54 protein-coding genes, 1 tRNA gene and 1 riboswitch (2 of these 56 only partly in view) are annotated in these 57671 nt (G+C 36.5%); of the genes, 52 read left to right on the top strand and 3 right to left on the bottom strand.

Features of this window, described 5'->3' with window-relative positions:
* The 6 genes from pknB to VXN63_RS03045 all read left to right on the top strand — a co-directional run.
* Positions 1-312, top strand: the end of a protein-coding gene (pknB, locus tag VXN63_RS03070) for a Stk1 family PASTA domain-containing Ser/Thr kinase (RefSeq protein ID WP_327756482.1). The gene continues 1692 nt to the left of window position 1, outside the view; 312 of the gene's 2004 nt are visible here — the last part of the coding sequence; its start codon lies off the left edge, out of view; it ends in the stop codon at positions 310-312.
* Positions 313-336: 24 nt separating this feature from the next.
* Positions 337-1251 (top strand): ribosome small subunit-dependent GTPase A, encoded by a 915-nt coding sequence (rsgA, locus tag VXN63_RS03065; protein WP_327756481.1) that lies wholly within the window; start codon positions 337-339, stop codon positions 1249-1251.
* A complete protein-coding gene (gene rpe / locus VXN63_RS03060; protein WP_327756480.1) occupies positions 1251-1901 on the top strand; it encodes a ribulose-phosphate 3-epimerase in 651 nt (216 codons plus the stop codon). The genes rsgA and rpe overlap by 1 nt, the downstream gene beginning before the upstream one ends.
* Positions 1902-2555 (top strand): thiamine diphosphokinase, encoded by a 654-nt coding sequence (locus tag VXN63_RS03055; protein ID WP_327756479.1) that lies wholly within the window; start codon positions 1902-1904, stop codon positions 2553-2555.
* Positions 2556-2639: 84 nt separating this feature from the next.
* Complete coding sequence (locus tag VXN63_RS03050; RefSeq protein WP_327756478.1) at positions 2640-3005, top strand: hypothetical protein; 366 nt, start codon at positions 2640-2642, stop codon at positions 3003-3005.
* A gap of 324 nt (positions 3006-3329) precedes the next feature.
* The gene (locus tag VXN63_RS03045; protein WP_327756477.1) at positions 3330-3710 is read left to right on the top strand and encodes a PilZ domain-containing protein; all 381 of its coding nucleotides are present in this window, start codon (positions 3330-3332) and stop codon (positions 3708-3710) included.
* Positions 3711-3836: 126 nt separating this feature from the next.
* On the opposite strand, the gene rpmB is transcribed toward VXN63_RS03045, so the two are convergent.
* The gene (gene rpmB, locus VXN63_RS03040; protein WP_327756476.1) at positions 3837-4025 is read right to left on the bottom strand and encodes a 50S ribosomal protein L28; all 189 of its coding nucleotides are present in this window, start codon (positions 4023-4025) and stop codon (positions 3837-3839) included.
* 292 nt (positions 4026-4317) lie between these two features.
* Here rpmB and VXN63_RS03035 point away from each other — a divergent pair, with 292 nt between their 5' ends.
* The 13 genes from VXN63_RS03035 to VXN63_RS02975 all read left to right on the top strand — a co-directional run bounded on the left by VXN63_RS03035 (position 4318) and on the right by VXN63_RS02975 (position 19572).
* Complete coding sequence (locus VXN63_RS03035; protein WP_225744217.1) at positions 4318-4671, top strand: Asp23/Gls24 family envelope stress response protein; 354 nt, start codon at positions 4318-4320, stop codon at positions 4669-4671.
* A gap of 52 nt (positions 4672-4723) precedes the next feature.
* Positions 4724-6382 carry a DAK2 domain-containing protein gene (locus VXN63_RS03030; RefSeq protein ID WP_327756475.1) on the top strand — a complete coding sequence of 553 codons (1659 nt, stop codon included), beginning with the start codon at positions 4724-4726 and terminating at the stop codon, positions 6380-6382.
* A gap of 122 nt (positions 6383-6504) precedes the next feature.
* On the top strand, positions 6505-8559 hold the full coding sequence (gene recG, locus VXN63_RS03025) for an ATP-dependent DNA helicase RecG (RefSeq protein WP_327756474.1): 2055 nt from the start codon (positions 6505-6507) through the stop codon (positions 8557-8559).
* A 30-nt stretch (positions 8560-8589) separates the two neighbouring features.
* Positions 8590-9588 (top strand): phosphate acyltransferase PlsX, encoded by a 999-nt coding sequence (gene plsX, locus VXN63_RS03020; RefSeq protein ID WP_327756473.1) that lies wholly within the window; start codon positions 8590-8592, stop codon positions 9586-9588.
* A gap of 225 nt (positions 9589-9813) precedes the next feature.
* Positions 9814-10053 carry an acyl carrier protein gene (acpP, locus tag VXN63_RS03015; protein WP_225744213.1) on the top strand — a complete coding sequence of 80 codons (240 nt, stop codon included), beginning with the start codon at positions 9814-9816 and terminating at the stop codon, positions 10051-10053.
* 244 nt (positions 10054-10297) lie between these two features.
* The gene (locus tag VXN63_RS03010) at positions 10298-11299 is read left to right on the top strand and encodes an ABC transporter ATP-binding protein (RefSeq protein ID WP_327756472.1); all 1002 of its coding nucleotides are present in this window, start codon (positions 10298-10300) and stop codon (positions 11297-11299) included.
* 2 nt (positions 11300-11301) lie between these two features.
* Positions 11302-12294, top strand: a complete 993-nt coding sequence (locus tag VXN63_RS03005; RefSeq protein WP_327756471.1) for an ATP-binding cassette domain-containing protein — start codon at positions 11302-11304, stop codon at positions 12292-12294.
* Positions 12295-12297: 3 nt separating this feature from the next.
* The gene (locus tag VXN63_RS03000; RefSeq protein WP_327756470.1) at positions 12298-13257 is read left to right on the top strand and encodes an ABC transporter permease; all 960 of its coding nucleotides are present in this window, start codon (positions 12298-12300) and stop codon (positions 13255-13257) included.
* A gap of 32 nt (positions 13258-13289) precedes the next feature.
* On the top strand, positions 13290-14231 hold the full coding sequence (locus VXN63_RS02995; RefSeq protein ID WP_442915286.1) for an ABC transporter permease: 942 nt from the start codon (positions 13290-13292) through the stop codon (positions 14229-14231).
* 18 nt (positions 14232-14249) lie between these two features.
* Positions 14250-16109, top strand: a complete 1860-nt coding sequence (locus tag VXN63_RS02990) for an oligopeptide ABC transporter substrate-binding protein (RefSeq protein WP_327756469.1) — start codon at positions 14250-14252, stop codon at positions 16107-16109.
* A 177-nt stretch (positions 16110-16286) separates the two neighbouring features.
* Positions 16287-17378 carry an ABC transporter permease gene (locus VXN63_RS02985; RefSeq protein WP_327756468.1) on the top strand — a complete coding sequence of 364 codons (1092 nt, stop codon included), beginning with the start codon at positions 16287-16289 and terminating at the stop codon, positions 17376-17378.
* A gap of 9 nt (positions 17379-17387) precedes the next feature.
* Positions 17388-18065: an ABC transporter ATP-binding protein gene (locus VXN63_RS02980; protein WP_327756467.1), complete on the top strand. Its 678-nt coding sequence runs from the start codon at positions 17388-17390 to the stop codon at positions 18063-18065.
* Positions 18066-18078: 13 nt separating this feature from the next.
* Complete coding sequence (locus tag VXN63_RS02975) at positions 18079-19572, top strand: phytoene desaturase family protein (RefSeq protein ID WP_327756466.1); 1494 nt, start codon at positions 18079-18081, stop codon at positions 19570-19572.
* Between the two features lie 59 nt (positions 19573-19631).
* On the opposite strand, the gene VXN63_RS02970 is transcribed toward VXN63_RS02975, so the two are convergent.
* Entirely contained in the window at positions 19632-20444 is an 813-nt protein-coding gene (locus VXN63_RS02970) for a Cof-type HAD-IIB family hydrolase (protein WP_327756465.1), read from the bottom strand.
* A gap of 135 nt (positions 20445-20579) precedes the next feature.
* Between VXN63_RS02970 and VXN63_RS02965 the strand changes: the two genes are divergently transcribed.
* From VXN63_RS02965 to glnA (VXN63_RS02830), 28 genes are all read left to right on the top strand, one after another.
* Positions 20580-21344: a dienelactone hydrolase family protein gene (locus tag VXN63_RS02965; protein ID WP_327756464.1), complete on the top strand. Its 765-nt coding sequence runs from the start codon at positions 20580-20582 to the stop codon at positions 21342-21344.
* A 65-nt stretch (positions 21345-21409) separates the two neighbouring features.
* Entirely contained in the window at positions 21410-21751 is a 342-nt protein-coding gene (locus tag VXN63_RS02960) for a metal-sulfur cluster assembly factor (protein ID WP_225744203.1), read from the top strand.
* 87 nt (positions 21752-21838) lie between these two features.
* Positions 21839-24430: an ATP-dependent chaperone ClpB gene (gene clpB, locus VXN63_RS02955; protein WP_327756463.1), complete on the top strand. Its 2592-nt coding sequence runs from the start codon at positions 21839-21841 to the stop codon at positions 24428-24430.
* 79 nt (positions 24431-24509) lie between these two features.
* The gene (gene dnaE, locus VXN63_RS02950) at positions 24510-27821 is read left to right on the top strand and encodes a DNA polymerase III subunit alpha (RefSeq protein WP_327756462.1); all 3312 of its coding nucleotides are present in this window, start codon (positions 24510-24512) and stop codon (positions 27819-27821) included.
* A gap of 240 nt (positions 27822-28061) precedes the next feature.
* Positions 28062-29024 (top strand): 6-phosphofructokinase, encoded by a 963-nt coding sequence (gene pfkA / locus VXN63_RS02945; RefSeq protein ID WP_327756461.1) that lies wholly within the window; start codon positions 28062-28064, stop codon positions 29022-29024.
* A gap of 131 nt (positions 29025-29155) precedes the next feature.
* Complete coding sequence (gene pyk, locus VXN63_RS02940; protein WP_327756460.1) at positions 29156-30913, top strand: pyruvate kinase; 1758 nt, start codon at positions 29156-29158, stop codon at positions 30911-30913.
* A gap of 182 nt (positions 30914-31095) precedes the next feature.
* Positions 31096-31974 carry a CvfB family protein gene (locus VXN63_RS02935; RefSeq protein ID WP_327756459.1) on the top strand — a complete coding sequence of 293 codons (879 nt, stop codon included), beginning with the start codon at positions 31096-31098 and terminating at the stop codon, positions 31972-31974.
* 102 nt (positions 31975-32076) lie between these two features.
* A complete protein-coding gene (locus VXN63_RS02930; RefSeq protein WP_327756458.1) occupies positions 32077-32532 on the top strand; it encodes a Fur family transcriptional regulator in 456 nt (151 codons plus the stop codon).
* Between the two features lie 16 nt (positions 32533-32548).
* Positions 32549-33457 carry a site-specific tyrosine recombinase XerD gene (gene xerD / locus VXN63_RS02925; protein WP_327756457.1) on the top strand — a complete coding sequence of 303 codons (909 nt, stop codon included), beginning with the start codon at positions 32549-32551 and terminating at the stop codon, positions 33455-33457.
* Between the two features lie 42 nt (positions 33458-33499).
* Positions 33500-34669 carry a phosphopentomutase gene (gene deoB / locus VXN63_RS02920; protein ID WP_327756456.1) on the top strand — a complete coding sequence of 390 codons (1170 nt, stop codon included), beginning with the start codon at positions 33500-33502 and terminating at the stop codon, positions 34667-34669.
* Positions 34670-34731: 62 nt separating this feature from the next.
* Positions 34732-35553: a purine-nucleoside phosphorylase gene (locus VXN63_RS02915; protein ID WP_327756455.1), complete on the top strand. Its 822-nt coding sequence runs from the start codon at positions 34732-34734 to the stop codon at positions 35551-35553.
* A 239-nt stretch (positions 35554-35792) separates the two neighbouring features.
* Positions 35793-37133 carry a diaminopimelate decarboxylase gene (gene lysA / locus VXN63_RS02910; protein ID WP_327756454.1) on the top strand — a complete coding sequence of 447 codons (1341 nt, stop codon included), beginning with the start codon at positions 35793-35795 and terminating at the stop codon, positions 37131-37133.
* 21 nt (positions 37134-37154) lie between these two features.
* The gene (locus VXN63_RS02905; protein WP_327756453.1) at positions 37155-37511 is read left to right on the top strand and encodes a GNAT family N-acetyltransferase; all 357 of its coding nucleotides are present in this window, start codon (positions 37155-37157) and stop codon (positions 37509-37511) included.
* Between the two features lie 27 nt (positions 37512-37538).
* Positions 37539-38285 carry a segregation and condensation protein A gene (locus VXN63_RS02900; RefSeq protein WP_327756452.1) on the top strand — a complete coding sequence of 249 codons (747 nt, stop codon included), beginning with the start codon at positions 37539-37541 and terminating at the stop codon, positions 38283-38285.
* 27 nt (positions 38286-38312) lie between these two features.
* Positions 38313-38876: an SMC-Scp complex subunit ScpB gene (gene scpB, locus VXN63_RS02895; RefSeq protein WP_327756451.1), complete on the top strand. Its 564-nt coding sequence runs from the start codon at positions 38313-38315 to the stop codon at positions 38874-38876.
* Between the two features lie 20 nt (positions 38877-38896).
* Entirely contained in the window at positions 38897-39622 is a 726-nt protein-coding gene (locus VXN63_RS02890; protein WP_327756450.1) for a pseudouridine synthase, read from the top strand.
* Between the two features lie 165 nt (positions 39623-39787).
* The gene (locus VXN63_RS02885) at positions 39788-40549 is read left to right on the top strand and encodes a response regulator transcription factor (RefSeq protein WP_327756449.1); all 762 of its coding nucleotides are present in this window, start codon (positions 39788-39790) and stop codon (positions 40547-40549) included.
* 9 nt (positions 40550-40558) lie between these two features.
* The gene (locus tag VXN63_RS02880) at positions 40559-42382 is read left to right on the top strand and encodes a sensor histidine kinase (RefSeq protein WP_327756448.1); all 1824 of its coding nucleotides are present in this window, start codon (positions 40559-40561) and stop codon (positions 42380-42382) included.
* Between the two features lie 76 nt (positions 42383-42458).
* A riboswitch (FMN riboswitch) is annotated at positions 42459-42581 on the top strand.
* 186 nt (positions 42582-42767) lie between these two features.
* On the top strand, positions 42768-43379 hold the full coding sequence (locus VXN63_RS02875; RefSeq protein ID WP_327756447.1) for an ECF transporter S component: 612 nt from the start codon (positions 42768-42770) through the stop codon (positions 43377-43379).
* A 111-nt stretch (positions 43380-43490) separates the two neighbouring features.
* Positions 43491-44579 (top strand): helix-turn-helix domain-containing protein, encoded by a 1089-nt coding sequence (locus tag VXN63_RS02870; protein ID WP_327756446.1) that lies wholly within the window; start codon positions 43491-43493, stop codon positions 44577-44579.
* Entirely contained in the window at positions 44545-45999 is a 1455-nt protein-coding gene (locus VXN63_RS02865) for a RecQ family ATP-dependent DNA helicase (RefSeq protein ID WP_327756445.1), read from the top strand. Before VXN63_RS02870 ends, VXN63_RS02865 begins: the two co-directional genes overlap by 35 nt.
* Positions 46000-46047: 48 nt before the next feature.
* A complete protein-coding gene (locus VXN63_RS02860; protein ID WP_327756444.1) occupies positions 46048-46710 on the top strand; it encodes a LysM peptidoglycan-binding domain-containing protein in 663 nt (220 codons plus the stop codon).
* 48 nt (positions 46711-46758) lie between these two features.
* A complete protein-coding gene (gene cmk, locus VXN63_RS02855) occupies positions 46759-47433 on the top strand; it encodes a (d)CMP kinase (RefSeq protein ID WP_327756630.1) in 675 nt (224 codons plus the stop codon).
* Positions 47434-47644: 211 nt separating this feature from the next.
* The gene (gene rpsA / locus VXN63_RS02850; protein WP_442915294.1) at positions 47645-48931 is read left to right on the top strand and encodes a 30S ribosomal protein S1; all 1287 of its coding nucleotides are present in this window, start codon (positions 47645-47647) and stop codon (positions 48929-48931) included.
* A gap of 145 nt (positions 48932-49076) precedes the next feature.
* Positions 49077-50390 carry a ribosome biogenesis GTPase Der gene (gene der, locus VXN63_RS02845; RefSeq protein ID WP_327756443.1) on the top strand — a complete coding sequence of 438 codons (1314 nt, stop codon included), beginning with the start codon at positions 49077-49079 and terminating at the stop codon, positions 50388-50390.
* Positions 50391-50715: 325 nt separating this feature from the next.
* Positions 50716-50991 (top strand): HU family DNA-binding protein, encoded by a 276-nt coding sequence (locus tag VXN63_RS02840; protein ID WP_208558767.1) that lies wholly within the window; start codon positions 50716-50718, stop codon positions 50989-50991.
* A 236-nt stretch (positions 50992-51227) separates the two neighbouring features.
* Entirely contained in the window at positions 51228-52568 is a 1341-nt protein-coding gene (glnA, locus tag VXN63_RS02835) for a type I glutamate--ammonia ligase (protein ID WP_327756442.1), read from the top strand.
* A gap of 308 nt (positions 52569-52876) precedes the next feature.
* Complete coding sequence (glnA, locus tag VXN63_RS02830; RefSeq protein ID WP_327756441.1) at positions 52877-54220, top strand: type I glutamate--ammonia ligase; 1344 nt, start codon at positions 52877-52879, stop codon at positions 54218-54220.
* Positions 54221-54859: 639 nt separating this feature from the next.
* Here the strand turns inward: glnA (VXN63_RS02830) and VXN63_RS02825 are convergent.
* Positions 54860-54933 (bottom strand) — tRNA-Arg (locus VXN63_RS02825).
* 153 nt (positions 54934-55086) lie between these two features.
* Between VXN63_RS02825 and VXN63_RS02820 the strand changes: the two genes are divergently transcribed.
* The 5 genes from VXN63_RS02820 to VXN63_RS02800 all read left to right on the top strand — a co-directional run.
* Positions 55087-55575 (top strand): hypothetical protein, encoded by a 489-nt coding sequence (locus tag VXN63_RS02820; protein ID WP_327756440.1) that lies wholly within the window; start codon positions 55087-55089, stop codon positions 55573-55575.
* A gap of 127 nt (positions 55576-55702) precedes the next feature.
* A complete protein-coding gene (locus VXN63_RS02815) occupies positions 55703-56260 on the top strand; it encodes a CDP-alcohol phosphatidyltransferase family protein (RefSeq protein WP_327756439.1) in 558 nt (185 codons plus the stop codon).
* Between the two features lie 79 nt (positions 56261-56339).
* Positions 56340-56912 (top strand): NADPH-dependent FMN reductase, encoded by a 573-nt coding sequence (locus VXN63_RS02810; protein ID WP_327756438.1) that lies wholly within the window; start codon positions 56340-56342, stop codon positions 56910-56912.
* A gap of 87 nt (positions 56913-56999) precedes the next feature.
* A complete protein-coding gene (locus tag VXN63_RS02805; protein ID WP_327756437.1) occupies positions 57000-57440 on the top strand; it encodes a MarR family winged helix-turn-helix transcriptional regulator in 441 nt (146 codons plus the stop codon).
* 19 nt (positions 57441-57459) lie between these two features.
* Positions 57460-57671, top strand: the 5' portion of a protein-coding gene (locus VXN63_RS02800; protein WP_327756436.1) for an alpha/beta hydrolase. The gene runs 406 nt beyond the window's last position; 212 of the gene's 618 nt are visible here — the first part of the coding sequence; it begins with the start codon at positions 57460-57462; its stop codon lies off the right edge, out of view.

Here is a 57671-nt window from a genome sequence, read left to right as displayed (position 1 = left end):
CAAACGACATTTGATGAAGGCATCATCATTCCTTACGAACCAGTAGAAGAAGAGCCAGATCAGGATCAGGATCAGGATCCAGATCCGGAATCTGGAGAGGAAGAAGAACCAGCGACAGAACCTGTGCCAAATCTGATTAGAATCTATATAGAAGACGCAGAAAACTCAATCGATGCAGTTTTCAAAGAATACGAGATTACTGAAGATACTCCTGAAATTTTAAGTTTTGTTATTGAAGAAGGACAATCTGCTAGCTATAGAGTAGAACGCGACGACGAAGTTATAATGGAAGAATCTGGCTTAACGGAATAAACCTATTAGAAGGGAAGGAACTATTTGCAAAAGGGACAGATAACAAAGGCACTTAGTGGATTTTATTATGTAACGGATGATTCTAAAACAATATATCAGACAAGAGCTAGAGGGGTTTTCAGAAATCAGAATTTGACGCCTTTGGTTGGAGATTATGTGGAATTCGAAAGTGGCAACTTAACAGAAGGCGTCATTCAAAATCTTCTTGACCGAAAAAATGAATTAACAAGACCTCAAGTAGCAAATGTGGACGTAGGCATTATCATCATGTCAGCGATTGATCCTGGATTTTCGACGCAACTCCTAGACCGATTTTTAGTTATGCTAGAATCTAAACATATAGAGCCGGTTATCTTCATAACAAAACTGGATCTATTGACCGAAGAGCAAAGACTAGAAATACTTCAATATCAGAAAGACTATACTGAAATTGGCTATCAGTTTATTCTTACAGAAGAATCTGAAGCGAATAAAAAAGAACAAGTTGAAAAAATCTTTAGAGATCAATTTGGAGGCAAGTTGATTGTCTTTATTGGGCAATCTGGAGCGGGTAAGTCAACGTTGTTGAACACGATCGATGGCTCTCTTGAGTTGAAAACAGGAGAAACCTCCAAATCTTTAGGCCGAGGTAAGCATACGACCAGACATGTCGAATTGATTCCATTGATGAATAGTCTAATAGCAGATACCCCGGGATTCAGTTCTTTAAATTTCGATGATATTGAAGCGGAAGAGTTGACTGAATATTTCCCTGAAATGTGGGCGTTGAGATCGGAATGTAAATTCAGCGGTTGTATTCACTTGGAAGAACCTAAGTGTGCCGTTAAAAACGCTGTTGAACAGCATACAATCTCACAATATAGATATGATCATTACTTGCTTTTCTTGGAAGAAATAAAGAACCGAAAACCACGTTATAAGAAAAAAGGAGCGTTTTAATGAAGATAGCACCTTCGATTTTAAGTGCAGATTTTTCTAGACTGAAAGAACAAATTGCTTTAGTTGAAAAAGGCGGAGCAGATTGGATTCATGTGGACGTTATGGACGGTCATTTTGTTCCGAATATCACTTTTGGCTATAACGTTGTAGAGGCTATCAGACCACATACTTCTCTACCTCTTGATTGCCATTTAATGATTGAGAATCCTGAAAATTATATTGAAGATTTTGCAAAAGCAGGTGCGGATTATATATCTGTTCACTTTGAGAGTACCCCCCATATTCATCGGGCGTTACAACTTATCAAAACACACGGTGTGAAAGCAGGGATCGTCATTAACCCGGGAACTTCAGTTGATTCCATTAAGCCTCTTCTTCATATGGTCGACATGGTTTTAGTTATGACCGTTAACCCAGGATTTGGCGGACAAAGTTTCTTACCTGAAACAATACAAAAAATTAGTGAATTGGATATACTCAGAAAAAATCAGCAGCTCAACTTCCTCATTGAAGTTGATGGTGGAATCGTACCTGAGACAGCAAAGCTTTGTAGAGAAGCTGGAACAGATGTCTTTGTAGCTGGATCTTATGTATACGGAGCTGAAGATCCAGAAGGACAAATTACCAATCTAAAGCATGCGGTGAATTAAATGAGTGTAGTGCACATCGTATTAGGAAGTCCTGATAAGCAAAACATACTTCCAGAAAAGAATCTTGAGGATATATATGTAGGTGTTGATAGAGGTGGACTTTTTTTGGTAGAAAAAGGGTATACGCCTGATCTAGTGTTAGGAGATTTTGATTCTATAACGGAACAAGAAAAAAGGCTAATTGAGAATAATGCACAAAAAGTTATCCCATTCAAACCTGAAAAAGATGACACAGACGCTGAACTTAGTCTCGTTTATGCTGAAAAACTGTTCGATGTAGAAAAAATATATCTATATGGCTGGGCAGGAGGACGTATCGATCATCTGATGAGTACGTTAATGATTCCACTACAACCAAGGTTTGAACAGCTTGTTTCAAAATTAATTTTTGTAGATCAAACGAATTCTATTCACTTCTATAGTTCAGGAGAATACAGTGTCCAACAAGAGACAGATAAGCAGTACTGTTCGATTATCGGATTGACTCCTATAGAAGAAATGACGATCGGTGATGGGTTTAAATACACCGTATCAGACACCAACTATGATTATCCAATTGCATTGATCAGTAATGAATTTATAGAACCCCACGCATACTTTTCATTCAAAAAAGGGCTCATCGCATTTATACAAAGCCGAGACAATACCATTTAAAATCTAGTTTTTCTATACCAAAAGTGTTTTAATAGGTAATCTTAATGGAATACGGTAAAGTTAAAAACAAAAGGGATGAGTCATATGCCACTAGTTGTTACAAAAGACTTTCTAAATGAAATGAAAGAAAAATATGGGAACGATACAGCTGTTTCAGGTTACGCAGAACAATCAAAACTATTATCTATTCCGGTACCAAAGTTTTATATTGTTGTACTGGATGAAACGAACCTTACGTTAATTCAATTAAATTTTAAGCTAGAAGAAAAAGTTGCAACGGTCATTCCTATTGGTTCAATAGAAAGCTTTAATCTTAGTGGGTTATATATGAAGAAAGTGGTATTTAAAACTGGAGATCAAACTTATAAACTAGTGATCAGACCCACGCTTATTGGTATCAAAGAGCATCAAACAGTGTTGATTCGTAAATTAGAAATGTTAAATCGTTAGTAAAAACAGATAGATCTCTAAAGTAAACTAAATTTTTTGATAAGTGGTAATTGAATAAAATAACAGGTCTCTTCTAGACGGGAAGAGACCTTTTGTGTATGCTTAGATAGTATTCAAGTATAATATTGAACATTCTTAGTTAGAATAGTCGCTTTTTTAACGTAGAGATAATATTTAGTTTGTATCTCTACTGACTGACCATTTTATGTTAAAATAGAAAAGCGAAATTAACTGAATAAATAAACTGAATAATTAAACAACATACATAGTAAGAAGGAACGTCTTCAAAAATCTATTTAAATTTAATGAAAAGAGGAAGAACAAATGATCAATAGAAGAAAATTTTTCAGGGTTAGGATAAAAGGATTTAAAGACGCCATGATGATTCTTCCAGGAAAAAAAGATACTACATACGAAATTACGATGGTCGACATAAGCGGAAACGGGCTTTCTTTTGTCAGTAGAGAAAAATTTCTGATATCTGAATTTCTTAAATATAACTTTCGATTTGATTTAGCAGGTGAAAAGTTTGAGCTAGTGGGATGTATTGTAAGAAAGTATTCAGAAGACGAGGATCGCTATATTCGTTACGGGGTCAAGCTAGTTTCTGTGTCGACTAAAGAAGAATCAGAATTAATTAGAAGAATTAATAAATATCAAAGTAAGCATTATCGAGACAATATCTTCGAAAATGAAGAGGCATAATCATAACGAGAAGCGAGCTCAGTGCTGGTTTCTTTTTTTTAGGCATATAGTTTAACGAAAATGACAAACAAAAAACCAACAAACATTGAATAATCAACGTTTGTTGGCTCTAAGACTCATTAAGAATTATACGCGTTCTACTTTACCTGATTTAAGGGCACGTGCAGAAACCCATACTTTTTTAGGTTGTCCATCAACCATAATACGTACTTTTTGCAAGTTTGCAGCGAAGCGACGTTTAGATTTATTGTTAGCGTGTGAGCGGTTATTTCCACTTCTAGCTTTACGTCCAGTTACGAAACATTCTTTAGTCATAATTAACTCTCCTCCTTTACGCAATAGCTTCTACGATAAGAAGCTAAATCATACTTATATAAGATACCATAGACATAACAAACAAGCAAGAAAATATTATCATTCTTTCAAGTAATGTACCTTGACAGTAAAATGTCGATAATAGAGCTAAAAGTGATAAAATAGGTATTGTCTTCCATTATAAATCACGATATGCTAAAATATGTTTGAGTATTCAATTTGTAATTCATGAAAATAAAAGCATCTTTAATTGTGATCATGAGAATTTTGAATAGAGAGGGGAAAATCATTAATGACAGTTAATCTGAAAACTCAATTCGGCAATGTTGAAATTTCAAATGAGGTAATCGCAACTGTGGTAGGCGGAGCCGCAACAGAAAATTTTGGTATCGTAGGCATGGCCAGCCGAAAACAAGTACGTGATGGACTCATTGAGATTTTGAATCGTGAAAACTATTCGCGCGGGATTGTTGTAAGACAAGAAGATGAAGAAATTGTAATCGATGTTTATATTATCGTTAGTTACGGTACTAAGATTTCTGAAGTATCAAAAAACGTTCAAGAACATGTGATCTATCAATTAGAAGCAAATCTTGGTATCAAAGCTAAATCAGTAAATGTTTTCGTACAAGGCGTACGCGTATAAATAGAGATTACCATAGTCACAAATCCTTGTGACAAGGGAGGAAACCAATAAAGTGGAAGTATTAAACTTAACATCTGAAGAATTTAAAAATATGGTTGCAGCTGGTAGAACGAGACTGGATGAGAATACTGAATACGTCAACTCTCTGAACGTATTTCCGGTTCCAGATGGAGATACTGGTACAAATATGAATTTGTCTTTTACAAGTGGAGCAAAAGCTGTAAAAGAAACAGATAGTGATCATTTAGGAGAAATTGCTCAAGCCTTGGCAAAAGGATTGTTGATGGGTGCTAGAGGAAACTCTGGAGTTATCTTATCGCAACTTTTCAGAGGATTTGCAAAAGAGATTCAAGAACATAAAACAATTGATTCAAAACAATTTGCAGCTGCATTCCAAAATGGTGTGGAGTCTGCTTATAATGCTGTCATGAAACCTGTAGAAGGAACCATTTTAACTGTAGCAAGAGAATCCGCTAAATCAGGTGTGAAAAAAGCAAAAGAAACAGATAATATCATTGAAGTAATGGAAAAAGTATTATCTTCAGCAAAAAAATCGCTTAAAAAAACTCCAGATCTTTTACCAGTACTTAAAGAAGTTGGCGTTGTAGATAGTGGTGGACAAGGTTTAGTATACGTATATGAAGGTTTCTTGTCGTCACTAACTGGAGAAGCGCCGGTCGAAGAAACTCCGGAACTTGAAGAGCTTGTTCGTGCTGAACACCATAGAAGTGATGTACATGAACACGTGCACACAGAAGATATTACTTTTGGATACTGTACTGAGATCATGGTGCGTATCGGTGAAGGCGAAACGGTTGATAGTGAATTTGATTATGATCATTTCCGTAATCATCTTGATAAGATGGGAGATTCTTTACTTGTAGTAGCCGATGATGAAGTCATCAAAGTCCATGTCCATACAGAGCATCCCGGAGAAGTGATGAACTATGGACAAAAATTCGGTTCTCTAATGAAAATCAAAGTAGATAACATGAGAGAGCAGCATTCTGCATTATCTTCTGACTCAACTACGCCTAAAAAGAAAGTTGAAGAAAAAGAGATTGCCGTAGTTGCAGTGGCAGCAGGCGAAGGGATCAAGAAAATGTTCGAAAGTTTAGGAGTCGATTACGTACTTCTAGGCGGACAGACAATGAACCCTAGTACAGAAGACATTGTAAAAGCAATGGGAGAAGTTCCAGCTAAACAATATATTATCCTTCCAAACAACAAGAATATCTTCATGGCTGCAGAACAAGCAGCAGAAGTTTCTGAAGTTGATACTGTTGTTGTGGAGACAAGAACAATCCAACAAGGTTTGACTTCAATGTTAGGGTTTAATGCGACTCATGATCTTGCAACCAACAAAGAAGATATGACGGCAGAATTAAAAGCTGTTGTTTCAGGTCAAGTAACCTTTGCTGTTCGTGATACTGAAATCAATGGTGTTACAATCAAAAAAGATGATTTCATGGGTATTATTGATGGAACAATAAAAGTTTCAGCTACGGACATCAAACAAGTCACCCTAGATACTATCGATCAAATGATTAGCGACGAAAGTGAGATTCTGACTCTTCTTTATGGAGAAGATGGCTCACGAGAAGTTGCTGAAGAGATAGGAAAAGCTGTTGAAGAAAAATATGAAGATATAGAAATTGAAATCCACGAAGGTGGACAACCTGTTTATCCATATCTGATTTCAGTAGAATAAAAGCCATTATTTTAATAGTGTCATATAAATCTAAAGGGGGAATAGATGAAATAACGAAGAATTATCTTTGTTGTTTTGTCTATTCCTTTCTGGTTTTTAGGTAGTAAAAAAGGAGGGATGTTATGACAAGTAAAAGTATTTCTGATCCTGTAACGGTCTTATCTGGAGTCGGTCCCAAAAGAGTAGATGCACTAAGAGATTTAGGAATTGAAACGATTTATAATCTATTGACATACTATCCCTTCAGATATGAAGACCTTACTGTAAAAGCTATTGATGAAATAGAAGACAAAGAGAAAGTCGTATTAAAAGGACCGCTCGTATCAGATCCAGTTCTAAGTCATTTTGGTAGAGGAAAGAATCGTCTATCTTTTCGGTTAAATGTTGAGCATGTGATTGTCCCGGTTACTTTTTTCAATCAGCCCTATTTAAAACAGCAACTGGCGGCTGGAGAAGAGACAGCGATTTTTGGTAAATGGGATGCTATCAAAATGCAATTGAGTGGTATAAAAGTTTTGAGTAGTAGCTTAAGTGATGAAAAAGAAAACCGAGAACCCGTTTACCATACTTCAAAGCATATTAAACAAGCTACGTTGATCAAATTAATTCGACAAGCCTGGCAAGATTACCAAGAACTCATTCCGGAAATTGTTCCAGAGTCGATTAGGAAAAAATATCAAACTGTTTCTCAAAGAGACGCTATCAGAATGATGCATTTTCCTGAAAAGGATGGGGATAATGAGCGGGCTAGAACAGCTATCATATTTCAGGAATTTTTTATCTATCAATTACAGATGCAGTGGTTAAGGAAACAACACAAAATGACTGACCGCGGGAACGTGATAGACTATGATGTTGAAAAGCTCAGAGCGTTCTTTCGGTCCTTACCCTTTGAGTTGACTGCAGCTCAAAAGAGAGTGGTAAATGAAATCTGTAAAGATCTTAAACTTCCGATTCAGATGTACCGATTGCTTCAGGGTGACGTAGGAAGTGGTAAGACTGTTGTAGCTGCAGCAGCTATTTATGCGGCTTGGACTGCTGGTCTACAGTCTGCGTTGATGGCTCCTACAGAAATTCTTGCAACGCAACATATGGAAAGTCTTTCTGAGATGTTCAAAGAGATGGATATTCGTATTGATCTATTAACAGGATCCACAAAAGTGGCCAAACGTAGAGAACTGTTAGAACAATTAGCAAATGGAGAAATCGATGCGCTGCTTGGAACACATGCTTTGATACAAGAAGGGGTTAACTTCAACAAACTAGGATTAGTAATCACAGATGAGCAACATCGTTTTGGTGTAAGTCAGCGAAAAGTTTTGAGGGAAAAAGGCGATCATCCGGATGTTTTGTTCATGACAGCGACACCGATACCTAGAACCTTAGCAATCAGTGCCTTTGGAGAAATGGATATTTCTGTGATTGATGAATTGCCACCGGGGAGAGAACCCGTTACAACTCACTGGATCAGACCAAAGCAGTTTACTCAAATGCTCCCCTTTATGGAAAAAGAACTGAGCAATGGATCTCAAGTTTATGTCATCAGTCCTCTTATTGAAGAATCTGAAATGATGGACCTTCAAAATGCGACTGATTTATATAGAATTTATGCCGAAAAGTTCGGCCCTAAATATAATGCGGGATTGTTACATGGGAAAATGTCTGCTGCTGAAAAAGACTCCATAATGGAACAGTTCAAGCGTAATGAGTTACAGATACTGGTATCTACTACTGTAATCGAAGTAGGTGTAAACGTCCCTAATGCAACGCTTATGATCATTCATGACGCTGATCGATTCGGACTGGCTCAATTACATCAATTAAGAGGAAGAGTAGGACGAGGCAAGAAAGAATCTTACTGTATATTAATTGCTGATCCTAAAGGGGAAACTGGTGCTCAGCGTATGGAAATATTGACCCAAACCAATGACGGGTTCGTTCTAAGTGAAAAGGATTTGGAAATGAGGGGTGCTGGAGAGATATTCGGTAAAAAACAATCCGGCTTACCTGAATTCAAAGTTGCTGACATTGTCGAAGATTTCCAGATACTTGAAAGTGCCAGAAACGAGGCAGCTCTTTTACTGAATAACTCAGAATTTTTTGAAGCAGAAGAGTACCAATTCTTGAGAAATGAAGTAGGGATAGATGAACAAGCAAGATATTCATTTTTAGATTAGTAATAAGTACTGAATAGGAGGAAAAGAAATATGAGAATCGCAGTAGATGCTATGGGTGGAGATAATGCACCACAAGCGCTAGTTGAAGGAAGTATTAAAGCAGCTAAGGAATTCAAAGATATAACAATTGTGTTGTACGGGAAAGAAGATTTGATCAAGAAATATATCAATGAGGACCTAAGTAACATCGAAATCGTACACACAGAAGAAAAAATCACTAGTGAAGATGATCCCGTTCGTTCAATTAGACGTAAAAAAGATGCTTCTATGGTTATGGCAGCAAACTCTGTTAAAAACGGTGAAAATCATGCACTCTTCTCTGCTGGAAACACTGGAGCACTCCTTGCCTCAGGAACTTTGATTATTGGACGTGTAAAAGGGATTGAGCGTCCAGGCCTGCTAGCAACTTTACCAGTAATGAGTGACAACCTTGATGCATTCAATCTCTTGGATGTTGGAGCAAATGCGGATAGCAAACCAAGCAACATTAATCAGTATGCTACGCTAGGTACGTATTATGCCAAGTTTGTAAGAGGGATAGACAATCCTCGAGTAGGCTTATTAAATAATGGTACGGAAGAAAATAAAGGAAATGAAGTAACTAAAGAAGCCTACAAATTATTAAAAGAAAACGATGCAATCAATTTTGTTGGGAATGTAGAAGCGAGAGAACTGTTAAATGGAGTAGCTGACGTCGTTGTATCTGATGGCTTCACAGGGAATGCTGTATTGAAGACTATCGAAGGAACAGCGCTATCTATGGCTAAACTGATTAAGAGTTCTATTATGAATAGTGGCATTAAATCAAAAATAGGTGGCTTGCTTTTAAAAGATAGTTTATCTAATATGAAAGATGTAATGGACTACTCAAAACATGGGGGTGCAGTACTAATCGGTGTTAAAGCTCCAGTAGTTAAAACACACGGTTCTGCAACAGCTGAACCCATTTACCAAACAATCAAACAAATTAGAGAAATGTTAGCCTCTAATATGGTCAGTGATTTAGTCACTTATTATGAAAATAATTAGGTTAATGATAAGGTAACGCTTTATTCTTAGAGTAAAGACGTTCAAAATCTGATAAATCAAAATGCTCATTACGAGGGATTTAGATTCATCATGGAAATTATAACTGAAATAAGCTACAATAACACTTGTGAGTTAAGTTAAATAAGATCAAAAATGAGAAACCAAAAGTATAACCTGAAAAGTTATACTTTTGGCTTCAATAAGAATAATTGGAGGAATTAGAAGATGGCAGAGCAAGAAGTTTTCGACAAAGTAAAAGGAATTATTGTAGAAAGATTAGGTGTAGACGAAGAAAAAATTACTAGAGATACTACATTTAAAGAAGATCTAGGTGCCGATTCTCTTGATATAGTTGAATTGGTCATGGAATTAGAAGACACTTTCGGAAATGAGATTTCTGATGAAGATGCAGAAAATATTACAACCGTTGGTAAAGCAGTAGATTATATTAAAGCGAATCAGTGAGTCGCTTTTTTTTTTACCCATTTATGAACAATTTATGATAAATATGCTGAATATTATCAGGAAAATTAGAAAATGGCTTGTTTTTTTAATATTCTGTTATAAAATGATAAATGTGCTATTGAAATTAAAAATTAGAAAGTGTATAATTCATTTTATAATATTAAGTAGTTGATTAAAAAAAACGCAACTATTTAATGTTCTTCTCATTTTCATCGATGAGAAGAAATGCATAGGAGGTTAAACAGTGGCCGTCGAACGTAACTTACTTGAAGTAAATAATTTAAAAACTGGATTCCGATTCGGTGAAGAGTACCATAATGCAGTTGATGGTGTTTCACTGACGCTAAAGAAAAATGAGATTTTAGCAATCGTTGGAGAATCCGGATGTGGCAAGTCTACATTAGCTACAGCGATCATGGGGCTACATGATCCTAACAATACTAAAATTACTGGAGAAATTTTATATAAAGATTTAAACCTGACTGACTTGAATGAAAAATTATACAATCGAATTCGAGGAAATGATATCGGTATGATTTTCCAAGATCCGTTAGGGTCATTGAATCCTTTGATGACAATTTACAATCAAATCGCGGAAGCGTTGATTTATCATTCAGACCTCAACGAAAAACAAATTAAAGAACGCGTACTGGAATTACTGAATCAAGTAGGTATTCCAAGACCGGAACAAATCATGAAAGCTTATCCTCATGAACTATCTGGTGGTATGAGACAAAGAATTGTTATTGCAATCGCATTGGCAAATAAACCTCCAATTATTATTGCAGATGAACCTACAACAGCACTGGATGTTACAATCCAAGCTCAAATCTTGGACTTAATGAGAGATATTCAAGCTGAAACAGGATCAGGAATCATTCTGATCACACATGATTTAGGTGTAGTAGCTGAAACAGCAGATAGAGTGGCTGTCATGTATGCTGGTCAAATTGTAGAAGAAGCACCTGTAGATGTTTTGTTCAAAGATCCTAAACATCCATATACACGTTCATTACTTAATTCAATTCCTCATGAACTTGAAGAAGGAGAAGAATTACACGTTATTCACGGAACTGTACCATCACTTCAAAATTTGCCGCGTAAAGGTGATCGTTTCAGACCTAGAATTCCTTGGATTCCAGATGAAGCATTTGATGAAGATCCAGAATTGACGGAAATTGCTCCGAACCACAAAGTAAGAGGAAATAGCTGGAAACATTTCCACTTTGAAGGGGAGGAAAAATAACCATGGGATTTTTGGAAGTTAAAGACTTAAAAGTACATTATCCTATTCGTGGAGGCATTCTAAACACGATTCAAGACCACGTGCGAGCAGTTGACGGCGTGAACCTGACAATCGAAAGTGGAAAGACTTACGGTTTAGTTGGTGAATCTGGTTCCGGAAAGACAACAATTGGTAAAACAATCATCGGACTAGAAAAAGCTACTTCAGGAGAGATATTATACGAAGGTGAAAATGTTACAAATAGAGCAAGAAGTCGCAAAAAGAAATACGCCAATTACAACAAAGATGTTCAGATGATTTTTCAAGATTCAACTTCATCAATGAATCCAAAAAAACGGATTATCGATGTAATGGGCGAACCAATGCGAAACTATTTTGATTATACTCCGGATGAAATTAAACGAAGAGTTGCAGAATTGCTGGATATTGTTGGAATGAACTCAGAAGCGATGTACAAGTATCCTCATGAGTTTTCAGGTGGACAACGTCAGCGTATTGGGGTTGCTAGAGCTGTAGCCAGTGATCCAAAGTTAATCATTGCCGATGAACCGACTTCAGCACTTGATTTATCTGTACAAGCACAAGTTTTGAACTTTATGCGTAGAATTCAAAAGGAATATGATTTAAGTTACTTATTTATTTCTCACGATTTAGGCGTTGTTCAACATATGGCTGATAATATAGCAATTATGCATAAAGGACGTTTCGTAGAGCAAGGTCCAAAACAAGATATTTATAGAGACCCACAACATATTTATACTAAACGACTACTTTCAGCTATACCAGATATGGATCCTTCAACTAGAGAAGCGAAGAAAATCGAACGTCAACGAGTTGAAGCAGAATACGATGCTCAAGAAACGGAATACTATGATACAGATGGTCGTGTATATGATCTTCAAGAGTTTAGAGGAAGTCATTTTGTAGCGACTAAGCCTGAAGGACCAAATCGTTCTCTTCAAAATGAGGCAATCAATACAGGAGGGGAAGCATAAGCCATGTGGAAAACAATATTTAGAAGACTCTTACTGATGATTCCCCAAATGATCATCTTAAGTTTACTAATCTTTATCATTGCAGAATTTATGCCGGGAGACCCATTTACCGGAATGATCGATCCGAATATTGATCCTGCTCAATTGGATGTCTTGCGTGAGCGATTTGGGTTAAACGATCCATTACCTGTTAAATATGTACGCTGGGTTGGGAATGCGTTACAAGGAGACTTCGGAAGAAGTTTCAACTACAAGACAAGCGTTGTAAATGTAATTGGGGATAGACTCGGGAATACGGTTAGGCTTTCTCTACTCTCAACCGTATTAACATACATGATTGGACTGCCTTTAGGAATCCTTTCAGGACGTTTCAATGATTCAGCTTTTGATAAAACGGTTATCATATACAATTTTGTAAGTTTTGCAGTGCCTACATTCGTTTTAGCATTATTGATGGTATATATCTTTGGATTCAACCTAGGATGGTTCCCATCTCGAGGATCAATTGATGTTTCAGCAGTAACGTTCTGGGAAAGAACTTGGAGTCGAACGTATCACTTGATTTTACCTTCTATTACAACTGCTGTTTTAGGAACGGTTGGAATTATTCAGTATTTACGTACTGAAATCATTGATGCAAAAGTATCAGACTATGTCAAAACAGCACGTTCTAAAGGCGTACCCATTAATAAAGTGTATTCAAAACATATCTTCCGTAACGCATCACTTCCTATTGCATCCGGATTTGGTTATACCATTGTCGGTTTGTTGACGGGTTCGATCTTTATAGAAAGAATTTTCAGTTACAGTGGTATGGGGAATTTATTCTTAGACTCGATCAATACGCGTGATTACAGTGTAATCTTTGTTCTTGTCCTGTTCTATGGGTTTCTGGGCTTAATTGGAACCTTGATCTCAGATCTGATCTTAATGGCAGTAGACCCACGAATACGTATTGATTAGATATCTATTAAATTGAAAGGAATGAATTTCTTATGGCTTCAAACCAAGATGCAGCGATCATGTCAGAAGACGCTACTGCTTCTTTACCCCCAATGGGATTTAGAGTAATAATAAAAGAATTTGCCAAAGATAAATTGGCATTAGCTTCATTAATTTTAATGGTTATCATTCTTGTAGCGGTTTATAGTGTATCCTTTTTGTTAGACCAACAAACTGTTACAACAGTTAGTCTTTTTGACTCGTATCTACCACCGATGTCTATGAGTACAGATCCATTTACAGAAGGAACTCAGTACTTACTAGGTACAGATTCAGCCGGACGTGATGTTTTTGGACAACTCATCATCGGAGCTAGAAACTCATTATCAATTGGTCTAGCGGTTACTTTTATTACGAGTATATTAGGTGTTTTAGTAGGAATTCTAGCAGCTTACTATGCTGGGGCAGTTGATAATGTTATTATGAGAATCATTGATTTTATAATGATCTTACCTCAAACGATGATCATTATTATTTTCGTAACATTGGTGCCAAACTATAATGTATTTTCATTTATTCTAATCATGAGTGCTTTTTTATGGGTAGGACAGGCGAGATTCATACGTGGGCGTGCACTAACTGTTGGAAAGCTTGATTTTATTAGCGCCTCTAAAACTATGGGCACACCTACAATACTTATTATACTTCGCGAAATGATGCCAAATATCAGTTCATTGATCATTGTTAATTTGACTTTGAACTTTGCCGGTAATATCGGGCTAGAAACAGGATTGTCTTTCCTTGGATTTGGGCTTCCTCCCAGCGTTCCAAGTTTAGGATCACTAGTTTCTACAGCTCAAAATCCAGATGTTCTGGGTAATAAAGCATGGGTTTGGTTACCAGCCTCAATATTAATATTAGTATTGGTGTTGTGTATAAACTATGTCGGTCGTGCATTACAACGTGCGGCAGACTCTAAACAAAGATTAGGTTAAGAAAAGGGGAGAAAGAATATGTCAAACAAAAAAAGATATAGCTTATTAGCAAGTTCTGCAGCTGTAGCATTTGTACTTGCAGCTTGTGGTGGGGGATCATCAGATGATTCAGGATCAGATACAGGTACTGGTAATGGGGGAACTGACTCCGCAACTGAAGGAGAAGACGCAGAAGGTGGACCTTTAACATTTGAAACACGTGTTGAAAATGATGGCGAAGCCATTGAAGGCGGAACGATGAGTATAGGTTACGTATCTGATTCTCCATTCACTGGTATCTTCAGTTGGGAACTTTATAGTGGTAATCCAGACTTTCAAGTAATGCAATACACTATGGGAGAACTTGTAGGCTCTGATGAAAACTATCAAATCGATGACTCTGGTGCAGCTACTATGGAACTGGACCAAGAAAATAATACAGTGACTTTAACGGTTAAAGATGGTATTACGTGGCACGATGGAGAACCATTAACAGCGGATGATATTCTTTATGCTCATGAAATTATAGCTGACCCAGAATATGCTGGTGTTCGTTATACTTCTGATTTACAAAATATCGTTGGTATCGATGAATACAAGACTGGAGCAGCAGATTCTATCTCTGGAATGACTTTATCAGACGATGAGATGACTTTGACAATCCAATATCAAGAAGTTGGAGTTCAGATGCTTCAAGCCGGTGGTGGCGTATGGACTTACGCAGCACCTCGTCATTATCTAGGAGAAATTCCTGTTGCTGACTTAGAATCAGCTCCAGAAGTTCGTGAAAGACCATTAGGTTATGGTCCGTTTAAAGTAGAAAATATTGTTCCTGGTGAATCAGTATCTTATTCTCGTTATGAAGACTACTGGCGTGGAACTCCGATTCTTGACGGAATCGAATTACAAACTGTACCAACATCAACAGCTGTAGCAGCAATGGAAAATGCGCAGTTTGACCTGTTCATCAGTATGCCTACAGATCAATATGATACATTTGCTGATTTACCTGGATATTCAATTGTTGGACGTGATGAAAACTCATACACGTACATTGGTTTCAAACTAGGTGAATGGCAAGAAGCGGATGGGGATGAACCAGCTAAAAATGTTTATAACCCAGATGCTAAGATGGCAGACGTAAACTTACGTCAAGCAATGGCATATGCGATTGATAACGATGCAGTTGGGGAAAGATTCTACCAAGGCTTACGTCGTCGTGCAACTTCTCCAATCATCCCTAACTTCTCAGATTACTTTAATGAAGATGTAGAAGGCTATCCTTTTGATGTTGAGGAAGCCAACAGAATTCTTGATGAAGCTGGATATGAGTTAGCTGAAGGAGAAGAATTCCGTACAACTCCTGAAGGAGAAGAATTAGTGATTAACTTTGCATCAATGTCTGGTGGAGATGTTGCTGAACCAATCGCTGAATACTATATCCAATCTTGGAAACGTATCGGTTTAAACGTTCAATTACTTGAGGGACGTTTACATGAGTTCAACTCATTCTATGATCGTGTAGAAGCGGATGATCCTCAGATCGATATCTATCAAGGGGCTTGGGGTACCGGTACTGATCCAACTCCAGATGGTCTTTACGGAGAAACAGCTCCATTTAACTACACTCGTTGGGTAACTGATGAGAATACTGAATACATGGAACAAATGTTAAGTGCCGAAGGATTCGATACTGAATGGCGTGCAGGAGTCTTCAATGAATGGCAAGAATACTTCATGGAAGAATTACCAATCATTCCAACATTATTCCGTACAGAAGTATTCCCAGTTAACAATCGTGTAGGTGCTTACGATGTTACTGTAGGAGCTAATCCAGATGATTCAGGTGTTTCTTACCATACTTGGTACTTGACTTCAGAAGATCGTGCTACTGAATAATTCATCAAAACAATTTAATTACTTTTATATGAAGGAAACCAGTCAGTTATATGCTGACTGGTTTTTTATATTGTACTAATTCACTTTATGCACCATTTGTAAGTAATCTATGATAATATAGAGTTTAGGCTATGCGAACAGTTGTTATACATAATTGTAATAGAAAGGAAAGATACTATGTTTTTAGCTTGGAAAGAAATTAAACACTCTAAAACAAGGTTTGCGCTGATAATTGGTATTGTAGTATTGGTATCGTATCTTGTTTCTTTTTTGACTGGCTTAGCTTATGGCTTAGCTCAAGAGAATCGTACTGCAGTTGATAAATGGGATGCGGATGGTATTGTTTTAACGAATGAATCTAATTTAAACTTGAATAGTTCAATGTTTGAAGCCGAAGAGCAAGATTATGTAACGTCAGATGAAAAGGCCGTTCTAGGTGTTAGTTCCAATATTGTGAGAATAGATGGCTCAGAAGATACAGAAGATAATATCAATGTAACCATATTCGGAGTTGAATCGAATGAGTTTCTCAATCCAGAAATTGTTGAAGGAGATACATTTGAAGAGGATACAGTAGTAGCGGATATTTCTTTGTCTGAAGAAGAGGGATTGCAAGTAGGGGATATGCTCAAATTATCTGGTCAAAACCGTGAAGTGAAGATCGCTGGTTTCACGGACGGGGCAAAGTTTAGTGTAACGCCTGTCTTGTACACAACTGTAGAAACTTTTCAAAAGATCAAATATGACGTGGATATTATTGAGGAAAATCAAGAATATCCTATAAATGGTATTGTCGTAAGAAATGACGGAGATATAGATACAGTTTCAATCGATAGCGACGATCTGGAAGTTTACTCAACTAGCGAATTTATTAATAAACTACCAGGTTACAATGCACAGGTTCTGACATTCGGTTTGATGATTGGATTTCTAGTGTTAATTGCTGCGCTTGTTATTGGTATTTTTATCTATGTATTAACACTACAAAAAGCTTCAATGTTAGGTGTTATGAAGGCTCAGGGAATTTCTTCTGGATATATTGCAAAATCAGTTATTGCTCAAACCTTCCTATTAGCTTTAATAGGTGTATTAATCGGATTTGGATTAACGATCCTTACAGGGTTCTTTTTACCTTCAGCAGTACCTTATCAAAATAATTACTTGTTTTTAGTTGCAACAATGGCATCACTCATTGTGTTTGCACTAATGGGAGCTGTTTTTTCAGTAAGAACAGTAGTGAAAATCGATCCTTTAGAAGCGATAGAGTAGGGGGAAACCATGAAAGCAATTGAGTTAAATCAAGTCAGCAAAAGTTTTAGAGATGGTAGTAAAACAATAGAAGCATTGAAAGAAACAAACTTTTCAGTGGAACCAGGCGAGTTTGTTGCAATCATTGGTCCTAGTGGATCTGGTAAAAGTACCTTTTTAACGATTATTGGAGGACTACAGCAGCCTTCAGAAGGCAAGGTTATGATTGCTAATGAGAAGTTCAGTGAGTTAAAAGAGAAAGAAAGAGCAAAAAGACGATTTAAAGAAATTGGGTTTATTCTACAAGCATCTAATCTTGTACCTTTCTTGACAGTTAAGGAGCAGTTAATGCTTGTAAATAAAGTAGAAAAATCAACTATAAATTCGGATAGAATTCACACATTATTAGAAGAGTTAGATATAATAGATTTAGCAGATAAATACCCTGGGGACCTGTCTGGTGGAGAACGACAAAGAGCAGCTATTGCTAGAGCGCTTTATCATGATCCTACAGTGATATTAGCAGATGAACCTACAGCTAGTTTGGACACTTCTAGAGCTTTTGAAGTGGTAGAAATACTCGCAAGAGAAACTAAAAACAAGAAAAAAGCCACGATTATGGTAACGCATGATGAGCGATTGACAGAGTATTGTGATTCTGTATACGTTATGAAAGATGGCGTACTTGAAAGACAAACAGACAAATAGAAAAGAGGAAAAAATGAAGAAGACAGTTAGTGTAATTGGTGCAGGTGCAGCTGGTTTGGCAAGTGCAATTCGATTGCAACATGCAGGGTATGATGTAACCTTATACGAAAAAGAATCGATTCCTGGTGGAAAGATGAATCAGTTGCAAAAAGATGGTTTTACTTTTGACATGGGACCAAGTCTCGTTATGATGCCGGATATCTATAAAGAAGTTTTTGAATTAGCCGGACGTAACCCAGACGACTATATTCCGATGCAAAGGTTAGATCCGATGTACACGGCATTTTTTGGAGACGAAAAAATTAATGTTTCTTCAGATTTAACAAAGATTACCCAAGAAATGGAAAACATTAGTGATCAGGATATGGCTGGATTTTTGGGTTATCTTAAGGATATCTATGAACGTTACATCGTAGCCAAAGATCATTTCATTCAGAGACCTTTTAGAAATGCGAGTGACTTTTACAATCCAAAAGTAATACACCAAGCACTTAAACTGAAGACATTTGACAGTGCCAACCATTCGATTGGTAAATACATCAAAGATAAAAGACTACAGCAGATCTTAAGTTTTCAAACTTTATATATTGGAGTTTCGCCGAATAACGGCCCTTCATTATACACCATCATTCCAATGATCGAGTATCTATATGGTATATGGTTTATTAAAGGCGGAATGCATACGATGGCCACCGGTATGGAAAAGCTATTTTTAGAACTAGGTGGAAAAGTTCAATACGATACTTCCGTCGAAGAAATCGTTATTGAAAAACAAGAAGCAAAAGGAATTAAAATTAATGACGAAATTATTCATTCCGACTTTGTAATGTGTAATGCAGATTTTCCATACGCTATGAAGAATTTAGTGAAAGATCAAAAGTCTAAAGGCAAGTATACAGACAAGAAAATTGATAAAATGAAATATTCTTGTTCTTGCTTTATTATGTATCTTGGTATGGACAAAAAATATGAGCAAATTGAAAACATCCATAACTTTGTCTTCTCTAAAGATCTTGATGAGAACTTAGAAGATATATTTTCAGGAGACGTTCTAAGCGACCCTTCTTTTTATGTATACATGGGCTCTAAAATGGATCAATCCCTTGCTCCTGAAGGAAAAGATGGACTTTATATTCTGGTACCTGTATCAGATTTATCTACTTCTAAGTACGAATGGAATGAAGATACGATTCAATATTACAGAGATAGAGTTTTCATGAAGCTGAAAACCATTGAAGGATTTGAAAATGTAGAAGATGAAGTAATTTCTGAGTCTTACATGACACCCGTTGACTGGAGAGATAAATTCAATGCATATAATGGTGCGTGCTTTGGACTTCAACCTACGTTAACTCAAAGTAATCACTTTAGACCGCAAGCAAAAGCAAAAAACTGTGAGAATCTTTACTTCACAGGTAGTAGTACGCATCCTGGAGCAGGTGTTCCGATCGTATTGACTTCTGCTAAAATTGCAGTAGATGAACTATTACTAGATGATAAGAAATAAAAATAAAAACACTTTGAGTAAAAAGCAGTTTACAGTGCTTTCGCTCAAAGTGTTATTTTTTACAAGTTGAAATAGTTTGCTAGGTAATCTGCTAATCCGTTATCGTGATTAGATTTCCCAGTAAGATCATCTGCAACAACTTTAAGTTTGTCGTTACCATTTTTCATGACTACACCATGTCCAGCATATTGAATCATTTCATAATCATTTTCTTCATCACCAAAGGCTAGAATATCTTTGCGGTCAATATTGTAATAAGAAGCAATACGTTCTACACCCATAGCTTTTTGGACACCAGCTGCAACGATTTCAAGACAAGGAGCAAATCCACCCCATGTTCTGACTTCAACAGCCTCTCCGTAATGTTTGATAATTCGCTCTTCTAATTTAGGCTGATTCTGCTGTGTATTTGTGAAGACGCCTACTGAAGTTGGATCGATTAGAAGCGTTTTGGAAGATAATTGTTTACTAACTTCCACACCATCTGGGAAAAAGTCTGGATAAGGAACATAATCACCATGGATATAAATACCATCTCTAGATTCAGCAGCAATCAGTTGAACTTCTGGATCGTCTTTCAAAGATAGCATTGAAATAGCTAAGTCTCTGCTAAGGGATTTATGATAACCATAGTCCCAATCTTTATCTGAAGGGTTATGACACCATGCGCCATTAAAGTTTACGATGGGGGTAGTCATTTCTAATTGTTTGTAATAATAGTGACTATTTCTGAAAGGTCTACCGGTCGCAATGGATACGATATGTCCTTGGTCTCTTAGCTTATTTAAAACATTGTGCGTTTCTGTTGTGATCTGTTGAACATCATTTAAAGTTGTTCCATCCAGATCGAGTGCAATCAATTTTCGGTTCATCCCAATACTCCTTTTAAACAATAAATATCAGTTAGTCTGATATTAAATAAATTTGATATGTGATAAAATAATCGAAGATATCTATCTAAGTATAACAAACTGAAAATAAAAAGTATATGTAATAGGAGTGTGCACATGTTTCAGATCATTCAAAAAACAATCAACGATATACCCATACTTGAGGTGGTAAAAGAAGACCTAATAAATGAAGAAATTCCGACGGTTATTTTTTATCATGGATGGACAAGTCATAAAGAATCCGTTCTTGTGCAGGGGTACGAATTAGCTAAAAAAGGGATTAGAGCCATTTTGCCTGAAGCTTATATGCATGGGGAAAGAGTACAGGTAGCGGGTAAACCACAAGATCATACAGTGTTTTGGAAAGTCGTTTCACAGAATTTAAAAGAAGTATCAGATATCCGAAAAGACTATCTTTCAAAGGGATTGTCTGATCCAGAAAGGTTTGGCATCAGTGGATTGTCAATGGGTGGGATTACCACTAGTGCGATGTTAACGCAATTTGACTGGATCCATTCAGCGGCAATTTTAATGGGGAATCCTTCGCCAATTGAATTTTCAAAATGGTTATTAACATCAAAATGGTACGATGGGTATGAAAGTGTCGACGGACTTATTAACGATGAGATGAAAAGACAACTGGATACAATTTCGCTAAAAGAACAGCCTCAAAAATTAGCAGGTAAACCTGTGTACTTTTGGCATGGTACGAAAGATGAGCTTGTTCCATTTGAGCAAACAGAAGCATTTATTGAAATGATTAAAAATGAGTCCTATGCAGAGAACATTTCGTTCTCAATTGGTTCGGGTCATGGTCATAAAGTACCATACGAAATTGCTGTAGAAATGGCAGAGTTTTTTAGTAAGAGTTTCGGTTTATAATGACTAGACAACTGAATACCATATGGTATGATGAAACAAAGACACGTGACTGAGGAGGTAGGCTAATGTCAGAAGAAAAATCTGTATGGTCAGAAGAAAAACTGAGCGATATAAAAAATCAAATCATGGAAGCGATGGAACAAGTTATTGATCCGGAGTTAGGGATTGATATCGTGAATCTAGGATTAATTTACGAAGTCAATGTTTTTAATGGTGGATATTGTGAAGTCAAGATTACATTGACGACTATGGGATGTCCATTAGCAGATGTGATTACAGAAGACATTTTGAACGCAATGGATTCTGTACCTGAAATTACAGAAACAGACGTTAAATTAGTCTGGTATCCTGCGTGGGATACAACTCGAATGAGCCGTTACGCTCGAATTGCATTAGGTATACGATAATAGGATCAAAAGAATTGAGTTCAATTTAAAGCTCAGTTCTTTTTTATTAGAGAAAAACCAAATTATTAGGAAAAAGAAGGAGAGAATATGGCTGAATATACAACGGTCATGCAGGAATCTATTTCAGAAGCTCAAAACATCGCTAAAGTGAGACGTCACCAGTTTATTGAAACGGCACATCTCTTTAGAATTTTTCTGCAGCCAGATCATTTAGCATACAAGTTATACGAACAATGTGAAATGAATATGAGTGCTTTAATTGAGCAACTAGAAAGTCAACTAGATAAAATCCCAGTCGTAGAGGGAGCTTCGGTTGAATATGGTACTCAACTATCTTCTGAATTATTTAAGCTTCTTCAAAAAGCAGAAAAAATAGCAGAAGAATTCGGAGATCACTTTATTGCAGTTGATGTTGTGATGCTTTCACTGATGTCTCAAAATCATCCTCTACGTTTTTATCTGGAGGAAGCTGGACTAACAGAAAAAGTGTTAAAAGAGAAAGTTTTAGAATGGAGAGGTGGAGAAACTGTGCAGAGTGCATCTCAGGAATCTTCTTATCAAGCATTAGAAACGTATTCAGTAGATATGATTAAACAAGTCAAAGAAGGCAATCAAGATCCTATTATCGGTAGAGATGATGAGATTAGAGATGTCATCAGAATTTTATCCAGAAAGACCAAGAATAATCCTATACTAATAGGAGAACCAGGTGTTGGTAAAACAGCCATTATTGAAGGTCTAGCTCAAAGAATCGTGAGAAATGACGTTCCAGAAAATATTAAGAACAAAAAGATTTTCTCACTGGATATGGGCGCTTTGATAGCTGGAGCTAAATATCGTGGAGAATTTGAAGAAAGACTGAAAGCTGTTTTAAAAGAAGTGAAAAAAAGTGATGGTACCATTATCTTATTTATCGATGAAATTCATACAATTGTTGGGGCTGGTAAAACTGAAGGTAGCATGGATGCGGGGAATTTACTGAAGCCGATGCTAGCTAGAGGGGAATTGCACTGTATTGGAGCAACAACGATCAATGAGTATAAAACCTATATGGAAAAAGACAAAGCGCTAGAAAGAAGATTCCAAAAAGTCTTCGTTAATGAACCTTCCAGTGAAGAAGCAATCAGTATTCTTAGGGGATTAAAAGAACGGTTTGAAATCCACCACGGGGTGAACATTCAAGATAATGCCCTAGTCGCGGCGGTTCAGTTATCAAGTCGTTATATGACGGAGCGTTTCCTTCCAGACAAAGCCATTGACCTAGTCGATGAAGCTTGTGCGAGTATCCGAGTTGAGATGAATTCTATGCCAACAGAACTGGATCAATTGACTAGAAGAAAAATGCAACTTGAAATAGAAGAGCAAGCATTGAAAGAAGAAACAGATGATAAGAGTCAGTCAAGACTAGAAATCATCCAAAAAGAATTAGCTTCTTTAAGAGAAGAAGTGGAAAATCTTACATTGAAATGGAACAAAGAAAAAATTTCAATGCAAGATATACAAGACAAGAAATCAGAAATCGATCAAGAAAAACGAAGACTTGAAGATGCTGAATCTGAATATAACCTAGAAGAAGCAGCTAGATTAAGACACGGTGTAATTCCTTCACTTGAAAAAGAATTGCTGGAACTAGAAGAAATTCAGCAATCAAATGAGGCTTCAGAAAATAGACTGGTACAAGAAACAGTTACAGAAGACGAGATGGCTGAGGTTGTAGCCAGAATAACGGGCATTCCTGTAAATAAACTGGTACAAACCGAAAGAGATAAACTTCTAAATCTGAACACTGCAATGAAAACTCAAGTAATCGGCCAGGACAAAGCAGTAGATGTTGTAACAGATGCGATTTTGAGAGCAAGAGCAGGAATACAAGATCCAAATCGACCACTAGGCTCTTTTCTTTTTCTAGGACCCACTGGTGTTGGTAAAACAGAATTGGCTAGAACCTTAGCGATGAATTTATTTGATTCCAAAGATCAGATGATTAGATTAGACATGAGTGAATACATGGAGAAACACAGCGTCTCTAGATTAATAGGTTCACCGCCAGGATATATAGGGTACGATGAAGGTGGACAACTGACAGAAGCAGTCAGAAATCATCCTTACACTATAGTGTTGCTAGATGAAATTGAAAAGGCACATCCAGATGTTTTTAACATTTTACTTCAAGTTCTTGATGAAGGCAGACTAACGGATTCTAAAGGACAGTTGATTGATTTCAAGAATACAGTTTTAATCTTAACAAGCAACATTGGTTCCGATCTTTTGCTTGAAGAAACGTCTGAAGAAGGCATCATTGACGAAGCTACTGAGTCTACAGTCAGAAAAAGGTTATTTGAGTCATTTAGACCCGAGTTTTTAAATCGACTGGATGATATTGTGTTATTCTCACCAATTACGAAACGAGATATGGTAAAAATCGTAGAAAAATTAGTCTTAAATTTGGAAGAGAGACTTTCTACTAGAGGTTACCATCTAGAATTAACGGATAAAGCAAAAGAATGGATAGCTGAGGAATCCTACGATCCTGCATTTGGTGCACGACCGATTAAGCGTTACTTGACCAATGAAATTGAAACCCCTATAGCGAAAATGATTATTGCTGATGAGATTAAAACAGATGCAGTCATTACTGTAGATGAAAAAGATCATCAGCTTGTCTTCAAAACAAAGTGATTATTTAAATGAATACTTTCGAAATGGTTAGAAAATCGTTAAGATGATACTGATTACGGATAGGTAAGGAGTAAAAAGAGTGCCTACAAAATTGCATGTAACAAGTACGTACTCTTTACTAAAGAGTACGACCACGATAGATAAGCTGGTCTTAAAAGCTAAAGAGCGAGGATATACATCTATTGCGCTTACCGACCACAATGTGCTTTATGGAGCAGTGGAGTTTTATGAAAAAGCTACAAAAGCTGGGTTAAAACCAATATTAGGCTTGAAATTGGATATCGAATCGGTGCAATCATCCGAGAATACGTATCCTATTCTTTTGCTTGCTGAAAATGAAGAAGGGTACAAACGATTGATTCAGTTATCTACTAAAGTCATGACAGAAGAGACTTCAGTAGCGCTCGAAGATCTGGTCATGTCAACTAAAAATATTATTGCCATATCGCCAGGGATAACAGGGGAGATCGAAGCATTACTGTTAGAAGAGGAAGTAGATGCAGCTCAAGAAGTATTACAGATGTACAAAAAGTACTTTAACCGGTTCTTTCTCGGCTACTCTCTACACGAATCATTAGATCCAATTAGAAGTCAGCTTGAAGGCTTATCAGAAAAGTATCAGGTGCCACTCGTAGCAGCTGACGAAGTCAACTACGTTGAAAAAGAAGATGCATTTGCTACAGATGTCCTTAGAACGATTGGGGCCAATGAAACAGTTGATCTTGATAAAAAGTTGGACAATAATCAATATTTGGTTTCAGCAGATGAACTTACCGAAAGGTACCAGCAAGTTGGATTAGAACACCTCCTTGATAGAGCAGACGAAATAGCAAATAGTATTGATTTAAAGTTAACCTTAAATCAACCAGTACTACCAAAATTTCCAATTCCAGAAAACAAAGAGACAGATCCGTACCTTTATGAACTATGCGAAAAAGCACTAAACAAGAAAATTAAAACCGTAACGCCAGTATACACAGAGAGACTTGAAAAAGAATTGGGTATCATCTCGAAAATGGACTTTTCAGATTACTTTTTGATTGTCTGGGATTTGATGAAATATGCTCACAGCCAAGATATCGTAACAGGTTCAGGAAGAGGTTCTGCTGTTGGTTCACTAGTTTCTTATGTTTTGAATATCACAGACGTCGATCCGATAGCTTATGGTTTACTATTTGAGCGGTTCTTGAATGAAGAAAGATACTCCATGCCAGATATCGATTTGGATTTTCCAGACAATAAAAGAGAGCAGATTCTTCTATATGTTAATCAAAAATACGGGAATCAACATGTCGCTCAAATTGCAACATTCGGGACTTTTGCTGCCAAAATGGCCTTGCGTGACTCTGGGAGAGTATTTGGTTTGAATACCCAGGAATTAAAAAAATGGTCAGATGCTATACCGGGTAGCTTAGGCATGACACTCACAAAAGCAATGAAAGAATCTTCAAAGTTGAAAAACCTTGTAAACGAGTCAGAACAGAACCGACTGATTTATGATACGGCAACAAAGTTAGAAGGTTTGCCGCGGCATGTATCTACGCATGCGGCGGGAGTCGTCATTTCAGATACGCCCCTTACTGATTCTGTACCGCTGCAAAACGGGAATAGCGAACTTTCTCTGACTCAATTTGCTATGGCAGATGTTGAAAAAGTAGGTTTACTGAAAATGGATTTTTTAGGGCTAAAAAATCTTACCATTTTGTCAGATTGTTTGCAGTTTGCAAGACAGCAATCTAAAGACATCAGTAAACTTTCAGATATTCCACTAAATGATCCGGAAACACTCAAGCTTTTCGAAAAAGGAGATACAAATGGTATCTTCCAATTTGAATCTCCAGGAATTAAAAGGGTCTTGCGAAAACTTGGACCAACGGATATTGAGGACGTTGTAGCTGTAAATGCTTTGTACAGACCGGGTCCTATGGAACAGATAGATACCTTTATATCCAGAAAAAAAGGATTAGAACCCATCACCTATCCTCATAATGATTTAGAAAGTATTTTGGATGTCACATATGGCATCATGGTTTACCAAGAACAAGTTATGAAAGTCGCTTCTAAATTAGCAGGGTATTCACTCGCAGAAGCGGACATGCTAAGAAGAGCTATTTCAAAGAAAATAAAGACTCAAATCGATTCTGGTCGTAGGCAGTTTATTCAAGGAGCGCTCAATAAAGGATATACTGAAGAAACAGCGGCGCAAGTTTATCATTACATTGAACAATTTGCTAATTACGGATTCAACCGATCGCACGCGGTTGCCTATTCAATGGTAGCTTATCAATTAGCCTATTTTAAAACACATTATCCGGCTGCTTTTTTTGCGGCACTGATGAAAGCTTCTTCCAATAACAAAACGAAACTTCAAGAATATGTCTTGGAAGCTCGTAAACGCAAAGTGGAATTAAATGGTCCGGACATCAACAGGAGTCAATATTCTTTTTCTTTGCACGAAAATACGATTCAATTTGGTTTGGATATTATTAAAGGTCTTCGAAGGGATTTAATTTATTCTATCTATAAAAACAGAAAAGACCAGGGAGCCTACAAGGATCTGACAGATTTCACGAGCCGTCTAGACCAGAAATGGCGAAAAGAAAATTATATCAAACCACTTGTTTACTCTGGGGCATTTGATGGATTAAGCTACAATCGTGGAACAATGATCCGAGCGTTAGAAGGCGTAATTGAAAGTGTCCGTATGAGTGACGGGAATCTTGAATTGTTTGCTTCTTTAGCTCCAAGAATTGAAGTAACAGAAGACATTGATTCTGAAACGAAGTTGGAACAAGAATTTGAAGTGACCGGGTTTTATTTCTCGGAGCATCCAAGTGAGAAATACAATAAAATCAGAGAGTCTCAAAATATTGATTATATTGCGGATGCTAAAATGAATAAAAATATGAAGTTTATTGGTACAATTAAAGCGGTTAAAACGATTCAGACTAAACGAGGAGAACCGATGTCATTCGTTGAAATAGCTGATCAAACAGCATCGTGCTCGCTGACTTTATTTCCTGAACAACATAGGAAATATATCAAGTCTTTGAAAAAAGATGTCGCTATTTTGGTAGAAGGCAAAGTAGAGGGAGACAGTGACCGCTATAAAATTCTAGTTAGAAGAGTCGAATTGGCTGATACGTTAACATTGGAACAACCTCAGAAGACACTCTTTTTGAAAATTGATTCTCTTGAACAAAATCAATCACTTTTTCAACAAGTTCAGTCTATATTGAGAGAATATATCGGGACAACTCCAGTACTTGTATACGACTCAAACACTGGGAAGAAACACCTATTAAAAAGTTCCTATTCTACGAATGGATCTGAGGAACTGATTAAGATGCTGAGTGAAATATTAGGATCAGAGAATGTCATTCTTCGTTAATTTCATAAAAAACTTAGTTAGTTACCATTTTTATGAGACATCAATCGCAAAAAGTGATAGAATGTTACTTGTATGGAAACTAGATGAATGAATGAGAACGTTTTTCAAAAGTCGTTTTTCTTTGATTAAGTTTTCTCATTATAGCGTTATCATAAATCATACTAACGGATCAATTCATCATAGGTAATTTAATTAATTGTTTTAGATGATTAAAATATGTATTAGAGGTGAAAGGTTGATATGAAGCGTATTGGAGTTTTAACAAGTGGAGGAGATTCTCCAGGCATGAACGCTGCTGTTCGTGCAGTAGTAAGAAAAGCTCTATATGAAGGTATGGAGGTTTACGGAATCAATTATGGTTACGCTGGTCTTGTAGCGGGAGATATACGTAAGTTGACTCGTCGAGACGTAGGAGATATTATCCAACGTGGCGGAACGTTCTTGTACTCTGCTAGATATCCACAATTCGCTACTGAAGAAGGACAACTTAAAGGAATTGAACAATTGAATCGCTTTGGTATCGAAGGGTTAGTTGTTATCGGTGGAGATGGATCATACCGTGGTGCTTATGCATTAACAAAACATGGATATCCTTGTATTGGTTTGCCTGGTACAATCGATAACGATATACCTGGTACAGACTTTACGATTGGTTTTGATACAACAATCAATACAGTACTAGATGCTTTGGATAGAATCAGAGACACAGCAACTTCTCACGTTAGAACTTTCGTTATTGAAGTAATGGGAAGAGATGCTGGAGATATTGCCTTATGGGCTGGTATTGCTAGTGGTGCTGAACAAATCATTATTCCTGAAATGGGATTTGATCTTACTGCCGTAGCGGATAACATTCGTGAAGGTAGAGAAAAAGGCAAGAAACATACAATCATCGTTTTAGCTGAAGGCGTAATGGATGGAAAAGAATTCGCAGAAAAATTAGATGCTATTGACAACTTCCATGTACGCGTAACAGTTTTAGGACACGTTCAACGTGGTGGTTCACCAACTGCTCGAGATCGTGTTCTTGCAAGTAGATTTGGTGCTAGTGCAGTAGAATATTTAAAAGAAGACCGCGGAGGATTAGCTCTTGGGTTAATCAATGAGCAAATCGTTGCACATGACATTGTGGATACTCTTGATAATATGAAGCACAAACCAAACCTAGAACTATACAAGCTCAACGAAGAAATCTCCACCTAAGAAAAGAATACTCCATACTTGAATTCAACGTACGCTAGACAATTTGCAGATTCGAACAGAAAATGTGATACGCACTAGTTAACGTAAATTAGAAAAAAATAAAACATATACGAAAGTGGGCGTTATTTTTTATGAAGAAGACAAAAATTGTTTGTACTATTGGACCTGCAAGTGAATCAGTTGAAACATTATCGAAGTTAATGGAAGCTGGAATGAACGTTGCTCGTCTAAACTTTTCACACGGAGATCACGAAGAACATTTAGCTCGTATTAAAAATATTCGTGAAGCTGCTGAAAAAACAAACAAGCTGATTGCGATCATGTTAGATACTAAAGGTCCAGAAATTAGAACTCAAAACATGGTAGACGGAAGAATCGAAGTCCTTAAAGGAAGTACGATCCGCGTTTCTATGACTGAAGTAGAAGGTACTACAGAAAAGTTCTCAGTTACTTATGAAGACTTGATTAACGATGTAAATCCTGGTTCTAACATCTTGTTAGATGATGGACTAATCAATCTACAAGTTACAGATATTGACCACGAAAACGGTGAAATCGTAACAACTGCATTAAATACTGGTATTCTTAAAAACAAAAAAGGTGTTAACGTACCTGGGGTTTCAGTAAATCTTCCTGGTTTAACTGAAAAAGATAAAAGTGATATCTTATTCGGATTAGAAAATAATATCGATTATATCGCAGCTTCGTTTGTACGTCGTCCATCAGATGTTCTAGAAATCACTGATTTACTAGAAAAAAATGATAAAACGCATGTACAAATCATTCCTAAAATCGAAAACCAAGAAGGTGTCGATAACTTAGAAGAAATTCTTAAGATTTCTGACGGTTTAATGGTTGCTCGTGGTGATTTAGGTGTTGAAATTCCAGCTGAAGAAGTACCAATCGTGCAAAAACACATGATCCGTATTTGTAATGCTGCTGGTAAACCAGTTATCACTGCTACTCAAATGCTTGACTCAATGCAAGCTAACCCACGTCCTACACGTGCTGAAGCTTCAGATGTTGCGAATGCGATTTTTGATGGTTCAGATGCAATCATGCTTTCTGGTGAAACTGCTGCCGGAGATTATCCAGTAGAATCAGTACAAACAATGTACAACATTGCTATTCGTACTGAAGCTGCGTTACTTGAACAAGATGCTTATGCACTTAAAGCATATGATCAAAGTGATATGACTGAAGCAATTGGACAAGCTGTTGGACATACTGCACGTAACTTGAAAATCAATACAATTGTTGCAGCTACTGAATCTGGACATACAGCTCGTATGATTTCTAAATTCCGTCCTAAAGCAGACATCTTAGCAATTACTTTCTCTGAAGAAACTGCACGTGGATTATCTCTACAATGGGGTGTTATTCCAACACTTTCTGAAAAACCTACGTCAACTGACGATATGTTTAACTTGGCTACTCAAACAACTATGGAAAAAGGATACGCTAAAGAAGGCGATCTTATTATCATCACTGCTGGGGTGCCAGTTGGAGAACGTGGAACAACTAACGTTATGAAAATTCAATTAATTGGTTCTAAACTTGTAAGTGGACAAGGTGTTGGATCAGAATCAGTTATTGGTAAAGCAATCGTTGCTTCAACTGCAGACGAAGCTAATGAAAAAGCTGTTGAAGGCGGAATTTTAGTTGTTCAAAACACAGATAAAGACTATCTTCCAGCTATCGAAAAATCAGCAGCAATCGTTGTTGAACAAGGTGGATTAACTTCTCACGCTGCAGTTATTGGAATCGCAATGGGTATTCCTGTAGTTGTTTCAGCTGAGAATGCTACTGGATTGATCGAACAAAACGAATTAATCACAGTTGATGCTCGTCGTGGAATTATCTACCGTGGCGCAACTACTGCCATCTAATACGCTTTATATTAAGAATGTTCAGTCAATAATGATCATAATCAGACGATGAGATTATAATGATCTTGGAATAAGTTGAATTTCAGATGAGGCTAACTGATCTGGAGTAGAAACAAGACTTACTCCAAGATCTGATCTCATCGTCTTTTGATTTTATAGAAAACAAAAAAAGGAGTGGAATTATGTCTAATTTTGGAAATGTCGTCATGGGCATCGTTACAGATAAAAATGAGAAAGCCACCTTTGTTCAAAATAATGGTGTTACGTATGAAGTTTTAACAAAGGACCCTGAAGAATTAGAACTAGGTCAAACAATTGAAGGTTTTTGTTATGTAGATAAAGGCGGAAATCAGTTATTTACAACTGAAATACCTGAAGTAAGAGTAGGGAATTTTGGATGGGGAGAAGTTATAGATATTAAAAGATCTTTAGGCGTATTTGTAAACGTTAATTGGCACAACAAAGATCTAGTTATTTCACTTGATGATCTTCCCTATGAAGGACATTTGTGGCCAAAAAAAGGAGACAAACTTTATCTAACGGTCTCAATTGATGAACAGGATCGTATGTGGGGACAACTTGCTGATGAAGAAGACTTTTATGCAATCTACGAAAATGGTGAGAAAGAAGAGCACAACAAAGATATCAATGGTTATACTTTCCGACTTAAAAAAGCTGGAACGTATTTCATTACAGAAGATCATTTCATTGGATTCATTCACCCGTCAGAGCGTGAACGAGAACCGAGATTAGGCGAACATGTATCTGGCCGTATCATTGGACTAAGAGAAGATGGCGTTTACTACGTTTCTATGTTGCCCAGAGCTTATGAGGTATTAGATGAAGATGCGGCGATGATACTTGAAGTTCTAAGACGTGCTGGAGACCAATACATTAAATTCAACGATAAAAGTGATCCTCAAGCAATCAAAAATCAGTTTGGTATCAGTAAAGGTCAGTTTAAAAGAGCACTTGGAAGACTGTTTAAACAGAGATTAATCGAACAAGATGAGTTTGGAACAAAACTGATCAAAGATCCTCAAGAAGAAAGTGAAGATTAAGAATGGAAGACAGTTGTAAGTCTCTTCTTTCTAGATTATACTGATTATAATTAAACAAAGTTTAGTAGATAAATATATTGGTTTTGATCTAAGGGGATAAAGATGGAAAAGACGGATACGACTATACAATCAATTAAGCAAAAGCTTTATAAAGCTGGATTCAAATTGACCCCTCAGCGAGAGATTATTTTGAAAGTCTTGATTGAAAAAGAGCATTTAAGTGCAGAAGAAATCTATTTGGCTGTTCGATCAGAGCATACAGGTATTGGATTAGCAACCGTTTATAGGACGCTAGAATTGTTGACTGATCTGAAGTTGATTAATAAAATAGCCTTTCAAGATGGTATTGCAAGATACGATATTAACAATAGCGAACATAACCATCAGCATCATTATTTGTTATGTCTCAACTGCGGAAAAATCGATGAAGTCGAACAAGATATGCTGATTGATATCGAAAGAAAGATCGAGAAGACTTATCAGTTTAAAATAAAGGATCATCGACTGACCTTTCATGGTCTATGTAAAGAGTGTCTGGAACAAGCTGATAATGATTAATAAGGAGTTATGTAAAGTGTCAGTTGAACTAGGAACAGAAGCCTTAGAAGACTATCTCACCTTTTTAAAAATCGAGAGAGGGCTCTCTAAAAATTCTATTGAAAGTTATCAGCGGGATTTGAACCAGTACATCACTTTTCTAAAAAAAGAAAAGATCGGTTCTTGGAATCAGATTGATCGTTACCTCATACTGAATTTTCTTGAATCACAAAAAGAAGGACATAAAGCAGATAATTCCTTGATTAGGATGATTTCAAGTTTAAGAAGATTCCATCAATTTCTGAAACAAGAAAACATCTCCAACGAAGATCCGATGCTGTATATTCAAACACCAAAGAAAGCTCAGACCTTACCCAAGGTGATCTCAACCAAACAAATAGATATTTTACTGTCCGTACCAGATGTATCTAACAAAATCGGTATTCGTGATCGAGCGATTCTGGAAGTTATGTACGCTACAGGTATAAGAATATCGGAGTTAGTAAACTTGAGGTTAGATGAGCTGCATCTATCGATGAACTTAATTCAGACAATTGGTAAGGGAGATAAAGAACGTATTTTACCAATTGGAGAACAAGGCGTTAAATGGGTAGAATACTATCTTGAATTCAGCCGACCAAAGCTTGCGCTGAAATCTTCTCAAGAGTCTCCATACGTTTTTTTGAATCCAAGAGGCTCTCAGCTAAGTAGACAGGGCGTCTGGAAGAAAATCAAGAAAATGGTTTTGCAAGCAGGAATCGCACAGAATGTAACACCGCATACTTTGAGACATTCTTTTGCAACGCATCTACTTGAAAACGGCGCAGATCTCCGGGTAGTACAAGAATTACTGGGTCATTCGGATATCTCAACGACTCAGATTTATACGCATATTACAAAGCATAGATTAAAAGAAGTCTATGACACTTATCACCCTAGAGCATAAGAAGCAAATGGGTAAAAGATGAGCTAACAGGAGGAAATGTAAATGAATTTTGAACGTGTACATTTAATTGTTATGGATTCAGTAGGTATCGGAGAAGCACCTGATGCTAAAGCCTTTAATGACGAAGGATCTCATACACTTGGTCATATAGCTGAAAATACAGATTTGAAATTACCTAACCTTAAAACACTTGGACTTGGTAACATCGAACCGTTGAAAGGTGTAGATGAAACACCAACCAGTATAGGATATTATACAAAATTAGAAGAAAAATCAGTCGGAAAAGATACAATGACAGGCCATTGGGAACTAATGGGCTTGCATATCAAAAAACCTTTCCGAGTATTTCCTGAGGGCTTTCCTGAAGATTTGATCAATCAAATTGAAGAACACACTGGAAGAAAGATTGTGGCGAATAAACCAGCATCAGGAACAGCTATTCTTGATGAATACGGTGAACATCAAATGAAAACCGGAGATTTAATCGTTTATACGTCTGCGGATCCTGTATTACAAATTGCAGCACATGAAGATATCATTCCGTTAGAAGAATTATATGAAATCTGTGAATATGTTCGTGAAATTACTAAAGATGATCCTTATATGATTGGGCGTATTATAGCGCGCCCTTATCTAGGTGAGCCCGGTGCATTCACAAGAACCAGTAACAGACATGACTATGCCTTAAGTCCTTTTGGGGATACTGTGTTGGATTCATTGAAGAATGCCGGTAAAGATGTAGTAGCAGTTGGAAAAATCGATGACATCTTCAATGGTCAAGGAATCACGGAATCTGTTCGTACGAAATCCAACATGGATGGAGTAGATAAACTGATTGAGGTTATGCAAAAAGACTTTAACGGATTAAGCTTTACCAATTTAGTCGATTTCGATGCATTATTTGGTCACCGTAGAGATGTAGAAGGATACGCAAATGCACTTAAAGAGTTTGACGCTAGAATTCCTGAAATCATTAGCGAATTAAAACAAGATGACTTGCTAATCATCACGGCTGACCATGGTAATGATCCAACGCATCCTGGAACAGATCACACAAGAGAATTTGTTCCTGTCATGATTTACTCACCTAGTTTTGAAAACAATGGCGCTTTACCACAAGGATTCTTTGCGGACATCAGTGCTACTATAGCAGAAAATTTTGATGTGAATGCAACAGGATTTGGATCTAGTTTCTTATCTGAATTAAAATAAGAACAATCTAGCTAAGTGGAAGCGGCATTTTTACAAATTTGGTCTATCAGGAGGAAGTTTTAATGGAAAAAGAGTATTTAGAAAGTATCAGTAAAGCAGCAGCCTATTTAAAAGATAAAGGAATGGAAAAGCCGGTTGTTGGTCTGATTCTAGGCTCAGGATTAGGCGAGTTAGCTGAGGAAGCAACAAATCCAGTAGCAATACCTTATGAAAACATCCCTGGATTTCCGGTGTCTACTGTAGAAGGGCATGCAGGACAACTTGTTTATGGAGAACTTGGCGGTAAAATGGTTCTAGCTATGCAAGGGCGATTCCATTTTTATGAGGGTTATGCGCTAGAAGATGTAACGTTCCCTGTTCGAGTAATGAAAGCTTTGGGAATCGAAACATTAGTGGTAACAAATGCAGCAGGTGGTGTAAACACATCCTTTAATCCAGGAGACTTGATGATTATTACTGATCACGTGAACTTCACTGGCGTTAATCCTTTAATAGGTAAAAACGATCCTGAAGTTGGTCCAAGGTTTACAGATATGACTGAAGCTTATGACAAAGGGTATCAACAGCTCATTCGTGAATGTGCTCAAAGTAACGGACTCGAGATTAAAGAAGGTGTCTACTTTGGCTTAACTGGGCCAACATATGAAACACCCGCTGAAATTCGTATGATTCGTACTATGGGTGGCGACGCTGTAGGAATGTCTACCGTGCCAGAAGTCATTGTTGCAAAACATGCGGGCTTAAAAGTTGCAGGAATTTCTTGTATTACAAATTATGCGGCAGGTATGCAAAGTAATTTAAATCATAATGAAGTCGTTGAAGTGACGACACGAGTGAAAGAATCTTTTAAATCATTAGTTAAAGATTTTGTCGCTAAAGTCTAATCATTGAAATAAGACTAGATAGAAAAAAAGATAGATGAAGGTGTCTGAAACATCTTCATCTATCTTTTATTATCTTCGAGTACAAGCAACGCTAATGTACTGATTCTTCAATGTAAATTTGATTTTTGGTTCATATGTCTGTATTATTGTCATGAGTATATAAAAATAGACGGATAATGAAAATTTTTAAGAATATACCTTTTACGAAATAGAGACTAAAGAAATGTGGGAATCAAATAATGGATCAATTTGAGAATAAACAACTTCCTGAGTTTTCAGGAAACACAACAATTAATGATAAAAACCACCTGGAAATTGGTGGTGTAGATAGCGTATATTTAGCTGAGAAGTACTCAACGCCTTTGTACGTATATGATACGGCTCTCATTAAAGAGAGACTAAATGAGTTCAAAGAAGCATTTTCTTCATATGAAAAAGAAACACAAGTAGCTTACGCGAGTAAAGCATTTTCTTCACTAGCGCTTTATCAGATATTAGCTAAAGAATCTGTGTCATTAGATGTTGTTTCTGGAGGGGAGCTATCTCTGGCTATCAAAGCTGGCTTTCCTTCAGCGAAGATTCACTTTCATGGCAATAATAAATCTCATCAAGAACTGGTGGAAGCTTTGAACGCAAACATCGGGTGTATCGTTGTGGATAATTTTACAGAGTTAGATATGATTAATCAACTAACCACGCTTCATCAGAAGAGAATGAACGTCCTGATTCGAATCACTCCAGGGATTGAAGCGCACACACATGAATATATTACAACTGGACAAGAGGATTCAAAATTCGGTTTCGATTTAGCCTCTGGTCAGGCGAAAGAAGCGGTTGAAGAAGCGCAGTCTCTGAAATATATTGATGTTATTGGATTACATGCCCACATTGGTTCGCAGATTTTTGAAACTACAGGATACGAAGCAGTTATTGAGCGCTTAATGCAGCATTCAAAGGAATGGCAAGATCTTTTCAACTTTGATCTTAAAGTATTGAACGTAGGTGGTGGATTTGGTATTCGGTACACGAATGAAGACGCGCCTCTACCCATCAAAGATTATGCTGTCAGTATAATGAAAAGTGTTGAACACTATTCAAAAGAACTTGGTCTTGAATTACCGGAGATCTGGGTTGAACCAGGAAGAAGTATAGTCGGTGAAGCAGGAACGACCCTTTATACTGTAGGTACTCAAAAAACGATTCCCGAAGTTAGAAAATATGTATCAGTAGATGGTGGAATGGCCGACAACATCCGACCGGCTTTATATGATGCAAAATATACTGGTGTATTGGCAAATAAAGTTTATGCACAGTACGATACAAAAGTTTCTATTGCAGGAAAAGCTTGTGAGAGCGGAGATATGCTGATTTGGGATTTATCGTTACCTGAGGTAGAACAAGGTGACTATCTAGCTGTTTTGAGTACAGGAGCTTACGGATACTCAATGGCGAGTAATTATAATCGTCTACCAAGACCAGCTGTTGTTTTCGTAGAAGATGGTAAAGATTTCCTAGCTATCAGAAGAGAGCGCTACGAAGACTTTTTGAACTTGGAACAATCATTGGACTCGAAATACTAAACCACTTTAAGGAGGTAGAGTATGTTAACGGAATACAAATCGGATTACCATAAAATTACTATGGGCCTATTATCTTATGTGCCAGATCTTAAAGAAACGACAAGATTGACTAAAGAATTGGAATGGTACAAGCAAGAAGACAATCGGCAACTGTATTTATGGAAAAGCGATGAGACAAATGACTTCGCGGGGGTACTCGGTGTTGAAGTAGAAGATGAATTTGTCTTGGTAAGACATATTTCAATTAATCCATCATACCGAGAAGAAGGGCTAGCGCATCAGATACTAGATGTAGCAGCAGCAAAATTCTCACCTAGACAGTTAGTTGGAACTATCGAAACGAGCTCTCTTATTACAAAGTGGCATACTGAAGATTAAGTTAAAGCGACTAAAAGGAAAATAGATATGAGTGAAATTTGGGAAGTGAACTTGGATGTATTTGAAGGACCTTTAGACCTTCTTTTACATCTGATCAATAAATATGAGATCGACATTTACGATATTCCAATTGCAAGAATTACGGCTCAGTATATGGATTATCTTCAAGCAATGAAAAGTTTACAATTAGATGTTGCTGGAGAATACTTAGTAATGGCTGCGACACTGATGTCTATCAAAAGTCAGTTACTCGTCCCACGTAACGATAGCTGGGATGAAGAGGGAGAAGACTTTATCCCTGAGCATGAAGATCCAAGAGAAGAACTGATGGACATGTTGATTGAGTATAGGAAATTTAAAAATGCTGCTGATCAACTTGACCAGAAACAACTGGAAAGATCCGTTTTTTTCACCAAAGAACCTGCTGATGTTTCTGAATTTCAAAAAAATGTTCCTTTAGAGAACGGTGAAATACAATTGCAGGACTTAATTGATGCTTTTAAAACAGTAATGAAGAGAAGTGAATTAAGAGAACCGGAACTGACTACGATTGAAACAGAAGAAATAACAGTAGCAGATCGTATGGAATGGATTGAATCAGAACTAAGAGGGCGATACAGAACAAAAGTCGCTTTTCAGGAATTGTTCAGTCACTACTCTAGAAGAGATATCGTCGTAACGTTTCTTGCTTTACTTGAACTCATTAAAGAAAATAAAGTGGCTTTTACTCAGGAAGAAACCTACTCAGATATCGAATTATCTTATATCGGTTAGGTCATTAGTAGAGAGGGAGGGGATAAAATGAACGAAACGGCGGTATATGAGTCACTTTTATTTGTGGCGGGAGACGAAGGTCTGACTTTAAAGGAAATGGCCAAACTCACGAATGCTACAACAGAACATGTACTTGTTTCACTAGATAAATTATTAAATGATTATAATTCTAGAGATACGAGTGCTTTGACAATTATAGAAACAGCCAATAAATATAGACTTGTTACGAAAGAGACCTACTCTAGCGTCGTGAGTAATTATGCTCAGTCTCCCTTAATGCAGAAGTTAAGTAAGGCTTTACTTGAAACATTAGCAATCATTGCATATAAACAACCCATAACAAGAATGGAAATCGAAGAAATTAGAGGCGTGCAACTTGCGACAGCACTCCATAAATTGAGATTACGTGATCTTATACAAGAGGTTGGAAGACTTGAAGCACCAGGGAGACCAGTTTTATATGGTACAACAGATTATTTTCTAGATTACTTTGGATTAAATAGTTTATCAGAATTACCGGAACTAAGAATGGAAGAAGAAACTGAGGAAACATCTTTGTTTTTTGAAAGTTTCCAGCAATCATTTGAATAAAAAATAGAAGGAGGAGTTATATGGATAGATTACAGAAAGTTATGGCTCACGCGGGCATCGCATCAAGAAGAAAATCTGAAAGTATGATCGAAGAAGGACGCGTAAAAGTTAATGGAAAAGTCATGAAGGAACTTGGATACCAAGTGAAAAGACATGATACGATCTCTGTAGACGATGTGCCGATTCAAAAAGAAAAACCAGTTTACTTCTTGTTAAACAAACCTAGAGGAGTCGTATCAACGGTTGATGATCCAAAAAATAGAGATACGGTTGTTCAATTACTGCAAGAAGTTGAAGAACGGATTTACCCTGTAGGACGATTGGATTACGATACGACAGGTGTACTGTTACTGACCAATGATGGCGAATTAGCAAACAAATTAATGCACCCTAAATACTCTGTTGAAAAAACATACATCGCAAAAGTAAATGGAAGAATGACAAGAGAAGATGTAATGCATCTTGAAAAAGGTGTTGTTTTTGATAAAGTGAAATCAGCTCCAGCGAAAGCAAGAATCATTGATTATGATAGAAAAAGAGATATTTCAACTGTTGAACTAACTATTCATGAAGGTAAAAATCACCAAGTTAAGAAAATGATGCAAGCAATTAAACACCCAGTAGAAAAATTGACTAGAACTCACTATGGATTTTTAACTGTAGAAGGCATGCAGTCTGGCGTATGGAGAGAACTTAAACAATTTGAGGTCAACAAGCTTAAACAATTAGTGGATGAAGAAGACTAATCATTGATTTTTGACGTATAAGAGTAGCTAGAGCGATTCCAGTTGGAATTAGTGGCGCATTCATCTTATCTTAGTTATAATTAAACTCGAGTAGGATATAATATCGTACTAGTTACGTATTATAATTTAAAGTCAATAGTATCACGTGCTAAGGAGTGTCTAATCGTGACGGATGAAAAATTACAAGGCAGTACAGAACAGCAAGCAAAAAAAATATTGGTGGTTGACGATGAAAATCGTATTCGTAGATTACTAAGAATGTATCTAGAAAAGGCCAATTATGAGATTGACGAAGCTGAAAATGGAAAGATCGCATTACAATTAGCACTAGAAAATGACTACGATTTAATTCTTCTAGACCTTATGATGCCTGAAATGGATGGAATCGAAGCTGCTGAAGAATTGCGAAAAGAAAAAGAAACACCCATTATGATGCTTACAGCAAAAGGTGAAGAATTGAATCGTATTCAAGGATTTGAAGTGGGGGCAGATGATTATATCGTCAAACCTTTCAGTCCAAGAGAAATTGTATTAAGAGTTTCTGCGATTCTTAAGAGAACTCAAACGGGTAGTGGAAGCATGAATAAAGCTGCCGATGTCTCTGATACACTGACTTTACCGCATCTTGAGATCGATAACGATTCTAGACGTGTAACAGCTGATGGTCGATCAGTCAACCTGACGCCAAAAGAATATGATCTTTTGCACTATTTGATGTCTTCTCCTGATCAGATTTTTGGTAGAGAACAATTATTAAGAGAAGTTTGGAAATATGAATTTTTTGGTGATTTAAGAACAGTAGACACGCACGTCAAACGTTTGCGTGAAAAACTTAAAAAAGAATCCCAAACCGCTGCTAAAATGATTGAAACTGTATGGGGGCTTGGTTACAAACTGAATTCATACCCTCATGAAGAAGAGGAGTAGGATAGAAGTATGAAGCTGAATATCGTCGCTATAAGAGTTTGGCTGATTACTTCTGGATTTATTCTCATTTCTCTCGTTGCCACATCTTTATTTTATGCCCAATTTTACTCCGAGCAGATCAAGCAGAACTATCTGAATGACTACGAATCCTTTATTCATAACGTAGAAACCCTTTCTGAAAGCGATCCTGACTTCATAATAAATTATCTTCAGGAAGCCAATGTCATTCATGCAAAGCTCAATTTTGCGCTTCGTTCTGAGGGGCAAGATGTTTATAACGAAGAAGAGTGGAATCTCCAATTTTCTGACGATATTTATCAGAGAGTAATCAGCAATCCTAATTTAGTTGAAGATATCGTGTCTGGTGAAGAAAATCAGATTCGTTCTGATTCTGATCCGGGATATGAAAATAAAATCCCTTATATCTTCCACATCAAACATATCAATTATCAAGGCGAACAATTGACATTTTATGCATATGCAGATCTTTCTTTTATCGCTGAAGTTGAACGCACGGTTTTCTATGCGTTAAGTTTACTTATTTTGTTTAGTGTATTTTTAAGTTACGCTTATTATTTGTATTTACGTAGACACATATCTGAACCAATCAATGCTATGACAAATATTGCTTTTGATTATGCACGAGATGACTTTAGTCATCAACTACCGGTCTCAGGTAGAGATGATTTGTCTGAACTTGCTATGGCAATGAACAAAATGGGCCACTCTCTTGAAACAAATAGAACCGTGGTCAGACAGGAAAAAGAACTGTTATCTCATATCATGACCAGTATTGATACGGGAATATTATATTATGATTCCGATCAGAGTCTGATTCTTTCCAATCCTGCTGGAGATTTATTTTTAACGCAATATCAAGTAGAAAAGGGTAATTTTTCAACGAAAGATGACTATATTGATATAGAGTTAAACTTAAAAGAAGCTGTTGAAACAAAGAAATTTTCTCAGTTCAGTATTGAAATGGTCGAATTTTATTATGAGGTAACGATATTGCCTCTAATCGAAGATGACACACTGGAAATTAGAGGAATTCTTGTTTCCACTAAGGACCTGACTCATGAACATAGATTAGATAAGATGCGTGTTGACTTTATTAATAATATTTCCCATGAACTAAGAACGCCGTTAGTGATGGTTCAAGGGTATAGTGAAGCAATTATTGATGATATAGCTGAGACAATCGATGAGAAAAAAGAAATGGCTCAAATCATTAGTGATGAATCGCAACGTATGAATAGAATGGTCAATGAGATGCTTGATCTATCAAGAATGGAAGCGGGATTTATTGAGATTGAAAAAGATCCTCTAGACCTGAACCATTACTTGAGTACACTCGTTTCCAGATTCAATAAGATGGCTTCAGAAGTCAACGTCAACTTAGTATTAGACGTTCCAGAAGAAATAATTGAATTGCCTATCGACAAAGACAAAATGGATCAAGTATTCGTGAATCTAATTAATAATGCAATCAGACATACCGGTATGACAGATAAGTCTGCTAAGACGGTTACATTGAGATTGTTTGAAGATAAAAACCTGGAAGAGGTTATTATGGAAGTTAGAGATACCGGAACGGGTATTCCTAAAGAAGATGTTCCATATATTTTTGATCGATTCTTTAAAGCAGACAAATCTAGAAAAAATTATTCAGACAATGCATCTGGTACAGGAATTGGTTTATCTGTTGTGCAGAGTATTATTGAAGCACATGGAGGTCGCTTAAGAGTAGAATCTACACTTGGTAAAGGCTCAACATTCATCATACATTTGCCTATTGACCAAAATTCTACAAGTACTTTTGATTCATTTTAGACTGAGCTGTTGACATTTCTGTGTGATTTTGTATAATAGTAATGTGCTTATTAAAAATAAGCAAAAAAATAATATGATTCATCTTCAGGGGCAGGGCGCAAATCCCGACCGGTGGTAAAGTCCACGAGCGAAACTTTTGTTTTGCTGAACTGGTGTAATTCCAGTACCGACAGTATAGTCTGGTATAAAGAAGATGGAGCTTTTTGACTGAATCATTATGTCTATTTAGCTCTGTTCATTTCCTGAAGTGGAACTGAACAGAGTTTTTGCATTTCTAGAGTGCATTCTCTGACCGGTCTCACTTCGAAATGTCGGAACCAAATAGGGATAAGCATCAATAAGTTCAATACCCTAACCAGGATGAATCCTTCTAGGAGGATTTTCAATGTCAAGCAACAAAACGCAAAAAGTAGTCGGTATAGCAGTATTAGCTTCACTAGCATGGATCATTTCTATGTTTTCGTTCCCTATTTTACCCGCAGCATCTTTTCTGAAGATTGATTTCAGTGATCTACCCGTATTATTCGGAATGTATATGTATGGTCCTATAGGCGGTATTACCATTGCCTTTATTCGTTCTCTACTATCTTTCATTCAAAAAGGTGGAGACATGGGTTTACCAATAGGCGATTCAGCACAATTTATTGCTTCTTTAGCCTATACGTTACCCATTTACTTTATTATCACAAAAATGGGATTACGTACTAGAGAAAAAGTGTTTGCTACTGTAGCAAGTACACTGTCATTAAGTGTCGTTATGGCTCTCTTGAATTGGGTATTCCTAATTCCTGCTTATATGGCTGTAATGGGATTCAGTGTTGGGCCGATCAGAGAATATCTAGTCTACTCAATTGTTCCTTTCAATCTGATTAAAGGTCCAATTGTAGGCATCATCTTTTTTGTGGCATTTCAAAAGCTTAAACCTTGGTTAGTTAAATCAAGAACCAGACTTTATAAAAAACAGTCCAAACGATATGTTTTAGAAAATGAGAACTAAGCTTTATCAACTAACAAATAGATATTACAAAAGGCGGGTCTATATGACCGCCTTTTTTATATTGAAAAAATAGATCTGAACGTGTATTCTGAGAAGAAGAAGAGGTGAACTATGGCTACTCAAAATCGATATTTCTTGTATTTTTTATTATCTTTTTTTAATAACCATTATCCATCGAAAAGCTCTCAGCTGATTCATGTGTTTCATGGAAGAAGAACACCTTCGATATTATTTAAAGTTGAGAATGAGCAGTTGTTTCCTGCTTTTGGATTATTCAAAGAATTAAAAAAAGAACATCTAGAACATTATCTACAAAAACTTTGTTCTAAAAATTTACTTCAAGGTAGCGAGGAAGAGGGATACCTTTTAACATCGCTTGGCTACAAATCATTGACTCAATATTTTGAAAATAAAAAGTACCCTGAAGCTATTCGTTCTCTTGAAAATGCCACACTCAGAAATTCTTTTTATCTACAAATTCAATTGGTTTCTCAGATATTTTCTGAGAAAAGATATGACAATAAAAAATATAGTCCTTCCATTAAGGAACCGAGTGATCAAGAATCGGTTAAAGCATGGTTGAGTAAGCAGAAAAAACCAATGGATCAATTAGCTCTCCAGTGGGCAACGGAATTATATGACTTGCTTTTAACGTTTGCAAAAGAGGAAGCAAGTATGATTGTTGGAAAATTAACTGGTCATGATATCATCGGGAAAACGAATCGACAATTAGCAGAAAGTCTAGAAATGGAATCTGTAGAATTGAATGTACGTCTAAGTAACACCTTCGAACAACTGATTATCCAAGCTAGAGCATCTGAAGGTCTTTTATTAAATGATTTTGTCACATACCTAGATCAGCGTACTTATTTTGGGTTATCTAAAAGTACGTACGATACTTATTTGATGGTAAACGAAGGGTATAGTGTAGAGCAAATCTCAGAAGTCAGGCAATTAAAATTAAATACGATTAGAGAACATATTCTTGAAATTTATCTTGTTCACCCAGACTTCAATTTCCAGCCATATATTCCTGCGGATCAGTATGAGCGTTTAAAGATGGCCTTTGAACAAAATCCCAAGTATTCCTATAAACAAGCAAAACAAGATTATGAAGATCTGATGTTTATGTGGTTTAGACTAGTAGAAATTGAAAGGATTAGATATGGTAGAGAAAACGCTAGAGCAGATACTTTATGAAAAATTCAATTATAAGACTTTTAGATCTGGTCAAAAAGAAGCTATTCAAGCAGCCCTACAAGAAGTAGATTCGGTGGTTATGTTACCAACTGGCAGTGGGAAATCAATCTGCTATCAATTACCTGGTTATATAAAAGAAGGGCTGGTTTTGATTGTATCACCACTTCTATCATTGATGCAGGATCAGGTTGAAAAACTTAAAAGTAGTGGAGAACGGCAAGTAGCCGCTTTAAATAGCTTATCGTCCAGAAATGAAAAAAGAAGAATTATGAAAAATCTTCATAAGTTTAAATTTCTTTATATCTCTCCAGAAATGATTCAGTTCGATTTTTTGATGACAAAACTTTCTCAACTAGATATTGCCTTGTTTGTCGTTGACGAAGCCCATTGTATCTCTCAATGGGGAATGGATTTCCGACCAGACTATCTTAAGATTGGTGAGGCTAAAAGAAAACTTAACCATCCTACAACAATGGCTCTGACGGCTACAGCCACAGAACAAGTTCGCAGTGAAATCAAACAGTCTTTAGATATAGATTCTATAGAAACTAGAGAGATTATACATTCAGTAGACAGATCTTCGATAAAATTAAAAGTAGAGATTTGCGAGGGGAACAAAAAAGATCGTTTAAAGGAACTCGTTCATCAGTTGGAAAGTCCTGGGATTGTTTATTTTTCAAGCAAAAAACTGGCTGACGAGATGGCTTCAGTCTTGAGAACTGAATTAGGGATCCGAGCCGAGAGTTATCATTCTGATTTGACAATTGATGACAAAATTAAAGTACAGCAGCAGTTTATAGACAACTCGATTCAGGTTATTTGTGCAACGAGTGCTTTTGGAATGGGCATCGATAAACCAGATATAAGGTACGTTATCCATTACCATATGCCATCTAATCCCGAGATGTACTTGCAAGAAATCGGAAGGTGTAGCCGAGACGGTAAGGAAGGTATTGCCATACTGCTTTTCGAGCAAGGAGATCAGTATTTACAGATTAGACTACAAGAAAATAGTCTGCCGGATGAATCTCTACTGGAATACATTTACAAGTATCACCACAAAATCAAGCAAGAACAAACAGATCCTAAAGTACAAATTGCCCAGTTTTATGTGAATGCCTCTATACCTTATAGAGTTGCTTTACACCAGATACAGACTAGAGAACGTCTTAAAAAAGAGCAATTAGAATATATGATGAATTACTTGTTCACCAAAGGATGTAAAAGAGCTTATCTGCTTCAATATTTCGATGAGTCAATAACGGTAAAGCCAGAACGTTGTTGCAGTCAGTGCACGGCAGATTTAGAGACGTATTTCTTTGATGACGAAGAAGATAAATTAGTCGTCAAAAGCGAAACAATTGACTGGAGAGTTCGTATGAAACAATTGTATAAACTTGATGAGGAATCTATGAATTAAGCTAAAATATGATACAATAACTATGATAGAACTTGAGGAGGAATCACTATGAGTAAGAAAGATCGCGAGTCGATGGAAGAACTGTGGTCTAAACGATTTGATGAAGAAGTAGATTATGACGATCAGGCTATGTCTCGAAAAGCTAAAAGAGAACGCGAGAAAAGTATTTCTCCTATCCTGACTGTTACAGTAGTATTTCTAGTGTTGATTATTGTTGTAACACTAGGCACATACGCTTGGTACAGTCAGCGAGAATCAAATTATTCTAGCCCTGAACAACCGAGTGTCGAACAGCCAGCGCCAGCAGATCCAGAACCAGAGGAAGAACCCGAGGTCGAAGAAGAAGTAGCTGAGGAGCCAGAAGAGCCTGAAGAAACAGTGGAAGAGACGGCTGAAGAAACTGTAGAAGAACCTGTGCAACCACAACCGGAATCTGAGAGTGAGTCAGAAACGGAAACGACTGGAGAAAATCAACCAGCTAGTGAGCCAGCAGAATCTAATACAAATCAAGCAGACAGCAACGCTGCCTCTGAGGAAGCCAATGAAGCTGCTGAGGAACCAACTACAGCAGGAGAAACGTATACAGTAAAAGCGGGAGATAACATGTACCGTATTGCCTTAAACCATGGAATGACTACACAGGAACTGATGCAATTAAACGGATTGTCTAGTGAAACAGTCTCTGTTGGTCAAGTGTTAAAAGTGAATTAATCGACTTAAATAAAAATTGAAAGTGTGAAGTATGTGTTGAATAATCAATTGACTGTGGCTATAGATGGACCTGCCTCGTCAGGAAAAAGTACAGTGGCTAAAAAGATTGCTGACCACCTTGACTTGATCTATGTAGATAGTGGCGCAATGTATCGAGCAATCACCTATATTGCTATAAAGAATCAGTTAGATTTGACTGACCAAAATGCAATCGTCAATGAACTGAATCAGTTAGTCATTGACTTTAAGAGATCAGATAACGGTCAAATGGTCTATTGTAATGATGTAGAAGTGACGATGGATATCAGACAAAATGATGTAACGAATGCAGTTTCTCTTGTCGCTGCTCATCCAGATGTGAGAACGGTATTGGTTCAGCGACAAAGAGAGATGGCTTCCAGTAAAAATGTGATCATGGATGGTCGTGATATTGGAACCGTAGTTTTACCAGACGCCAGTGTGAAAATCTTTTTGGTAGCGAGCGTAGACGAGCGAGCTGAGCGCAGACACAAAGAAAATTTGGAAAAAGGAATCGAATCTGATTTAACAAAATTAAAACAAGAAATCAGAGAAAGAGATCATAAGGATTCTACAAGAAAAGTTTCTCCGTTAAAAAAAGCAGATGATGCAGTTGAAATCGATACAACAGCACTTTCAATTGAAGAAGTTACTGGGAAAATTGAATCCATTATCTTTGAAAAATATCCAGAATATCAGAAATAATTCGTTTCAAATGTTTTAGTGGAAAAATCAGCTTATTTTATGTACAATTAATAGAGTAGAAATATTGGCATTGGGAGGCACATATATTATGACAGATAAAGAAAATACAAACGAATTAGAAAACAACAACACAGTGGATCAAGAATCACAAGAAGTTGCAGAAGAGCAAGTGATTGTAAACTCAGCTGCTGGAACAGATCCAGAAGATGTAATGGCAGAAAACGAAGACGCTCAAGTTCAACCAGCTGTCGGTTCTTCAGATTCTGATTCAGAATCAATGTCAGACGTTTTAAAAGACGTTGTAGACATTACACCGGGAGACCTGGTTCAAGGTGAAGTACTTGTAATTGATAGCGAGAAACAAGTCATCGTAGGACTTGGTGGAGGACAAGAAGGTATCATTCCTCCAAAAGAACTTTCGACTGAACGTTTTGAACACCCATCAGACGTTGTTAAAGTTGGCGACGTAATCGATGTTGTCGTTTTACGCGACGTAAAAGATAAAGAGCAAGGAAGTTTTGTTCTTTCTAAAAAACGTGTAGATCAAAGAAAAGTCTGGGAAGAACTTCAGTCTAAATTTGATAATGACGAAACGATTGAAGCACCAGTTACTCGTGTAGTTAAAGGTGGATTAACTGTAGATGCTGGAGTAAGAGGATTTGTTCCTGCTTCTCAAATGGATGTACAGTATGTAAGTGACTTGAACCAGTTTGAAGGTCAAACGTATACGTTCAAGATTCTTGAAATTGATCCTAACGAACGTCAATTAATTCTTTCTAGAAAAGCATTGATGGCGGATGAACAGTCTAAAATCAAAGAAGAAGCTTTTGACGCATTAGAAGAAGGATCAACAGTTAAAGGAACAGTTGTAAGATTGACAAACTTTGGTGCTTTCGTTAACCTTGGTGGCGTTGATGGACTTGTTCATATTTCTGAGATTTCTCATGAAAGAATTGGACATCCTAAAGAAAAATTAAACACTGGTGACGAAGTTGATGTTAAAGTACTAAGTGTAGATAGAGATAAAGAACGTATTTCATTATCTATCAAAGATACTTTAGCTGGACCTTGGGATAATCTTGAAGAAGAATTACCTGAAGGATCTGTTGTTACAGGTAAAGTTAAACGTGTAACTGACTTTGGCGCATTTGTAGAAGTTAAACCAGGGGTTGAAGGTTTAGTTCACATTTCTGAAATGGCCCACAAACATGTAGAAACACCTCATGAAGTTGTGGCTAAAGATGAAGAAATTGAAGTGAAAGTACTAAGCGTCAGCCCTTCAGAAGAACGTATTTCACTAAGTATCAAAGCTTTAGAAGAAGCACCAGAGCAAGCACCTAAACCGGCTGCTAACAAATCTAAAAAACCATCATCATCTAAACCACAACAAGTAACTAAATCTTCGTTTGGTGACGATGATGAAGATGGCACTTTCACTTTAGGTGACCAAATTGGTGATCAATTATCAAGCTTTATGAACAACGACGATCAAGAGTAAGCAAACTATATCTTTTAATTCATTAAAACGATAGCACCCAAACCCGCTGAAACGATTTTCTGTTTTCGTGGGGTTGGGTGTATGTTTTTGAAATGCTGTAATCACTAAATGAACTTACAAAAATCAAGAAAGAAGGTGAACGTTTATGACAAAACCGGTAGTAGCAATAGTTGGACGTCCAAACGTCGGAAAATCAACCATTTTTAATCGTATAGTAGGAGAACGTATCTCCATAGTAGAAGATGTTTCAGGCGTAACACGTGATAGAATTTATGCAAGTGCAGAATGGTTAGGAAAAGAGTTTACGTTAATTGATACTGGTGGTATCACGATGGAAGATGAACCGCTAAATGCGCAAATCAGAAATCAGGCACAAATTGCTATTGAAGAAGCAGATGTCATTATTATGCTGGCTAGTATCCGTGAAGGTGTAACAGATGCCGATGAGCAAGTTGCGCCAATTTTATATCGTTCAGGAAAACCAGTCGTATTAGCTGTTAATAAAGCAGATAATCCAGAATCAAGAACATATAGTTACGAATTTTATTCATTAGGATTGGGAGATCCATTTCCAATTTCTGGTTCACACGGTTTAGGGCTTGGAGACTTATTAGATGCAGTTGTTGCTGAGTTTCCTGAAGATCTTGAAGAAGAGTTTGATGAAGGTACGATCCGTTTCAGTTTGATTGGAAGACCCAATGTTGGTAAATCCAGTTTGGTAAATGCCATTATTGGTGAAGACCGAGTGATTGTTTCAGATATTGCTGGAACAACAAGAGAAGCCGTCGATACGAAATTCGAAACAGATGATGGTCGAGAGTTTGCTATTATAGATACTGCAGGTATTCGTAAAAAAGGTAAAGTCTATGAGAATACTGAGAAATACAGTGTTTTAAGAGCCATGAGAGCCATTGAAAGATCTGAAGTTGTCCTATGTGTCATTAATGCAGAAGAAGGCATTAGAGAGCAAGACAAGAAAGTATTTGGCTATGCTCACGAAGCAGGTAAAGGTATTATTATTGTTGTCAATAAATGGGATACTGTTGAAAAAGAAACCAATACACTGAGAGATTTTGAGTTAGAAGTTAGAGAAGAATTCAGATATTTAAGTTATGCTCCAATTATCTTTGTTTCGGCAATTTCTAAAAAACGCTTAGATAAGCTTCCTGATATTATTGAACGTGTTTATAGAAATCAGCATTTACGTATTCAGTCGTCTATCTTAAACGACGTTGTTATGGATGCTGTAGCAACTAACCCAACACCAACAGATAAAGGTAGAAGACTTAAAATTTACTATACAACTCAAGTTAGTGTGAGTCCGCCGACTTTTATTATCTTTGTAAATGATCCAGAATTACTTCACTTTTCTTATAAACGTTATCTGGATAATAGATTTAGAGCGACATTTGATTTTGAAGGCACGCCTATCCATATTATAGCTCGTAGACGTACGTAGGCAGCTTATCTGCTTGTTTTGCTCGAACTTAGGATATCACTAGGTAAACAGCTTATAGACAGTCTAAGCTCTCATAAATCAGAATTAAATTTTTCTCTACAAGTCAAGTGAAAAAGGTTATGACGAAAGAAATAAAGTTTAGTGATTCTTTTCAACAAAATCATTGCAGTATCAACGTTTCTATGGTATCTTTTTAAATGAAATGTCGTAAGAAGACTATTTCACCCAACACATTCATTTTATGTTTAAAGGGATGTTTTTGAAAGATCGTAAGTCACATTTAATGGCTTATATAGATCTTCTTATGAGGAGGTGAAAATGTACGATGGCTAATAAAGCAGAATTAATCGAAAAAGTTTCAGCAGCAACTGACCTTACTAAAAAGGACGCTACTGCTGCAGTAGAATCAGTATTCGAAACAATTAAAGAATCACTAGCTAACGGAGAAAAAGTTCAAGTAATTGGCTTCGGTAACTTTGAAGTTCGTGATCGCGCTGCACGTAAAGGACGTAATCCTCAAACTGGGGAAGAAATCCAAATCCCTGCAAGCAAAGTACCTGCATTCAAAGCGGGTAAAGCTCTTAAAGATGCAGTAAAATAGTACGTAGAAAAAGTATATACTTTTATAGAGTCGCTGTTCCTTCGGGGAACAGTGCTCTTTTTGTTTTAAGACCTTAATCCTAATAGATAAACTGATACAATGAACTATAAAATACATAATTGCTTGTAGAATTTTAAATTTAGTAATATGACCCTTATTATTTGACAATGATGGGGTTGTCCTTTAGTCTAATAGGAGACAAAATTATAAGCAACTGAAGGGATGAGTGTTGATCAATGTCCTCCTTTACCAAAGAGGAAATTTTAAAGCAAGCTAAAGAGAAAGAGGTACGTTTTTTACGTCTGATGTTTACAGACATAGATGGCATTATTAAAAATGTAGAAGTACCTGTCAGTCAGTTAGAGAAAGTAATGGATAATGAAATCGCCTTTGATGGTTCATCAATAGATGGATTTGTAGATATAGATCAAAGCGACATGAAACTTCATCCAGACCTTGATACGTGGTTAGTCTTTCCGTGGGCGTTAGAAACGGTAAAAGGAACCATCGCTAGATTTATATGTGATGTCTATAATCCGGATGGAACACCCTTTGCTGGTGATCCAAGAAGCAATCTTCGCCGAGTATTGAAAGAAATGAACGAGGCTGGATTTACAAAGTTCAACTTAGGACCAGAGCCTGAATTCTTCTTGTTCAAATTGGACGAAAACGGGAAACCAAGTAAAACTTTAAATGACAATGGTGGATATTTTGATTTAGCACCAACTGACTTAGCAGAAAATTGTCGTAGAGACATTGTTTTAGAATTAGAGGCGCTTGGCTTTGAAATTGAAGCTAGTCATCATGAGGTCGCTCCTGGTCAACACGAAATCGACTGGAAATACGCAGATGCGATAGAAGCATGCGATAATATTCAAACATTCAAATTGATTGTTAAAACGGTAGCGCGTAAACATGGCTTACACGCTACGTTTATGCCTAAACCAACAGCAAATATTAGTGGTTCAGGAATGCATTTTAATATGTCTTTATTTACCGAAGAAGGTAATGCGTTCTTTGATGAAGCTAACGTCGATCAATTAAGTAATACTGCCTATCAATTTATCGCTGGTATACTGGATCACGCTAAGTCGTATACAGCTATCTGTAATCCAATCGTTAATTCATATAAACGATTAACGCCCGGATTCGAAGCACCTGTATATGTAGCTTGGTCTGGTACGAATCGTACACCGTTAGTACGAGTGCCTGCTTCTAGAGGCATGTCTACACGAGTAGAATTGAGAAGTGTCGATCCTAGTGCGAATCCTTATCTTGCTCTGGCTGTATTGCTTAAGGCTGGATTAAAAGGAATCAGCGAAGCGAAAACGGCTCCGGAACCAGTTAATAGAGATATTTTCAACATGGATCAAATTGAGAGAAATGAAAATAACATTGAATCTCTGCCTAGAACGCTATACGAAGCTGTTCAGAATCTTAAAGAAGACCAAACGATCAAAGATGCTTTAGGTCAACATATCTTTGAACGCTTTGTTTCAGCTAAGGAGCAAGATTGGTCTAACTACTCACTTGCAGTATCTGAGTGGGAAACAGAACGGTACTTTGAATTATACTAAGTTTAGAATCAATATGATTAATTAAATATAAAGAGCGATATATTGACTTGAGTGGTTTATAGATTAAATCATTCAAAGTTCTGATATATCGCTTTTTTTATGTATAATCAAAAAAGTGGTATAGTTTGATTTGGTTAATTATCGAAATTTGATAAGGCTTTCATCCTTGAAATAAAAAGTAAATGACTCTTTACCTTTTACTTGTTCAGTAGCGGTTGTTTCTCTAACCGTTCAATGCTATTCTTCGTAAGTAATATTTGATAGCCAAAAGAGATAAACGAACCATCTAATTATTAGGAGGAAATAAATTGACAACTATTACTAGAGAATACATAAAAGATCAGGTTAAAGAAAAAAACGTTCGTTTTTTAAGACTGATGTTTACAGATATTTTGGGAATCATTAAAAATGTAGAAGTACCAATTAGTCAACTGGATAAGGTAATGGATGGTCAAATGATGTTTGATGGTTCATCTATTGAAGGGTTTGTTAGAATTCAAGAATCTGATATGTACTTAAGTCCAGATTTGAATACATGGCTAGTCTTTTCTTGGGAAACAGATTCTTCTAAAAAAGGAAAAGTTGCTAGATTGATTTGCGATATTAAAAATCCTGATGGAACATCTTTCAGTGGAGATCCTCGTACAAACTTAAAACGTATTTTAAAAGAAGCAGAAGATATGGGCTTTACGGAATTTAACTTAGGGCCTGAGCCTGAATTTTTCTTATTTAAATTAAATGAGAATGATGAAGTAACAGAAAACCTAAATGACAATGGTGGATATTTCGACCTTGCACCTAATGATCTAGCAGAGAACTGCCGTAGAGATATTGTATTAGAATTAGAAGATCTAGGGTTTGAAATTGAAGCTAGTCATCACGAAGTTGCTCCAGGTCAACACGAAATTGACTGGAAGTACGCAAATGCGGTAGAAGCATGTGACAATATCCAGACTTTCAAATTGATTGTTAAAACAGTCGCTAGAAAATATGGTTTACACGCTACCTTTATGGCTAAACCCATTTTTGGAATCAATGGATCTGGTATGCACTGTAACATGTCATTATTCAACGAAAACGGAAATGCCTTCTTTGATGAGAATGGTCCAATGCAATTAAGCGATACAGCGTACAAATTTATGGCCGGCCTAATGGAACATGCTTCAGCATTCACTGCCATTACAAATCCAACAGTGAACTCATACAAGCGTTTAGTTCCAGGATACGAAGCACCTGTATACATTGCATGGTCTGGAAGAAACAGAACACCAATGATTCGTGTTCCAGAATCAAGAGGATTGTCTACTCGTTTAGAGGTGCGTTCAGTGGATCCTACGACTAACCCTTACCTTGCGTTAGCTGTAATGCTGAAAGCTGGCTTAGATGGTATTAAACGCGATTTGAAAGCTGTAGATCCAACAACTGATAATATCTATGAAATGGATACTACAGAACTGGATGATAAAGGAATTGAATCTTTACCAGGCAGTTTACAGGAAGCTGTTCAAAACCTTAAAAAAGATCCAGTAATTATCGAAGCACTCGGTGAGCACATATTCAATAATTTTGTAGCGACTAAAACAGTAGAGTGGGATCAATATAAAGCCACAGTAAGCCAATGGGAAAAAGAACAATATTTGAACCTATATTAATTTAAGAGTTCTGATGGGAGAGGGGATGCTGAAAAGCATCCTCTTTTTGTTGATGAATAAAAACTGAAATGTAAAAAGTTTGTGAATAAGTCAAATTTCCTAATTAGGGAATGTACTCAACGATTTAGGAAATAGTTTATATTTTGGCGGTATTATAATAGATGAGAACTGACTATAAGTTAGAAAGAAGGCTATATAAGTGAAAATGAATATCATGAAACTGTTCAGTATAAGTCTAATAGCTTCAATTCTAAGTATAATAATTGGCTATTTTTTGTGGAGTATTTTAATACCGATTCAAGATTACAGCTTATCCACAGATGAGCAGTTGAGAGAGGCGCAAAAAGAAGCCGCGATAAATGCTCCTTTAGGAAGGTTTCTTCTATACTTAGGATTTATTGGATTAGCTTTTACGATTTTAGGATACATTTTCATGTCCATACAGATTTATAAAAGCAGGCATAGGTAGTATAACTTAAGTGGGGGTCAGTGACAGATAGGGCTACAATCTATTTTAAATCGTAGTATCGTTATATATGTAGATTTTTAATCTTATAAAAAAAGTCTACTACTTTTTAAAAGTAATAGACTTTTTTTATGTAATTGTTTATGCATAAACAATTATTTAGTAAATCAATACGTTCTGAGAGGGATTCGAACCCCCGACCGTTCGCTTAGAAGGCGAATGCTCTATCCAGCTGAGCTATCAGAACAATAACAGCAACAGATATTATTATATAAGGTAATTGAATAAAAGTCAACAGATATTCAAGAATTTTATTTTATTATACAAGCCTTCTTGTTTGTTGGACTGAAAATACTTTGATACTATTGGATTAACAACAGTATTATTAGGAGGAAACAACATGAAAATAATCTCAACATTTCAATTAGAAGAAGATGTTTCTAAGAAAATCAATGATCTTGAAATTGAAAATCAACTGATTAAAAAACATTTGACTGTATATACAAAAGAAGAACAAGTTCAGTCACTAAGTGAAGAATTAGAAGTTAAGGTAGAGGGCATCGATGAAAATGAAGTGTCAGTTGCTAACGCATCGGATGCTTATGAGCTGAATGATTCAGATGCTACATTATTTGCAGATACAATCCAGCGTGGCGGATATGTGATTCTCCAAGATGATTCAAATAAGAAAACAAAAAGTCATAACGACAAAAAAGAGCCCGCTAGAGAAGATGAAGACGAAAAAGGCGATTTCGAAAAAGCAATCGATGATCATCTTTCAGCACCTGGTTTCGGAGTCGACTTCAAAGAGCCAGGAACGGATGCTGAAACACATGAAGACAACTTTAATCCTGACAATCACAGTCAAGATTTAAAACCAGAAAACTAAACTTAGCTCATTTCAATATCAACATTAGACAATAGCCTGAAAAGTACTGAGTATAGTATTAGAAAAGAAGGATCCAACTGCGGGTTCTTCTTTTTTCTATTTTCATAAAAAGAGGTGAATGACTAGTATGAAAATTAACAAAGGAGACTGGCTAAAAATTCCCAATCTATTATCTTATTTTAGAATGTTACTTATTCCATTATTTAGCTATGTTTATTTAACAGCTATTACGATTGAAGATTATATAATAGCAGCAGGAATTTTATTTATATCGGGATTAACGGATGCTCTAGATGGATATATTGCACGCAATTTCAATCAAGGAACACAACTTGGAAAACTTATAGATCCAGTTGCGGATAAACTCACTCAGTTGGCTGTAGCAATTGTTTTGTTTATCAAATGGCCAATTGTATTGTATTTACTTTTATTATTCATCATTAAGGAATTCAGTATATTCTTAATTAGTTATCTACTATTCAAAAAGAGAAAGATCATAGACGGAGCAAAGTGGTTCGGGAAAATTGGTACAATTGTTTTCTATAGTTGTATGTTCATACTCGTTATCATGCCAGAAATCTCAGAGAGAAACATCATCGTATTAATCTTATTAACCAGTATTTTTCAAATCATTGCATTTATAGGGTATATGAATCTTTTTTTCAATATGTATAAAGAAGCGTAATAAAAATATTCAAGGGTATACTTTTGTAGGTTTTCTAATGAATGATATAATGTAGGCGACTAAAAGAGGGGGTTATTTTATGTTAAAGATTGGTATAGTGACAGGAAGCATCAGAGAAAATCGAGTAAATTTAGATGTTGCAAAGTGGGTAAAACAATTAGCAGTAGAGCAAGATGAAGCGGAATTCGAAATTGTAGATATAAAAGACTATGACTTACCTGTATTTGCAGAACCAACTTCTCCGGCTTTTACAGATGAATTAGTTGAACGTGAAAAGCAACTTCCATGGTCCAGAAAAATGGAAGAGAAAGATGGCTATATTTTCATCACTCCAGAATATAATCATGGAATCCCGAGTGCTTTGAAAAATGCACTGGACTTTCTATATGAAGAGTTAAATGATAAAGCAGCTGGAATTGTAAGTTACGGATCTTCTGGTGGTGTTCGTTCTGCAGAACAACTAAGAACAGTTCTATCAGAATTTCAAGTAGCGCATGTTCGAACGAATCCAGCTTTATCCATTTTTTATGATTTCGATTATCCAAGACTTGATCCAACCGAAGCACAAACAAAAACAGTGAAAACGATGATTGAACAATTATTACCTTGGACCGAGGCGATGAGAGGCGTTCGAGATAAGAAACAAGCATAATTTAAAAAGTATAAGGTAAGTTTGAAATAAACGTTGTGAAGTAATACGAATTCATATATTATTAAGAATAAACAAGTAGGTGATGATATGACAAGAAATGAAGACTCGTTAAAAGCATTAACAACTATATTAAGAGCAGCCTCAAGTGTTGAAAGAGTTGTGAAAGAAGACATGGTATCTTATGGTTTGAATGCAACTGAATTTACAGTTATGGAGTATCTTTACAATCGAGGTAAACAGCCGATTCAAATGATCGGTAAGAAAATTTTGTTGGCTTCAAGTAGTATCACTTATGTTATTGATAGACTTGAGGAAAAAGGTCTAGTACAACGAGTTGCCGATGTGAAAGATAGAAGGGTTACTTTTGCTGAATTAACTGATGAAGGTCAACAGAAAATGATGGAAATTTTTCCACAGCATGCTGAGACAATTGAAAAGCTATTCAAAGAACTATCTGATAGTGATCTGAACAAGTTGAGAGCACTACTTAAAGAGGTAGGATACAAAGCAACCAAGTTAATCAAATAAGCAGTGAGAGGACTATTTAATGTCTATACATTCATTTAAACATATATACAACGAACCATTGATGGGAAATAAAACCATCTTCTTACTTTTGCATGGCACCGGTGGAGACGAGAACGACTTAGTTCAACTTGCAAAACTCATAGATCCTCAAGCAGGTATTTTAAGCCTTAGAGGAAACATTGATGAAAATGGAATGAACCGATTCTTTGAAAGAAAAGCAATGGGTATTTT

Origin of the sequence: Marinilactibacillus sp. XAAS-LB27, from assembly GCF_036039175.1 — a bacterium.
In the GTDB taxonomy this organism is placed as follows: domain Bacteria; phylum Bacillota; class Bacilli; order Lactobacillales; family Carnobacteriaceae_A; genus Marinilactibacillus.
This window is presented reverse-complemented; position numbering and strand designations above follow the sequence as displayed.

Coding starts and splice junctions, on each gene's coding strand:
- VXN63_RS03005 (WP_327756471.1), top strand. CDS start 11,302: ATGGGATTTTTGGAAGTTAAAGACTTAAAAGTACATTATCCTATTCGT.
- rpsA (WP_442915294.1), top strand. CDS start 47,645: ATGGCAGAAAACGAAGACGCTCAAGTTCAACCAGCTGTCGGTTCTTCA.
- VXN63_RS02880 (WP_327756448.1), top strand. CDS start 40,559: ATGAAGCTGAATATCGTCGCTATAAGAGTTTGGCTGATTACTTCTGGA.
- acpP (WP_225744213.1), top strand. CDS start 9,814: ATGGCAGAGCAAGAAGTTTTCGACAAAGTAAAAGGAATTATTGTAGAA.
- VXN63_RS02980 (WP_327756467.1), top strand. CDS start 17,388: ATGAAAGCAATTGAGTTAAATCAAGTCAGCAAAAGTTTTAGAGATGGT.
- VXN63_RS02965 (WP_327756464.1), top strand. CDS start 20,580: ATGTTTCAGATCATTCAAAAAACAATCAACGATATACCCATACTTGAG.
- rpmB (WP_327756476.1), bottom strand. CDS start 4,025: ATGACTAAAGAATGTTTCGTAACTGGACGTAAAGCTAGAAGTGGAAAT.
- plsX (WP_327756473.1), top strand. CDS start 8,590: ATGAGAATCGCAGTAGATGCTATGGGTGGAGATAATGCACCACAAGCG.
- VXN63_RS02915 (WP_327756455.1), top strand. CDS start 34,732: ATGGAAAAAGAGTATTTAGAAAGTATCAGTAAAGCAGCAGCCTATTTA.
- VXN63_RS03045 (WP_327756477.1), top strand. CDS start 3,330: ATGATCAATAGAAGAAAATTTTTCAGGGTTAGGATAAAAGGATTTAAA.
- VXN63_RS03055 (WP_327756479.1), top strand. CDS start 1,902: ATGAGTGTAGTGCACATCGTATTAGGAAGTCCTGATAAGCAAAACATA.
- VXN63_RS02905 (WP_327756453.1), top strand. CDS start 37,155: ATGTTAACGGAATACAAATCGGATTACCATAAAATTACTATGGGCCTA.
- VXN63_RS02975 (WP_327756466.1), top strand. CDS start 18,079: ATGAAGAAGACAGTTAGTGTAATTGGTGCAGGTGCAGCTGGTTTGGCA.
- lysA (WP_327756454.1), top strand. CDS start 35,793: ATGGATCAATTTGAGAATAAACAACTTCCTGAGTTTTCAGGAAACACA.
- scpB (WP_327756451.1), top strand. CDS start 38,313: ATGAACGAAACGGCGGTATATGAGTCACTTTTATTTGTGGCGGGAGAC.
- VXN63_RS02820 (WP_327756440.1), top strand. CDS start 55,087: ATGAAAATAATCTCAACATTTCAATTAGAAGAAGATGTTTCTAAGAAA.
- VXN63_RS02990 (WP_327756469.1), top strand. CDS start 14,250: ATGTCAAACAAAAAAAGATATAGCTTATTAGCAAGTTCTGCAGCTGTA.
- VXN63_RS02870 (WP_327756446.1), top strand. CDS start 43,491: ATGGCTACTCAAAATCGATATTTCTTGTATTTTTTATTATCTTTTTTT.
- VXN63_RS02985 (WP_327756468.1), top strand. CDS start 16,287: ATGTTTTTAGCTTGGAAAGAAATTAAACACTCTAAAACAAGGTTTGCG.
- VXN63_RS02810 (WP_327756438.1), top strand. CDS start 56,340: ATGTTAAAGATTGGTATAGTGACAGGAAGCATCAGAGAAAATCGAGTA.
- VXN63_RS02900 (WP_327756452.1), top strand. CDS start 37,539: ATGAGTGAAATTTGGGAAGTGAACTTGGATGTATTTGAAGGACCTTTA.
- VXN63_RS03035 (WP_225744217.1), top strand. CDS start 4,318: ATGACAGTTAATCTGAAAACTCAATTCGGCAATGTTGAAATTTCAAAT.
- deoB (WP_327756456.1), top strand. CDS start 33,500: ATGAATTTTGAACGTGTACATTTAATTGTTATGGATTCAGTAGGTATC.
- VXN63_RS03000 (WP_327756470.1), top strand. CDS start 12,298: ATGTGGAAAACAATATTTAGAAGACTCTTACTGATGATTCCCCAAATG.
- VXN63_RS02860 (WP_327756444.1), top strand. CDS start 46,048: ATGAGTAAGAAAGATCGCGAGTCGATGGAAGAACTGTGGTCTAAACGA.
- VXN63_RS02890 (WP_327756450.1), top strand. CDS start 38,897: ATGGATAGATTACAGAAAGTTATGGCTCACGCGGGCATCGCATCAAGA.
- VXN63_RS02865 (WP_327756445.1), top strand. CDS start 44,545: ATGGTAGAGAAAACGCTAGAGCAGATACTTTATGAAAAATTCAATTAT.
- VXN63_RS02815 (WP_327756439.1), top strand. CDS start 55,703: ATGAAAATTAACAAAGGAGACTGGCTAAAAATTCCCAATCTATTATCT.
- recG (WP_327756474.1), top strand. CDS start 6,505: ATGACAAGTAAAAGTATTTCTGATCCTGTAACGGTCTTATCTGGAGTC.
- der (WP_327756443.1), top strand. CDS start 49,077: ATGACAAAACCGGTAGTAGCAATAGTTGGACGTCCAAACGTCGGAAAA.
- VXN63_RS02805 (WP_327756437.1), top strand. CDS start 57,000: ATGACAAGAAATGAAGACTCGTTAAAAGCATTAACAACTATATTAAGA.
- VXN63_RS02875 (WP_327756447.1), top strand. CDS start 42,768: ATGTCAAGCAACAAAACGCAAAAAGTAGTCGGTATAGCAGTATTAGCT.
- VXN63_RS02995 (WP_442915286.1), top strand. CDS start 13,290: ATGGCTTCAAACCAAGATGCAGCGATCATGTCAGAAGACGCTACTGCT.
- VXN63_RS02840 (WP_208558767.1), top strand. CDS start 50,716: ATGGCTAATAAAGCAGAATTAATCGAAAAAGTTTCAGCAGCAACTGAC.
- glnA (WP_327756442.1), top strand. CDS start 51,228: ATGTCCTCCTTTACCAAAGAGGAAATTTTAAAGCAAGCTAAAGAGAAA.
- clpB (WP_327756463.1), top strand. CDS start 21,839: ATGGCTGAATATACAACGGTCATGCAGGAATCTATTTCAGAAGCTCAA.
- VXN63_RS02960 (WP_225744203.1), top strand. CDS start 21,410: ATGTCAGAAGAAAAATCTGTATGGTCAGAAGAAAAACTGAGCGATATA.
- VXN63_RS02930 (WP_327756458.1), top strand. CDS start 32,077: ATGGAAAAGACGGATACGACTATACAATCAATTAAGCAAAAGCTTTAT.
- VXN63_RS02935 (WP_327756459.1), top strand. CDS start 31,096: ATGTCTAATTTTGGAAATGTCGTCATGGGCATCGTTACAGATAAAAAT.
- rpe (WP_327756480.1), top strand. CDS start 1,251: ATGAAGATAGCACCTTCGATTTTAAGTGCAGATTTTTCTAGACTGAAA.
- VXN63_RS02970 (WP_327756465.1), bottom strand. CDS start 20,444: ATGAACCGAAAATTGATTGCACTCGATCTGGATGGAACAACTTTAAAT.
- pfkA (WP_327756461.1), top strand. CDS start 28,062: ATGAAGCGTATTGGAGTTTTAACAAGTGGAGGAGATTCTCCAGGCATG.
- VXN63_RS03050 (WP_327756478.1), top strand. CDS start 2,640: ATGCCACTAGTTGTTACAAAAGACTTTCTAAATGAAATGAAAGAAAAA.
- pyk (WP_327756460.1), top strand. CDS start 29,156: ATGAAGAAGACAAAAATTGTTTGTACTATTGGACCTGCAAGTGAATCA.